Here is a 57,671-nt window from a genome sequence, read left to right as displayed (position 1 = left end):
CGCGCCTGAAACGTGGAGTCGATGGCAATGCCCAGGCGCAGCGCCGACGGGGACGGCTCCGCAGTCAGAAAATTGAACGTCTTGTTTTCCAGTGGCTTGCCCGAAGTCCAGCGCTGAAATTCTTCGCTGAGCACAATCTGCTCAATCTCATTGGGCGAGTAGCCCGCCGCGTACATGCCGCCAATAACGGCTCCCATGCTGGTACCCACGATATAATCGATAGGGATGTTGTTTTTTTCGAGCTGCTTCAGCACGCCCACGTGGGCCAGGCCCTTGGCCCCGCCACCGCTCAGCACGAGGCCCACACGTTGGGCCTGCGCCTGAAAAGAGAGCAGGCATACCAACGCCCAAAGCGCAACGGTGCGCGGTAAAAATTTCAGCATAAGATTCAAAAAAAGCATTTTGGACGAAGCGGCTTGCTGTACGCCGTGAACCCGGCACGGGTTGTTGAGCATCGTTGGCCGACGGCTGGGTTTGGTGACTAAATTAAAATAGCCAGGAGTACTCATCCCGGCCTATTCGTCGTGGCCGGGCGCGGTGGTTATTGGGGCGGCGGCGGTTTCTTTGGCTTCGCGTTCCAGGCGCTGCTGCTCGTTTTCGGAGGGCGTGCGGGGCATTTTGCTCAAATCCGGGGAGCCGCCATCTACCCAGCACGTAAACCAGAAGTCGCCGATGAGCGCGGCGGCATAGCGCATCTGGCGCTCTACCTGGCCGTTGAGCTTGCCGTGGTAGGCCCGGCTGAATTCGCGCGAATACGTGCGAATGGTTTGGGTACCGCGCTGCTCGTAGCCGAACTTCTGGTCCTCGGGAAATTGGGCCGTCACCTCTTTCTCGAAGCGCAACACCGAATCCACGGCCGCGTGCGAGCGGATAACGGCGCCCCAAATGGCGTCGCTGGGGTTGTCGAGATACTTGGCTTTGCCCGTAAACAGGTCGTAATCGGTGCTCAGCAGCTCGGGCAGGCGCGACTCCCACAGGCCGTGAATGCCGCGCTGGCCGGTGAGCTGGCCGTTGTAGTTTTTGGTGGTGTGCAGCGGCACGCAGGCATCGGCAATGTAGTGGCCCATGTCGGCCGAGAGGCGCATAATACGGTCGGTGTCGCGGGCCTTAAAAGCGGCGGTGAGCTGGTTTTTCATCGTCACCACGTTCCAGGGCACAATGCCGTGGCGCAGCAGCGAATCCTCGGTGTAGCGGGCGATGGCATCGGCGTAGCGGCGGGGCATCTTAAACTCCGCGCTGTCGCCGTAGCGGTCCACATCGAGGAAGTGCTTGGGCGCCTCGCCGGGCACCACCGTGCGCCGCGAGTCGGGCCGGGTAGCGTTGGCGGTCAGGTACTCGATATTGGCCTTGTAAAAGCCCACCATGGCCGGCGGCAGCGTGTACACGGCCAGCCGGTTCAGCAGCCGGTGCCCAAAAAACCCCCACGCCTGCGCCTGGCGGGCCAGGAAGAGCAGCGGCAGGCAAACCAGCAGCAGAAGGAGATACTTTTTCACGCCCAAAAGGTACGCGGAATTCAAGTATTCAACTGCAAGCGGCAAGCGGCAAGCGTGGCGCTTATGGCTTGCCGCTTGCATCCCTACCGGCGCTTGCCCTCGCCGGCAAACCGCATGCGGTAGTCGTGCTTCACGTCGCCCTTGCTGATGCGGGCCAGCTTACCCTTCAGCAGCTGCTTTTTGAAGGCCGACAGCTTGTCGGTGAACAGCACGCCTTCCAGGTGGTCGTACTCGTGCTGAATAATGCGGGCGGCCATGCCGCTGAAAGCTTCCTCGTGCACCTGCCGGTTTTCGTCCTCGTAGCGCAGCACGATGTCGGCGTTGCGGTTCACCAGCTCCCGCACGCCCGGAATGCTCAGGCAGCCTTCCTCGAAACCCCACATTTCGCCGGTTTCACTCACCATCACGGGGTTGATAAACGCGCGTTTGATGGGTGCTTCCAGCACTTCTCCTTCCTCCCGGTCTTCCTCGTCCACTTCCACCATCGGGCCCGAGTCCATGACAAACAGCCGCACGGCCTTGCCAATCTGCGGCGCCGCCAGGCCCACGCCGTGGGCATAATACATGGTTTCGAACATATCAGCAATGAGCTGCTGCAGGTCGGCGGGCGCTAAATCGGGCGCCAGGTTTTTGGCTTTGGTTTTGAGCACGGGGTCGCCAATGGCGACAATGGAATAAATCATCTTTGAAAATCTTTTAGCTCTCAGGAGTTAGCTGCTAGCTGGCAATAGAGTAAAATTGAAGCGAGGGGATTTGCAATCGACAAGGCACTAACGGTTTTCAGCCAACGACGATAAGCTGCTGACCTGCCGGCGATTCCAGGAACGACTGCAGAATAATGGCCGCACTGATACGGTCGACGGTGGCTTTGTCGCGCCGGGCTTTTTGGCCCAGGCCGCCAGCCAGCATAGTGGCATGGGCCATGCGCGAGGTAAACCGCTCGTCGAGCTCGTGCACGGGCAGCTCGGGCAGCTCACGGCGCAGGCGGCGCATCAGGCCCACCACGGCGCTGGTCACGTCGGTGGGCTCGTTGAGCAGCGTGCGCGGCATGCCCACCACCACGGCCCGCAGCGGCTCGCGCCGGTGGTAGGCCAGCACATACGCCACCAGGTCCTGGCTATGAATCGTTTCGAGCGGCGAGGCAATCATACACAGCGGGTCGGTGACGGCCAGCCCCACGCGCTTGTTTCCGTAGTCGATGGCAAGAATGCGGCCCATGGGTAGGAGGAAAAACGTCCGGGAGAATTTCCCCAGAGCAGGCACAAAGGTACACCAGGGGCTTGGCTGCTGGTTTGCGGCCCCCGGTCCGGCAGGGCGGGCCACCGAAGCCACAGCAAAGCAGTGCGGCAGCGGCCCGCTCAGCAAAAAGTACGGTTGAGCTGGAACCAGCTCTCCGGAATCACTCCTGTCATGACCGAATGTATAGATATTAAATATTTTGAATAAGTCATTGATAATATATAAATAATTTAGTAAGTTTACCTCTCCTCAAACACAACTTATTATTTGAAAAATAGCACAGAAATAGCAGGGGCGGGAAAAGCAGGAAACGGGTGATGGAAAAAGCCAGGCTTTGGTTGAAGCCAGGCAGCGGCAGAGCGGCTACTTTTTTCTTGCATAAAGCATTGTTAATAAAGTATTTGTGTTTTTAATTTCACTTTTTTTTCCATCAACCCATTTTCCCTGCTTCCCATGAAAAGTCTTTTCACCACTTTCCTCTTGGTGCTGGCCGTGGCCACCGCCCTCACTGGCCAAGCCCAAACCATCCGCCGGGTAAATAATACCGGCATCACGGGGACTAGTATCTACACTACTCTGCAAGCCGCCCACGACGCGGCCAGCAACGGCGACATTATCTACCTGGAGCCCAGCGGCATCAGCTATGGTAGTCTGAACTCTACCAAGCGGCTCACTATCATCGGCAACGGTTACTTCCTGGCCCAGAATCCGGGCCTGCAGCTCACCGCTGCAGAGTCGTTGGTGGGCACAGTACAGTTTGGAGTGGGTAGTACTGGCTCCCGCATCACGGGCTGCGACATCAGCACAATGGGCATCACGGCCAGCGACGTGGTGGTAGAGCGCAACAAGCTCACCACAACCTACATCGGCTATAATATTACCACTGGTGCTACTGTTTCCGTAAGCAACGTACTAGTGCGTCAGAATTACTTCGAATCTGGCGGTATCTCATTCTATCCCGGCTCAAGCACGACTGTCAGCAACATCAGCATCAGCAGCAACATTCTTGCCTTCGCTAGTATCAACACTGCATCGGGACAGTATAGTAATATGAATAACATCATCATTGCTAACAACGTCATCGGTGACCTGACGGGGAATAATGGTTACACCATTGACGTAGACAACGCCGTCATCAAAAACAATATTCTAACCTACACCTCCGCTACTGCCACGTTCAACAAGCGCAACAACGTGACCAGCTATAACATCAGTGGCGGTCCGCAGTTTGGCACGGCCAACAATAACCAGCAGAACGTTTCGCCTTCGGCCATTTTCGTGGGTGGCACGGCTTCCACCGACGGAGCATTTCAGCTAAAAGCGGGCAGCCCGGCCACTGGAACAGGCGAGAGCGGCGGCAACATCGGCGCCTACGGCGGGGCGGTTCCTTACCGCGTGGCCGGAATCCCGAACGTGCCTGCTATCTATGAATTTAACCAGTCGGTGTCGGGCAACACGCTCAACGCCACTATCAGTACCCGGTCCAACAACTAGAGTGGGCAGCGCCTTAGCGGGCGTTTCCTCCCGTCTGACTGTATCATGGACTTTCTGCGTACGACACAGCATCTTGGGCCAGGCCTAAGGATGCTGCTGGCGGCGGTGGGCGCCTTGCTGGCCCCCACCCTGCACGCCCAAACCCCCGCCCCTAACCTCGACCGGGTGGAGTATTTCATCGACGCTGACCCCGGCCACGGCCTCGCCACAGCCGTGACGCTGACTGGTGCGCCCTCCGCCACGCGCGGCGGCCTGAACTTCCCCATCAGCCTGAGCGCGCTGCCAGCAGGCTTTCATACCTTATCGGTCCGCTCGCGGGCGGGCACCAACAACTGGAGCCAGACTGCGCGGCAGCTTTTTTATAAGGAGCCAGCCACCAGTACCGCCGCCGCGCCGGCCCTGGCGGGCGCTGAGTATTTCATTGATGCCGACCCCGGCTATGGCGCCGGTACGGCCGTGGCCATTACAGGGGGCGGCACCAATGCGGCGGGCGTGGCTTTCACGGCCAGCTTAGGCAGTGTGACGCCCGGTTTCCACTCGCTCTCGGTGCGCTCGCGCGACGTCAGCGGCCGCTGGAGCCAGACCTACCGCCAGATTTTTTACAAAGAGCCGGCCACCAGTACCGCCGCCACGCCGGCCCTGGCGGGCGCCGAGTATTTCATTGATGCCGACCCCGGCTATGGCGCCGGTACAGCCGTGGCCATTACAGGGGGCGGCACCAATGCGGCGGGCGTGGCTTTCACGGCCAGCCTAGGCAGTGTGACGCCCGGTTTCCACTCGCTCTCGGTGCGCTCGCGCGACGTCAGCGGCCGCTGGAGCCAGACCTACCGCCAGATTTTTTACAAAGAGCCGGCCACGGCCACGGCGGCACCCGCCAACCTAGCGGCGCTGGAATACTTCGTAGACACCGACCCCGGCCATGGCGCGGGCACGGCCGTGGCCATCACGGGCGGCGGCATCAACGCCACGGGGGTAAGCTTTGCGGTAGGGCTGGGTGCGCTGCCAGTGGGCTTCCACACCTTGTTTTACCGCGTCCGCGATGTGGCCAATAAGTGGAGTCAGACCCAGAGCCGCCTTTTTTACGTGGATGGCCCCGGTCTCGCCGCCGCGCCGAACCTGAACAAAGCCGAGTACTACGTTGATACCGACCCAGGCTACGGCAGCGCCACCAACGTTCCCATTGCCACGCCAGCGACTACGCTGGCGGCCCTGAACATGGTGGCTGATTTGAGCGGGCTCAGCGATGGGCCGCACCGGCTGTTTGTGCGCGTCCGCGATGCCACCAACCGCTGGAGCCAGGTGCTGAACCGCAGCTTCACCAAGAGCGGTTGCGCCAGCTCCGAAAACTACGCCGCCGGCCGGCCGGTGGCCAGCTACGGTAGCAATGCCTTTGCGGGTACCACAATAGAGCAAATCTTCAATGGCTCAGTCGTGCCTGCTAACACGGGAGCTTTCTTCAACACGTACTATGCGCAAGTAGATTTGGGCACTGCCCTACGCCCCATTTCCGAGGTGCAGCTGCACCTGCAGAACGTGAACGGCACCACCGTGAACTACACACTGGAAGTGGAAACATCTACCGACCTGAGCACCTGGAATATCATCGACTCGTATTCAGCAACGCTGGCGGCTAATCAGACCGCGCCAGTGCTGGTGAAGCGCACCTTCGCGACGGTGCGAAATAACGTGCGCGGCCTGCGCCTGCGCCTGTTGCTGCCTACTATTTCGCAGGGCATTCAACTCACCAATGCCGGGGTGTTCTACTTCAACTGTGTGGGTCCAGTCATCACCGATTTCACGCCTAAAACCGGACCGGCGGGCACCCTGGTTACCATTACGGGCACGGGCCTGGGAGGGGCTTCGCTGGTGCGCTTCAACGGCACGGCGGCCGGCACCATCACCAACAACACCGCTACCAGCCTGACGGTAGCGGCTCCGGCGGGCGGCAGCAACGGCTCGATTTGCGTGACGACGGCCGCCGGCACGGCGTGCTCAACGGCTAGCTACACGTACCCGCCGGCAATTGCCACGGGTACTATTTCGCCAACGGCTTTTTGCGCGGGCAACACTATAACGGTTCCGTTCAGCACCAATACGGCTGATTTTGGGGCCGGCAATACTTACGGCTTGCAGCTTTCGAATGCCAGCGGCGCGTTTGCAGCCAATGCGCCGGTGTTCGGCACGCTCTCGGGCGCGGTGAGTGCAAACGGCGGCACGCTGGTTGGTACCCTTCCGCTCACAACGCCTGCCGGCACGGGCTATCGCGTGCGCGTGGTAGCCTCCAACCCGGCCGTAACCGGCGCCAACAACGGGGCCAACCTGACCATTAACACCACGCCGGTGAGCCAGGCCACCGGCCCGGCGTCGGTGGCCAACGGTGCGCCCATCAACCTGAGCGTGACGCCAACCATTACTGGCGCCACCTATGCCTGGAGCGGCCCCGGTTTCAGCTCGTCTCAGCAGAGCCCCACCACCAGCACCACCACGCCCGGTGTAGCGCGCTACTCCGTGAATGTGACCTTGGGTAGCTGCAGCTTCAGCAGCTTCGTGGACGTGACGGTGCAGCCCTCGACGGACCCGATACTGACGATGACGACCTTTGCCGGCCCTGTTTGCCTGGCCGCGCCGCGCTCCATCAGCTTCTCGGTAGCCGGCAATCCGTTCCCGAGCGGCAACACGCTCACGGCGCAGCTTTCGAGCGCGACGGGCGTTTTTACCACTCCGGTTACTATTGGCTCGGTGAGCTTTAGCGGCTTGGGCAACGGCTCGCTCACGGCCACCGTGCCCAGCGGCACGGCCCTGGGCACGGGCTATCGCATCCGGCTGGTAGGCTCCAACCCGAGCACTATCGTGAGCAACAACAACGGCTCGAATATTACCCTCAACGCGCCCCCGGCTCCCACGGCCGGCAGCAACTCGCCGGTACCGGAAGGCGGCACTATTTCGTTGCTGGGTGGCCCGGCTGCCACCGGCAATTCCTACACCTGGACGGTGCAGTACACTAATGGTGGCAGCAGTGGTGTTTTCAGCACGGCCCAAAACCCCCAGTTGGCCAATGCTACGCCCGCGATGTCGGGCACGTATACCCTGACCGTGACCAACGCGGCTGGCTGTTCGGCGGCGGCGACGGTGCCGGTAACGGTGACGCCCGCCGCACCGGTCACTACCCTCGCTCTGACCGCGCTGGCCGGACCGTTGTGCGCTGGTTCGTCCTACACACTAAACTACACTGCTAGTGGCCCGGATTTCAATGCGGGAAATACGATTTCGGCGGTGCTCTCGAATGTCGGTGGCAATTTCCCGGCGGGTAATCCCGTCATTATCGGCACCAGAAGCGCTACGGCCGCTGCGGCCGGCACGCTCAGCGTCACGATTCCGGCCGGTACGGCCGCAGGCAGCGGCTACCGCATCCGCCTGGTGAGTTCCAACCCGGCCATCACGAGCAACAACAACGGCTCGGCGCTCACAATTACCAACCTGAGCGGGGCTTCGGCGGGCTCCAACTCGCCGGTCGCCACTGGTTCGCCCATCTCGCTCTCGGCCACTGGCATCACCGGTGCTACCTATGCCTGGTCCGGCCCAAACAACTTCTCCGCGTCCGGGCCCAACCAAACGATTAGCGGCGCCACCGCGACCAATGCGGGCACCTACTCGGTGCTGATAACGCTGAATGGGTGCACCACCACGGCGAGCACTACCGTAGTGGTGAATGCGCCCGCGGCCGTGGCCAGCGTCCAAACGTCGGCCATCAATGGCAGCTTCTGCGCGGGCAACCCCATCAGCGTGCCCTTCACAGCGGCGAATTTCACGGCCGGCAACGTGTTCACGGCCCAGCTTTCCAACGCCAGCGGGGCTTTCGGGAGCCCGGTGGCCATTGGCACGCTGGCGGGCACGGGCGGAGGCACCATTGCGGCCACCCTGCCCGCAGCTACGCTGGCGGGCAGCGGCTACCGCATTCGGGTGGTAGGGAGTCAGCCCACCACCTCGGGCCCCGACAACGGCAGCGACCTGACCGTGACGGCCGCCGGTGTGTACACTTGGCTGGGCACGGCCAACAACAACTGGTTTGAGCCGGCCAACTGGAGCTGTGGCCTCGTGCCCATCAGCACGAGCGTCGTAATGATTCCCGCTGGGCGCAACACCTACCCGGTGCTGGGTGCGGGCACGCCCACGGTGCTCCACCTGACGGTGGCCAGCGGTGCCACGCTCACCATCAACGGCACCTTGTCGCTGCGGGGCGACCTCACCAGCAATGGTACCGTGAACGCCACCGCCAGCACCCTGCTGTGCGAGGGCACCACCGCCCAAACGCTGGGCGGCAGCCGCGGGCTGCGCGTGGCCAATCTCACGGTGAACAACCCGGCTGGCGTGACGCTCCAAACAGCCCTGGGCGTGCAGCAGCGGCTGCTGCTCACGGCTGGCAACCTGGCATCGGGGGGCAACCTGACCCTGGAATCCGACGCCACCGGCACGGCCATGGTGGTGAATCCGGTGGGCGGGGGCATCGTAACGGGCGCGGCTACGGCCCGGCGCTACGTCGACGGCTCCCTGAACCCGGGCCGGGGCTACCGGCATTTTGCTTCGCCCGTAACAGGAGCCGGAGCCACGGTGGCCGCTTTGCGTGGTCCGGGCGCACCGCCTCCCACGGTCAACCTTGCCTACAATACGGCAAACAATCCCGCCGCGGTAACGCCGTATCCCACGGTGTTCACCTTTGATGAGCAGCGCCTGACGGCCACCAGCGGCACCTTTGACCGGGGCTGGCAGTCCCCGGCCCTGACCGACGCGCTGGAACCCGGCCGCGGCTACACCGTGAACCTGGCACCCACCACGCTAAGCCTGACGGGTACGCTGCACAACGGCAACCAAACGGTGGCGCTCACTACTGGCGGCCTGGCCAGCTCGGGCTGGCACCTGCTGGGCAACCCCTACCCGGCTCCGCTGAACTGGAACAACCTGGCACTTCCCGTCGGGATGGATAATGCCCTGTATGTGTTTCGGAGCAGCGGGCCGTACGCGGGTTCTTATGTAAGCTACGTGAACGGCATTGGACCGGACGGGGCCAACCTAGTGGCTTCGGGCCAGGGTTTTTTTGGCCGGGTGAGCAGCGGCGCGCCCACGCTCACGTTCACCAACGCGGCCCGCGAAACGGCCTATGTCAACCCCGTTCAGTATCGCACCACCGACAGCCGGCCCTTGCTGGAGCTGGCGCTGCAAGCGGCCGGCGGCAAAGGCCTGTCCGACGTGTTCTTCGTGTATCGGCAAACAGGCGCTACCAGTGGGTTTGATAGCCGGTTAGATGCCCTGAAAGTGGTACTCAACACCGGGCTGCAGCCCACGCTTTACCACCAGGCCGGCGCACAGAACCTCAGCATTCAGGGGCTGCCCGATGACGAACAGTCCCAAGTGTTGCCGTTAGGCGTGTTTGCCCCCGCAGCTGGCTCGTTCGTATTCCGTCCGCAGCGCCTCGTCAATTTCCCAGCCAACACCACGCTGGTGCTCGAGGACCGGCAGAATGGTAGCTGGCACAACCTGCGCACCGGTCCCTACACCGCGGAGTTGGCCAAGGGCCTGACGGCTACCCGCTTCGTTCTGCACCTCAATGTGCAGCGCCCATTGGCCACGACAGCCGGCAATCAACCGTTTACGGAGCTGCAGGTGTACCCTAGCCCCACTACGCTTGGCTCGGCGGTGCAAGTGGTGCTGCTAGGCCCGCCCACCGCGCTATCCCGGACGCAGCTCGACGTGCTGAACAGTATTGGCCAGCGCGTTTACGGCGCTGCCGGCCCGAGCGCCGCACCGGCCACGGGCAGCTTGCGACTGGTAGTGCCCACTGCGGGCCTGGCCACCGGCGTCTACACTGTGCGGCTCACCACGGCCCATGGGGTGCTAACACGTAGAATAATTCTAAACTAACTCATTATGAACGAATTTTCAGTTCCACCAGCGTGCTTCCGGCCCCGTGCCGGGGGCACCAACTGGCGCGTGGCAAGACTATTTATAGCTCTCAGCCTGCTGGCCGTTTCAACGGTTGCGGCCCAGCCTGACCAGGGAGGACCGCAGGGGCCAGCCGCCGTTCCGATTGATGCGGGGGTCTCGCTGCTTCTCCTCGGGGGAGTTGGTTATGCGGTGCGGCGGCTGCGACAGGCGCGGCGGCGGTGAATCCGGCAAAAGAACAGTTTCTGTAATTTCACAAGGGTTGACCTCACGCGGGTCAACCCTTTTTTACGTAAAGTCAGCATTTACCTCGTTGGTGCGCAACGCCAGCTAGTGGCTGGCTTCCTACCCGTTGAGTACCATCAGTTTCAGCACTACCCACAAGTGGCACACCCTTCAGAACGCCAATTAATTTACCTTATAAAGGTAAACGATTGCATTGATTGGTGAAATACCAATATTGAGCACTTTTCGAATACTTGCCGACCAAAATTGTAATAAATTTGGTGTCCATCCACCGCAATAGTATTCGCCTACACCTTTACCCACTTCATGTCTGCCCCTTTTTTCGCTGCTCCAGATACTGGCCGGCCGGCTGCTTCGGGGTGGCGGCGCGGCTGGTGGCGGCAGGCTGTAATGTTGCTGCTGGCCACTTCCTGCGGCTTTTTGGTGGCCAACAACCCGTTTCGGCCTTCGGCCAACAACCCCGACGCGACGGCCCGGGGCTATCTCCGCTTTAAGGAGATTCTCAGCTACATCGACCGCGACTATGCCGATTCCGTCGACACCGAGCAGCTGGCCGACTACGCCGTGGTGCAAATGCTGGAAAAGCTCGACCCGCATTCCGTGTACATCCCGGCCCGCGACCGCGAAAAGGCTGATTCCTTCCTGCAAAGCGACTTTGATGGCGTGGGCATCGAGTTCAACCTCTTTCGCGATACCATGACCGTAGTGGCCCCGCTCAGCGGCGGCCCCGCCGAGCAGGCCGGCATCCTGCCCGGCGACCAGGTGCTGAGCGTTGCCAACAAGCGGGTTTCGGGGGCCCGCCTGAGCACCCTGCGCCTTACTGAGCTGCTGCGCGGCCCGCGCGGCAGCAACGTGGTGCTGGAAATCCGGCGCCGGGGCCTCGCCCGCCCGCTCATCCTATCCGTCCCCCGCAGCCGCATTCCCAACTCCTCGGTCGATGCGGCATACCTGGTGGACGAGCAGACCGGCTACATCAAAGTGAGCCGCTTCGCCTCGAACACCTACGACGAATTCAAAACGGCACTGGTTGACCTGCGCCGCCAAGGCCTCACCCGGCTGGTGCTCGATTTGCGCGGCAACCCTGGCGGCTACCTGGACCGCGCCACCCGCCTGGCCGACGAGTTTATCGGCGGCTCCCGCAAGATTGTGTACACCGACGGCAAGGGCGACCAGTACGACTCGCAGACCTACGCCCGCGTGGCCGGCGATTTTGAGGAAGGCGCCCTCGTGGTGCTCGTGGACGAAGGCAGCGCCTCGGCGGCCGAAGTGGTAGCCGGCGCCCTGCAAGACCACGACCGGGCCATTATCGTGGGTCGCCGCACCTTTGGCAAGGGCCTCGTGCAGCAGCCCATGGCCCTGAGCGATGGCGGCGAGCTGCGGCTAACTATTGCCCGGTACTACACCCCCGTCGGCCGCTCCATCCAAAAGCCTTACGGCGCCAATTACGCCGAGTATAGCCAGGAGCTGACCGGCCGCTCGGCCCGCGGCGAGTTGGCTTCGGCCGACAGCATTCATTTCGCCAAAGAGCTGCGCTTCCGCACCGACCACGGCCGCGTGGTGTACGGCGGCGGCGGCATCATGCCCGACGTGTTTGTGGCCCGCGATACGCTCGCCAACTCCGCCTATTTCACCCGGCTGATGAGCCACGGCGTGCCCCGGGCCTTCGCACTGACTTTCTACCAGACGCACAAAGCGGAGCTGGAAGGCCTGCGTTTCGAGCAGTTTCACGCCACCTTCCGCATCACCGACGCGCAGCTGGTGAGCCTGGCAGCCCAAGCCGCGCAGGATGGCGTGACCACCGACGTGGCCGCCATGCGCCGTTGCGCGCCCCTACTGCGCAATCAGCTTAAAGCCTTCATCGCCCGCAGTGCTTTCGGCACGGTAGCGTACTACACGGTGCTGCGCGAGCAGGACGCGGAGCTGCAGCGCGCCCTGCACGCCGTGGGCGACAGCACGGCGCAGCTGGCCCTGCTGGGCAAATAACGGGCACGCGGAAATCCGTTCTGCTCCCAGCCGCCAGCCCCGTAGGCAACAACGTTATATTCTGCAAAAGCCCTGGCTGGAGTCCTCTAATCTCAAGAAAACAGGGCCCCGCAAAAAAGACCGTAGTTCCCAGGATGTCATGCCGAGCGCAGCCGAGGTTTCTCGCGTGCTTCGTTGGGCGGTGCGAGCGAGATGCCTCGGCTGCGCTCGGCATGGCCAGACTGAGTAGGATTACTTGGGCGCGAGCACTTCACATCCCCCCTACTGCAAGGCCAGGTCGGCCACCACGGCTGGCACTTCGAGCGGCAACAGGTGCCCGGTGGCTGATTCTACGTGCAGGCGCGTGTTGGCGGGCAGCCAGGGCAGCGTATGCTGCCGCTGGGTGGCTGCGGTAATGGCACGGTCGTGGGCACCCACCAGCACAGTGCACGGCACTTCTATCCCGGACATAAGGCCCGAAATATCTTCGCGGGAGCCGTGGCTCAGCCAGGCATCCCAGGCAGGGCGGGTCGTGCGCAGGTTGTCGGCTACCACCAACCGGTGCAAGTCCGCAGGCAGGGGTTTTTCGGTAATGTTGCGGAAGGTTTTTTCGGCTGCTACTGGTTGGCCGTAGGCCGCCAGCGCCGCGGCCCGGTCCGCATCGGTAATGGGTTCGGGCGTGGGGGGCGAGGGCGACAGCAGTAGCAGCCGCCGCAGGCCGGCCGGCCGTCGGGCCGCCAGGGCCATGGCTATTTTACCACCCATGCTGTGGCCCAGCAGCGTGAAGCTGGTCAGCTCGTTGTGGGCGATGAAAGCGCCCAGCCAGTCGGCATAGTGCGCCACCGAAAAGTCAAATCCCTTCGGAACGGCCTGGCCTCCGAAGCCTGGCAAATCGGGCGCCAGCAGCCGCGCGGTAGCCGGCAATAGCGCCCGCACAGCTTCGTATTCGCGGCCCGAACCGGCCCAGTAGTGTAACGCGAGGAAAGTAGTCATGCTTTAGGTGGGTTATTTAAGGGAGGACTTATGCACTCAGTTGCTGGCGCGCGTTTCCGACGCGTGGCCTACTGGTTTCGCGTCTCTGACGCGCGGGACCAATGAGACCAGACGGTGCGAACGGCGGCGTTTAGAAACGCCAATCCAGTAGGCAACGCGTCGGAAACGCGCGCCAGCGGCTAACTGCGTGAGTCCTGCAAGGATAAGAGCTAACGGCTAGCAGCTAAAAGCTAATGGCTCATTACTTACCGCGGGCATTCCTCCCGCGTCAGGCTTTCGTTGATGCAAATGGCAGCTTTGTTGCCCGCGGCGGCGGCTAGCAGGGCCTGCTGGGTGCCGGGCGTGGTGTCGCCCGCCGCGTAGAGGCCCCGAATGGACGTTTCCAGCTCCGAGTTGACCCACACCGCGCCTTTACTGGTGTGGCGCGCTTCCAGCATCTCGGCCAAGGCGCTACGCTGGTGCTGGGGCGCATGCAAAAACAGCGCAACACGCGCTAGTCGGCTGCCATCAGCAAATTCGACGTGCTGCAAATCATTCGCTGCCGAGCCCACCAAACGGGAAATCCGCTCTTCCCGAATCTGGATTTTGTGGCGTCGCAGCCGGCGGCGGGCGTTGGGCGTGAGGTGGCCCGCGCCATCGGTGAGCACCACCACGTCGGCGCTCCAGCGGCTCACCAGCAGGGCCAGGCCCGTGACGGTGCGGCCCTGCCCGTACACGGCCAGCGGTTGGCCCCGCACTTCCCAGCCGTGGCAGTACGGACAGTGCAGCACGCCGCGCCCCCACAGCTCCCGAAACCCTGGCAGCGGCGGCAGAATGTCGGCCACGCCGGTAGCCAGCAGTACCCGCCGCGCCCAAATGGTGTGCGGGGCATCGTCGGCAGTTCCCACACCGGTGGCCCGAAACCCCCTCCCCTCCCGCGTAATACGCTTGATTTCCAAGCACTGCACTTCCACCGAATCGTAGGGCCGAAGCTGTTCGTGCCCCAGCCGCAGCAGCTCGGCGGGCCGGATGCCGTCGCGGGTTAAAAAACCGTGCACGCCGGGCGAAGACTCGTTGCGCGGAGGGCCACCATCGGCCAGCAGCACGCGGCGCAGGCAGCGCCCCAGTGTGAGGGCCGCCGAAAGCCCGGCGCTGCCCGCGCCCACAATGAGAACATCGTATTGCATCAAAAAATCAATCGATAAGGATGAGCACTCTTTAACCCGAACTAAGCCGCTGCGGTTACGGCGGCCTGTTGCCGGGGCAATTCAGGGATGCTTGTGACATCCTGATTAGCGCACAAAAAAGCCCTTCCCGGCGAGGGAAGGGCTTTTTGCAGGATACACGCGGCGCATCGGCCGCGGGCCTTACTCCTTAATCAAACGCTTGGTCAGGTTCACAACCTGGCCGCCGTTCTGGCCACGCACCAGCACCGTGTAGGTGCCGCTGGCGATGGTCTTCAGCTCCAGCACGTGGGCCAGGCCCGCGTTGAGGGTGCTGCTGATTACCACGCGGCCGGTGGCGTCGAGGATGCTCACCTGGTAGGTGCCGGCGGGGAGCTGGCTCAGGTCAAGCTTGGTATCGGCGGTAGCCGGGTTCGGGAACAGGCTGATGGCGGGCACAATCGCGGCGTTCTTGGTGAAAGCCACCGTGCGAACCGGCGAGTACGTAGCCGTACCGTCCACATCCACCTGACGCAGGCGGTAGTACACCAGGCCCGAAGCTTTCGAGCCTATACCCGCGTCGGTTAGGGCGTAGGAGGTGGCACTAGACGTAGTGCCCTGGCCTGCTACCTGTCCGAACTTCACGAAGTCCTTGCCATTCAAGCTGCGCTCCACATCGAAGAAGGCGTTGTTCAGCTCCGAAGCGGTGCGCCAGTTCAACTGGGCGTCCACGTTTTTCACAGCCTGGGCCGTGAAGGCAACCAACTCCACTGGCAGGGGCGCGTTGCCCAGCGCAATGTTGAAGGGAACCACGCTGATGCCACCGAACAGGTCCACGGTAGTAATGGTGACCAGGATGTTGCGGCCGTTGATGGGCAGCAGGTTGCGGTCTATCACCGTGAACAGGCCCGTGCCCGAGGTGTAGCGGATGCCCACCGTGGCGAGCAGCGTCGAATCGGCGGCGCTCACTTTGCCGAAGCGGATGCCGTTGTTTACCGTACCGGTAGCAAACGTGCCATCGGCATTGTAGAGGTTGCCGGCGGTGTTGTAAGTGGCCGTGTTCGGGTCGATGCCGTAGGCAACAACGTCACCGTTCTGGTACGGATTGGCACCGCCCTTCATGGGAGTTGCCTTATACGTCACGTCGAGGTCCTGGCCCACCGGGATGGTGTAGATGGCCGGAGCCGACGTGGCGCCGGCATTGTCCAGCACCGTGTAGGTAAAGAAAGCATTGCCAACGAAGCTGTCGGCCGGGTCAAACTTCAGGTTGGCAATGTCGGCCACCTCAATCACCTGGTTCACCAATACGTCGTTGCCGTCCAAGCTCAACACGCCCTGGGCGGCGGGAGGAATGGTCGTGATGGCGTACGAGACGATGGTCGCGTTGCCGTCCGCGTCGGTACCACTCAGCGGGGAGATAGTCTGGGCGCTGGCGGTATTGCCCTCGGGGCCGAACAGCACGTTAGTTACCGCGTTGGCTACGGGCGCAATGTTCCGCTTGAAGGTAGTGAACGTGGCGTCGTCGTTGGTCTGGCCCGCAGCGGTCTGCGTGCGCGTCGTGGTTACGTTGGATGTCACATCGTAGGAAGTACCAAAGGCCGGAACAGTGAAGGTGATGGTGTTGACCCGTTGGCCATCAGCACCCGCAACCAGGGTTCCTAAGTTGTAGCTAACTACGTTTCCGGAACGTGAGCCACCAGGGTTCGAAATATTGGTAGCACCTGCCGGCAGCGTCACCGTCTGTCTTACGCCGGTGGCCGAAGACGGGCCGTTGTTCAGGGCTACCACCGAGTAGGTAACCACCTCACCGGGCTGCGCGAACGCGGGACCGCTCACCGTAGTGGTGATGTCGGTAGCCACCGTGATGTCGATGTTGAGGTTAGCGATATTATTTCCCAAATTCGGGTCAACCTGGTCGCCGGCTACCAAGGCCCGAACTGTCAATGCATCAGCGCCGGGAGTTACCAGCACGATGGTGTTTTCCACTGCCGTATTGCCGGGCAGCGTGGCCAAAGTGGGGAACGTCACCACGCCGGTGAGGGCGTCGTAGGTACCGCCGTTGGTGATGAATTTCACCGTCTGGCCGGCTTCCAGCACCACGCGCTGCACCACGTTGGTGCCAGCAGTGCCGCTTAGGTTGATGGTGCTTACCGTGAGCGTGAGGTCATCACCGGCTACTACCGGGATTGGGGACTGCACCACCGTAGTGCGCAGGTTAACGGAGCCCGCCACAGCTGGCTGCACCGTGGTCAGCACGCTGGCGGAGTTGTTAGCGTAGCTTCTTTCCTCCGTATCGGTTTTGATGGAAGCCACCGCATACAGATTCGTCAGCGAAGCCGGGGCATCGAAGCGAATGGCGTAGCTCACTGCTCCGTCCAAACCGGCTGCTTGGCTGTTAATGTTATTGAATAACACAAGGCCCGTGGTCGTATCATAAGTACCGCCCCCCGTAAGTGTCACATTCAGTCCCGTTGGCAGCTGCACCCGCACCTGCGAATTACTTGCAGTCTCCGGGCCGTTGTTGAAACTGGACACCACGTACTGCACCTGGCCGCCCGCCGTCACCGTCGCGGGGCCACTGATGGCCACCGTCACGTCGGCGATTCCTTCCACTACGGTGATTACGGTAGCGGTATTGTTAGCCGCTACGTTGTCCGTGGTGGTCGAGGTAACCGAGGCTACGTTGGTGAACGTGCCGATGTTGGGCGTGCGGTACTGAATGGTATTGGCCACGCTGGCGCCGTTGAGCAGCACCGCGCTGGCCGGGAAGGTCACGACGCCGGTAGCGGTATTGTACAAACCACCACCCGATACGACCACGCCGGTCAGACCGGCCGGGATGGAAACCACAGTAGCTACGCCGGTTGCCGGGGCGGGACCGTTGTTGGTCGTCGTCACGCTGTAGGTAGCGACCGAACCAGCCGGGGCGTTGTTCGGGCCGGTCAGGCGCACGGCCACGTCGGTTACCGGCGTCACGGTCACGTCGGCCGTGGCAATGTTGTTCGACGGCATGGCATCGGCTGTGGCCGCCGAAACCGTGGCAACCGCCGCGATAACGCCCGTAGCCGGAGCAACGAGGTCGATGGTGTACTGAACACTATTGCTGCTCAGCAGGCTGGCTACCGATGGGAAGGTGACGACGCCAGTTACTGCGTTGTAAGCGGCCGGCAGCACCGTGCCGAGGTTGTTTTTCACCACCACGCCGGTCAGGCCGGCGGGCAGGGTCACAAGCTGGACTACCACTTTAGCCTCACCAGGGCCGTTGTTGCCGGTGGTGACGGTGAACGTCGCGCTGGCACCCGGCAGCACGTTTTCGACCGGGGCCGAAATCAGCGTGTAGAGGTTGGCGTTGGTCGAAGCCGCGGGAGCGGGATTCACTACCATCGTGGTAGCGGGCACCGAATTGTTGGCGAGATTGGAATCGTTCGCGTTGTTGCCATTGGCCGTTACCGTGGCCGTAGCCGTGAAACCAGCTGCCGAAACCGTGGCTGGAGTGAAGCTGATGGTGTTGTCCACGCGGGCCGCATTGGCCAGCGTACCCAGACCGGGGAAGGTCACGGTGCCGGCGGCGGCGTTATAAATACCGCCGTTCGACACGTACACATTCGTCAGGTTGATGGGCAAGCCCGTTACCACCTGCACCACGCTCGGCGCCGCCGAAGGACCGTTGTTAATAGTGGCGATGCTGAACGTGGTTTGCACACCCACCGCCGTAGAGGCGGGGCCGGTGATAAGCGTCGTCACATCAAACGTGGGGGTAATGTTAATCAGCGCGTTGGCCACGTTGTTGGCTTTTTTGCCGCCTTCGCTGGTGGCGGTGCTGATGCTGGCGGTAGCCGTTACGGGGCTGGTAGTGGGCGCCGTGAACATGATAACTGAAGCGACGCTGGCGCCACTTGCCAGCGGGTTGCTGTTGGGATAGGTCACCAGACCAGTTGCAACGTTGTAAGTCCCGCCGCCCGATACCGTCACGCCCAGAAGCCCGGCCGGCAGCTGCACACGCGATACTACGGTGGCCGCATCGGCCGGGCCGTTGTTGCTGAAAGTAACGTTGAACGTCCCCGTTTGCCCGGCCGTAACCGTAGTGGCGGCGGGTGCGATGGTGGCCACGACATCGGCCGTGCTCAATACCGTAACGGTGAGGGTGGCGGAGTTCGGAGCCAAATTATCGCCTTCACTCGTCGTGGTGCTCACGTTGCTCACCAGGTCCACCGAACCGGGCGTAGCCGGCGCCGTGAAGCTAAAATTGAACGTGTTGGTAGCGCCAGCAGCCAGGGTAGCCGCCGTGCCGAAGTCAATCACCCCATTTACCGGCGTGTAAGCCACACCGTTCACGAAGACGTTGGTTGCGCCGGCCGGCAAGGTCACTTGCTGGGTTACGGTAGCGGCGCTGCTCGGGCCGTTGTTGGTGAAAGCCGCCGTGTAAGTGCCCGAAGGCAGACCCGGCACCAAGTTCACCGGGCCGGCTATTGTTGTGGTTACGTCGGCAATCGGCGTCACTGGTACGGTGAGGCTGGCCGTGTTATTGGCCGTTGCTCCGTTCTCCAAGGTCGTGGTGCTGGTCGTTGACGACGCCGTGACGGACGCGAAAGAGGCCGGCACGCTGGCAATGTTCACCGTCAGGTTCTGGTTGGCCCCGCTGGCCAGCGACGTTGGAGTACCCGTAAAGGTCACCGTGCCGTTTGTGTTATTGTACGTAGCCGTAACCCCTGTGGGCAAGTTGGCAAAGGTCACGTTTGCGGCGCCAAGGCCGGCCGTCAGTTGCAGGGTCCGGGTGTAGCCGTCGGCGGCATTTGGTCCGATGTTGGTGTAGATCACGGCAAAGCTCAGAGCCCCGCCGGCGTTCACTGGCGAAGGTGTGGGCGTGATGCTCGTCGCCACGTCGGCAATAAAGGCCACGGTCAGGTTGATGGTAGCGGAGTTTGGCGCTACGTTGCTGCCCTGGTTGGTCGATGTCGAGGTATTGCTGGTCAGCGGCAGGGTGACACCGCTGGCGGTGGGGCTAGTCGGGGTGGTAAAGCTGAAGGTGAAGGTGGCCGTGCCGCCATTCACTTGCGATACCAGCGTTCCGAAGTTGATGACGAGGCCCGTAACCGAACCGCCCTGGGCCGTAATGGCCGCCAGCTGCTCGGTCGACAAAGTGGCCCCGGTGGGCAGGGTCACCGTGCGCGTTACGTTGGCAGCGGCGCCCAGCCCGTTATTAGTATACGTTACCGTGTACAAGCCCGAGGGGCTATTCACCGGTATGATGCTGGGCCCGGTGAGGGTGGTCGTCACATCGGCCACGCAGTTGGCAGAGGCTTGAATCAGGGGCGTTTCGGACACCTGCACGTTGCTGCGGAACGGCGGCGTCGAGGTCGTGCCCACGGTGGAACCATAAGCAATGCTGCCGAAAGTAGAACCATTGCCCCCCCCACTGAAGGAAGATGAGATACTAGTAGCAGAAGAAGTAAAGGCCAGACCGCCCGAGCCACCGCCACCGGGGCCGTGGGGGGACGTATCCCCGGTATTGCTACCGCCTCTGCCGCCCCGCGCCGTGATGGTAATGGCCGATAGGCTGTTGTTAGCGATAAAGAGCACGCTGCCACCAGCGCCCCCGCCACCCGAGCCGTCGTTGGCTGGCACATAGGTCATGTCGGCCCCATCCACGTTGATGGTGCCGGTGTTGGCCGATACCGTAGAGGTCCGAATCATGACAATGCCGCCGCCGGCCGCGCCGCTGCTGGAAAAGCCGCCCAGGGTACCGGTGCCGTCGTTGGTGGTGCCGGCGCCGCCGCCACCGCCCATAATCAGGCGCGAGGGCGCCGACTGCGTGAAGGGAGCGCCGCCCTGGCCACCGTAGGGCAGGTTGGAGTTCCAGCCGTTGCCGCCCTGGCCGCCGGTGCCGGCGTTTGAGCCGCCGCCGCCGCCGGTGTTCTGGTCGTTGGCAGCGGGGTTGGAGTCGGTGCCGCCGCCGCCGGCGTTGCCGGGCGCGCCGCGGGCAAAGCTGCCGGCGGGGTAGCCCTCCACCGTGTTATCAACCTGCGTCCCGTTATCGTTGACGAAGCGCGGCGTACCGGCAATGCCCTCCCCTTTCGAAGCATTTCGCCCTGTAAGAGTCGTGGCATCAGCGGGGGCCGTGGTCACGTAGTCGGTGCCGTTGGCTGTGCCGCTGGGGGCGTTCAGCCTGCGGCCAGCGCCGCCGCGGAAGCCTTTTCCGCTCAGGTTAATGGTAAAACCGGCCATATTGAACTGGCCGGCCACGTCAAGAACGAGAATGCCGCCCGTCGACCCGTTCCAGCGGGGAACGTTGGTGACGTTGGCGGAGAGGGTAAGGTTTTGGTACTGGGTCACCCGCACCACCTGGAAGCGCCGCTGCCCGGCCGTGGTGCCGCCCGCGTTGTTGGCAAACTCGTAGCTATTAACCAGATTGTTCTGGAGGGTAACCGTGCTACCCGAAACCGACGCGACCACCGCGTACTCGTACTGGCCAGCCGTGAGGTTAGAGCTGAGATAACCGTTGCCAGGGTCTCCGGCGTAACCGTCACCGTAGCTATCACCGTTGGTGCTTGTGATATTCGCCCCCTGAACTTGAATCAGCATCACCAAATCATTGGCGGCTAAGGCCGTGGCTCCAGTGGGAGCGGCCGTGCCCACCGTCACTACTTTCTGGCCGGTGGCCGCATTCGCGGTGCCAGGGTAGTAGGTATTGAAGATAGTCGTGCCCGTGGCCGTCAAGGAACCCGCACCGCCAGGATTAGCGCACTGCAGGCTCGGCGTAGTGGTCAGAATAAGCGATGATACCGTAGAGCTGGGTGCCGTGCCGTTGTTATTGGCGGCAATAGGGTCGCCGTTGGCTGTGGTAGATGTGGAAGACACGGTGCCCGTGACGCTGCCGCTGGCAGGCGCCGTAAACCGCACGGTGTAGGTGGCCGAACCGCCCGAAGCCAAAATGCCGCCACTCGGCGCTGTGAACGTAACCAAACCCGACCCGGCATTATAGTTACCGCTGGACACCACCACGCCGCTGAGGTTGGCGGTGAGTTGCAGCTGCGTGGCCACGCCCGTGGCAGTGCTCGGACCGTAGTTCGTGAACAGGGCCGAGTACGTGACGGTCGAACCCGCTAACACGGCCGAAGGTCCGTTTATGGAAGCGGCTACATCGGCCTGCTGCGTGATGGTGGTGGTGACGTTGGCTGCTGTTGCGGTACCATTGTTATTGGCCGCGTTGTTGTCGGCGGTGGTAGCCGTGCTGGAGGCCGTGGCCGTAACGGAGCCGGAGGCAGGCATAAGCACCCGCACCAAATAAGAAACACTGCCGCCGCTGGCAATGTCTACGGCCGGAAACGTTACTTGGCCGTTCGTGCTCGTGTACACGCCATCGTTAGAGGCGCTAACCCCTGACTGACCAACCGGCAGCTGAACCCGCAGCACCGCCCCCGCAGCCGCGATGCTGCTTCCGTTGGTGGCCGTAATGATATAGGATGCAAAACTGCCCGCCGGGGCCGTAGTGGGGCCGCTAAGGGTGGTTGCCACATCGGCCGCCGCCGTCAGGGCAGTCGTCACCGTGGCCGAGTTGGGCGCTGTTCCCGTTCCCTGCGAGGTGGTCGTCGCGATGCTGCTGACCGTGCTAATGCTTGCGCCCGTGGCCGGGGTCACGTACGAGAAGGTGAACGAGTCGCTCTGGCCGCTGGTCATCGTGCCGCCGCTGGGCGCGTAGGTGATGGTGGTAGCCGTTGTTGCCGTGCTGCTTGGGGCCGAGACGCCGCTAACGTTAGCGGGCAGCGTCACGGTGCGCGTCACGCCGGCCGCCGTACTAGGACCGTTGTTGGTGAACGTTACCGTGAACGTGCTGGTCTGGGAATTGGTACGCGTGGTGGGGCCGCTGAGCGTGGTGGTTACATCAGCTATCGGCGTAATGGCCTGTGTCAGGCTGGCCGTGGCCGACTGGCCGGGGTTGGTGGCGTTGGTGGCCGAGACGGTGGCCACCGGCGTAAACGAGGCTGGCGCGCCGGGCGCGGTGAAGGAAATAGTAAAGTTGAGGCTGTTGCCGCCTTGGGCCAGGCTGTAGGGCCCGCCCGTGAACGACACCGTGCCGGCGCTATAGGTAGCATTAGCGGCGCCCGCGCCACCAAACGTGACCCCAGTCAGGCCGGTGGGCAGGCCGGTTACGGTGCGCACCACGGACGTGGCCGTCGTTGTGCCCGAGCCCGTGTTGCTGATGTTTACCGTCAGCGTCAGGGCGCTGCCGGCGTTCACCGGGTTGGCCGACGAGGTTAGGGAAATGCCCAGAAACGGGCTGGCCTGCGTCACGGTCACCTCAGCCGAGCCACTTGTATCGGTGTTGGCTGCCGGAGTGGTGGTGTTGGTGGCCCGCGCGAAGGCCGTGGCCACGAACGTCGCTTGGCCGGCCCCGATGGTGAAGGTGATGGCGTAGGTGTAAGTACCCTCGGCTAAGTTGTTGGTGCCCGTAAAGGCAAACGCCCCGGTGCCGGAATCATACGTGTATGCCGTACCCATGCTGGCCGACGTGACGCTGGTAATGGTCAGGCCCGCAGGCAAGGTCAGACGACGGGCCAGCCCCGTTATATTCGTGTTATTATCCCCACCGTTGGCGCTATGCACAACCGTGCCGGTGAGCGTGACGCTGCCGCCCGGCCCGATGCTGGTGGGGTTAGCGGCCAGGCTCGTGGTCAGGGTGCGGGCCGCAAACGCCTGGCCACTGGCCAGCAGCCACAACGTGAGCAGCAGCAGCAGCGGCCGCTTGCCCAGCACCCCGGCTATCCGGCCAAGCAAGGGAACCGGCACGCAGAATGGCGCGTGGGCCCTGGGCACATTCGGTAAGGTTGAATTCATGAGAAGTAACGATTAAGCAAAAAAGTTGAGTTAGTTGTAGTTAAGGCAGATTTTCAGCGAGGCTTCTTACAACAGGCAAAAGGGCAGTGCTGAATCCGTAAAAAAGTGACAAAAAGGGGTGTTTGTAGAAGTAGAGAAAGAGTTTATAAAAATCATCTTATTCTTTCATTCAGTTTCAGCCTTCAAAGGTACTTTCGTTTTGCTTATAGTGCAATTCGATTTTCGGTGAATAGCTTTTACAACCACGCGAAAGGGACCGTACGGCAAGGCAATGGAGATGCCCAACTGGGTAGAATATCGAAAACGACCGATGGCAAGCGCTCCAAAAGCGTCTTCTATGTTTTTAAATGTCTTTATTATTTTTTAATTTCTTACATTAAAAAAAGCGGGCGTCCCATTTGGGATAGAGATTGATGGACTTATACTCGTCACGAAGTGGAATGCGAAAAAGAGGTAGGGTACGCCCCCCGCGCTTGCCGGTAGCTGGTGAAATTCGCGCCTGGCAGAGCCATGCCAGTACGCGGGCGCTGCCCCCAAACAAAAAGGCTGCCCATGAGGGCAGCCTTTTTGTTTGGGCTAAACGGAGTCACTTGCCTGACCCGGCTTATTGAAACCTGTGGCTTCGCACTTTATGAGTCGCGGCCGCTGGCTTTCACCAGGGCCCGCAGTGGCTCGTTGAAGCCCACGGCTTCCACCAACTCTTCAAGGGGCAGGTGCAGGCGGTACTTCCAGAAATGGGTGGGGTTGCTGGGCACGTTGATTTGCTCGTCGTGCGGATTGGCGCGGCGCAGGCCACTGTCCATAGCCAACAAATCCTGGAGCGGGAAAATGGCCCACATGGCGGGTGAATGCAGGTGCTGCACCAGGATTTCGCGCGCTACCCACGGCTCGCAGTAGAACGGTGCCACTTCGCGCCAGTGGCCCAGAATGGTTTCGAAGAAGCGCTGGGTACGCACCCGGTCTTCTTCCCACCAGCCGCGCACGGTGCTGGTGTCGTGGCTGCTAGGCGTCACCACGCTCAGGTAGGCAGCATCGTTGGGATGGCTGAACTCGGTTTCGGGGTTGGCGGGCATGCGCTGCACGTTCAGGCCCAGAATGCCCAGCTCCTTCATCACGCCGGGCACCGAGGCGGGCACCATGCCCAGGTCCTCGCCGCAGATGAGCATGTTGGTGGCATAGCGCACGGGCGGCAGCTTCACCAGGCCCTGCTGACGCCAGAATTCCTCGTGGCGGCGGAAGAAAAAGTCCACGTAAATGTCGTCGTAGAGACGGCGACGGTCATCGTCGGAGTACAACTCCCGGAATGAGTAGCTCTTATTTAGGGTAATGCGCGGGTGGTAGAAATCGTCGCCGGCAGGCACGAACAGCACCTCGTTCACGAGCTGGAACAGGCCTTTTTGCAGCCAGGCGAAATAGTCGGCGTGCGCGGGTTCGGCGGCCACTTTGGCGGCAATGCAGGCCTCAATTTTGCGCTGGTCGTCCACCGCCGCTTTGAGGTGAATGCGGCCGTAGCTGGCATCGTACAGATACTCATTGAACACGGCCTCTGCCTCGCCCTGAAAGATAGCCTGGAGCATATGCCAGCGGATGTAAGGCTCGCAGAGGCGGCTGTAATCAAACCAGCCCAGGCGGCGCTCAATCTCGTGCCGGTGCAGGGGCAGCGCGGGCGAAAAGTGCCCCAGCAAGCCTTCCACCGACTCGATGGGCATTTCCCAGATGCGGAAAAAGCCCAGAATATGGTCGATGCGCAGGGTGTCGAAGTAGCGGCTGAGGTGACCCATGCGCTGCTTCCACCACTTGTAGTCGTCCGCGGCCATGCGCTCCCAGTTGTAGGTGGGGAAGCGCCAGTTCTGGCCGGTGGTGGAGAAATCATCGGGTGGGGCGCCGGCCTGGCGGTCCATGTGGTAGAGCTCGGGCTGGGTCCAGGCATCTACGGAGTGGCGGTAGATGCCGATGGGCAGGTCGCCTTTCAGCACCACGCCGCGGCCGCGGGCGTAGTCCACGGCGGCGAGCAGCTGCTGGTCGAGGTGGAACTGCACGAAGAAGAACAGGCCGAATTCATCGTAGTCGGCGGCGGTTTCGGCAGTCAGCTCATCCAGGTTGGGCGGGGTCCGGAACTCAGCGGGCCACTGCTGGAAATCGGCCGTGCCAAACCGGTCGCGCAGGGCCGAAAAAGCAGCGTAGGGCACCAGCCATTCGGCCTGGCTGGCGTAGAATTCGCGGTACGCGGCGTCGGCCAGGAAAGCTTTTTTCTCCTGCTGATAGAGCAGCTTCAGAAACTTCCACTTGGCGTTCATCACCGGCTCGTAGTCCACAAAGTCCCGGGCGTTCAGCTCCTGCTTGAGTTGGGCCAGCTCCTTAGCGGCTTTCTTATCTTTGAGCGCGGCAATGCCTTCGAGGTGGATAAACTGCGGGTGCAGGGCAAACACCGAAATGGCCGCGTACGGGTACGAATCGACCCAGGTGTGGGTGGCCGTAGTGTCGTTGATGGGCAGAATCTGCACCAGTTTCAGGCCGGTTTGCACGGCCCAGTCGGTCAGCAGCTTCAGGTCGGAGAATTCCCCTACCCCGAGGCCCTGCTCACTGCGCATGGCAAAGACGGGCAGGGCCACGCCGGCGCCGCGCCAGGCATCGGGGTACCGGTAGGCTTCGTCGTTGAAAACGCGGGCGGCCGTTTGGTCGGTGGTGGCGGGCACCCGGCGGTTTTCGCCGCCTTCCATCGCCAGGGCGTGGCCGGCCCGCGCATCCCAAATGGCATATTTATAGAAGCCTTCCACCTCTGGCTTGGCCAGCCGCACGGCCGCTGCCCAGGTGGGGTACTCGCCATCGGCCAGCACGAGGGCTTTGGTGTTATCCCAGGCGCCCAGCGCCGGGTCGGAGCCGAGGATGCAGAGCTGCTGCTGAGGCTCGACGCGCGGCGCCAGGAGCCGGAAAAGCGTTTCGCCGGCGGCGGGCGCCTTTGCGGAGCTGGCGGAACCGGCAGGAGTTGATTTCGCTTTTTTACCCTTGGCGGCCGGGGCGGCAGGTGCCAATGATACACGCCGAAACAGCGCCTTGGTGAACGCGGCGGTCAGCAGCTCGTTTTCGGGTTGGGCGGGCGCGCGCCAGTAATCGGCCAGGTGCAGGCGCGGGGCCTGGGCGGCGTGGTAGGCCACCGCGCGGTTGGGGCCAAACTCCCAGTGCTCGCCACCGGTGTTGGCATCAAGCAACACGTACTTGTAGGTAAGCGACTGCTCGCCGGTCGCGTCGGCCACGGTCAGCTCGTATTGCCAGCAGCCGGTGGCTTCGTCGTAGTGCATAGGGGCCGCGGTGGCCAGCTGCCAGCTGCCGAGGGCGGGGTGTGAGCCGCACACGGCTAACCGCTGCCCGAGCACGGTACGGTAGGGCAAGGAAAAACGTATTATCATGCAATCGGTGGGTTTGGGGGTGCAAGATAAGGCCAGTGCCTTACAGCCCGCATCAGGCATTTTTATATAATCCTGGATACGAAGGATTGCCAACCCCGGCCGGACATTTTGCGTTTGGGGTACGCGCCCTGTTATGTTTGCTGCTTACCCCCTTCTGCTTTGTCCACTTTTCTGCGTCGTGCCCTTTACGGTTTTCTGGGGCTTTTAGCTCTGGTTCTGCTTCTACTTATTGGAGTAGTGGTGTTCCTTCAGTTTCCTTCCGGGCAGGATTTTGTGGCTCGCCGGGCTGAAGGCTACCTGCGCGACAAGCTAAAAACGGACGTTCGCATCGGGAAATTTCGCACCGACTTCCGCCACGCCATCAACTTCGACGATGTGTACCTGGCCGACCAGCAGCGCGACACGCTGGTATCGGTGGGGCACCTGGGGGTGGACCTGGATATCTGGGCCCTGCTGCGTTCCGAAGTCAATATTTCGAATGTGGAGCTGAACGACGGCCGCGTGCGCCTGACCCGCACCGAGCCCGATTCGGTGAACAACTATGACTTCATCGTTGATGCCTTCACCGACCCCACCGCGCCGGTCGACACAACGGCCTCGGCTCTGAAGTACGACATCGGCAAGGCCCGGCTCACCAACGTTTATTTTACCCAGCTCGATGAGATAACCGGTTCCGACATCCGGGCCCGGATTGGCGAATTCACGGCCAACATGGACGAGGTGGATGTGGATAACTCCATCTATAAAGTGGATAACGCCACGCTGCGCCGTGCGGCCATCAGCATCGTGCAAACCAAAACGGCCCCGGAAGTGGACGACCCCGCCCCCACCGAGCCGATTTCAGTACAGTTCGGCCTGAACCGTGCCACGCTCGACAGCGTGGGCTTTGTGTACAAGAACGCGCCGTCGGGCCAGTACATCAGCACCAATATTGGCTTGGCCGACATTACGGCCGACAACATCGACCTGCAAAAAGAAGTGGTGGCGCTGAATAAGCTCACGCTCAAAAACACCACTTTCGCCTACGCCCAGAACCAGGACGTGCCGGTAGAAGAGCGGGTGGTGAACCCCGCCGAAGTGGTGCGCAAGCTGGACGAGGCCGCCGACCAGAATAAGGCTGCCACCGGCGAGCGCATGGCCTGGAAGGTGACGTTGAACGAGTCCGACATCAGCGGGCTGGCGGTGAAATTCGACAACTTCAATGAGCCCGCGCAGAAGACCCGCCTACCGGCGATGGACTACAACCACCTTGCTTTCACGGACCTCGTGCTGAACACGCGCGACCTTAGCTACACCGAAAACCGCACCACGGCCAAGGTAGATAACCTGGCCGGCAACGAAAAGAGCGGCTTCAAAATCACGTCGTGGCGCGCCAACGTGGTGTACGACTCGGTGCAGATTCGCCTCGACAGCCTCGACCTGATTACACCGCACACCCGCATTCGGCGCAAACTGGCCATTGGCTACGAAAGCCTGGCGGCCCTGAGCAACACCAAAAAGCTGGGCCAGCTTAAGATTGAGGGTGATTTGCGCGACGTGCGCCTGGGTTTCCGCGACATACTGTATCTGGCGCCGGACCTGGCCGGCACGCCGCCCTTCAACACCGGCCCCAACCAGAGCGTGCTGGTGAACGGACAGATTGCGGGCCGCGTGGGCGACCTATCCATTCGCAACTTCGAGTTTGTGGGCCTGCGCAATACCGTGCTGAAGGCGCCCCGCATCCGCATCCTGGGCCTGCCGGAAGTGGACGGGCGGCTGTACGTAGACGCCGACTTGCGGCAGTTCAGCTCGTCGCGGGCCGACATTCTCAGCCTAGCGCCCAAGGGCAGCATTCCCGACAACATCAGCATCCCGCCCACGTTCGCCGTCAGCGGCACGTTCAAGGGCTACCCCACCACGCTGCAGTTCAACACCAACCTGCAGGCCCGTACCAGCTACGGCGACCTGGCCTTTAGCGGCAACATCGGCAAGGCCCAGGCCAATGGCCGGCAGCCGCTGGTGGGCACCTTTGCGGTGAAAGGGTTCGACTTTGGCAAGCTGCTCAAGGACCCCACCATTGGGCGCGTCACGGCCACGGGCCGCATCAACGCCACTGGCAATTTGCAGGACCCCGCCACCTTGGTGGGCCAGGTGAACGCCACCGTGCAGAGCGCCCGCTACAACGGCTACACCTACAAGGGCGTGAAGGCTACTGTGGACCTCGACCGCAACCGCTACGTCATCAACGCCAGCAGCAAGGATGACCCCAACCTCGACCTGGACCTGACCGCCGTGGTGAACCTGCGCGACGCCAACAACCCCACCTACGAGGTAACCAAGCTGAATCTGCGCGGGGCCAACCTCACGGCGCTGGGCTTTTATACCGGCGGCGACCTGCGCGTGCAGGGCGACCTGGTGGCCAACCTGCGCGGCTCCGATTTGAACACCATCAACGGCACGTTCAGCGGGACCAAAATTGTGATTGTGCGCGACAATCAGCGGTTTCCGCTTGATTCGCTCAACGGCCGCATCGTGCAGAATGCCAACCGCACGCTGGCCGTCATCACCTCCGACATTGCCAATGTGCTCATTGACGGCAACGTGCGCCTCGGGAACCTGGCCACCGAATTGCAGCAGCACATCGACCGCTATTTCGACCTGCCCGGCGTGCGCTACGTGGCCAGTGCCGCCGACCGCCGCTTCACCTACTCGCTCCAGCTGAAAGACCCCAAGCTGGCTACCAAGCTGGTGCCCGATTTGAAGGAGATTTCGCCCTTCACACTCAGCGGCGACTACTCGCGGCAGGCCGCCCGCCTCACGGCCAACACCAGCATTCCCGTCATTCGCTACGCCAACTACCGGATAGACTCGTTGAAGCTGGCCGTTGATTCGGACCCTGCCAAGCTGGACTATGGCCTGCGGCTGGCGCAGGCCGCCCAGGACACAACGCTCAAGCTGCGCCGGCCCAGCATCATCGGCAACGTGGCCGACAACAAGGTATTTACCCGCGTGGCCATCCTCGGCGACTCGGCCAGCCGCGAGCGACTGGCGGTGGCCGGCACTCTGCAGGAGCTGACCCCGCCCGGCCGCAACGGCGACGTGGTGTACCAGTTTTCGGCCGCGCCGGAGCAGGTAATCAACTATGAAAACTGGACCGCCGGCATCAACAACTACGTGCGCTACTACCCCACCGGCGCGGTGGTGGCCGACGGCCTCAACCTGACCAACGGCCGCAGCTCGCTGGCCGTGCAAAGCCAGAACCCGGCCGTGGCCACCTCCCCACTCGGCGTCACGTTCACCAATTTCGACCTGGCTGAGTTGGCCAAGGCCGTGCAGCAGTCCGACTCCCTGCTGGCCGGCACGCTCAACGGCACGGCCGAGTTGCGCAACCTCGGCAAGGAGAACCTGGCTTTCACCGCCGATGCCACCATTAAGGGCCTGACCTTCCAGAAGGCCATCATCGGCGACATTGCCGTGAATGCCACCAACCCAACGCCCAACCGCTATGACATCGACGCCCGCCTAACCGGCGGCGAGAGCGGCTCCATTGGCGGCGAAGGCAACGACGTGCGCGTGACCGGCTACTACCAGGCTGACAGCAACGCCCCCCTGAACCTAACCGTAGACGCCCAGCGCCTGCAACTCCGTCTGGCCCAGGCGTTTTCGCTCGGGCAGCTGGAGCGGGCGGCGGGCTACGCGCGCGGGCAGCTCACGGTGCGGGGCGCCCCCGCAGCGCCGGTGGTACGCGGCGTGCTCACCACCTCGCCCGATGCCGCGTTTGCCGTGACCCAGTTGGGCGCGCTCTACCGCCTGCCCGGCCAGGAGTTGACGTTTGATGAGCAAGGCATCAAGTTTGAGAACTTCACGGTGCGCGACTCGGCCGACAACAAGGCCGTGGCCAATGGCTACCTGCTGACCAAGGACTTTATCAACTACGCCTTTGACCTCACGGCTACTACCGACAATTTCACGGCCGTGAACAGTACCCGCAAAAACAACCCGCTGTTCTATGGCAAGCTGATAGTGGACTCCCGCACCCGCCTGACCGGCCCGTTGGAGCTGCTCAAAATCGACACCAACGTGACGGTGGTGGATGGCTCCAACCTTACCATCGAGTCGCCGGGCACGGAGGCCAACAAGGTGGATTCGGAAGGCATTGTGGAGTGGATTGACAAGAGCGCGCCCGTGGATACCATGCTGCAGCGCCAACTGGCGTTGGACACGGTGAAAACCGCCTCCGGCTACGACATCACGGCCGTGGTGACGGTGACCGACGAGACGCCCGTTACCATTATTATCGACCCCATCAGCGGCGACAACCTGGAGGTGCGCGCCAACGGCACGCTCAACACCAACATCGACCCCACGGGCACCATCACGCTCAGTGGCCGGCTGGAGGTGGCCAGCGGCGCCTACCATCTCTCGCTCTACGACCTGGCTTCGCGCGATTTCAGCATCCGGCCCGGCTCCAGCCTGACGTGGAGCGGCGACCCTTACAATGCCGAGCTCGACGTGACCGCCGTGTATAAGGTGGAAGCCGCGCCCGCCGACCTACTGGCCGGCCAGGGCCTTGACAACGCCGTGGCCAACACAACGGCCCGCAATACCCTCCCCTTCGACGTGGAGTTGAAGGTGACCGAACAGCTCAGCCAGCCCCTCATTGGCTTCGATATTACCCTGCCCGAAAACCAGCGCGGCGCGCTCAGTGGGCAAGTGGATGCCAAGCTGGCCCAGCTGCGCCAGCCCAACCAGACATCGGAGCAGAGCAAGCAGGTGTTTTCGCTGCTGATTCTGGGCCGCTTCCTGCAGCAGAACCCGTTTGAGAGCAGCGCCAGCGAAAGCTTCGTGGCCTCGCAGCTGCGCGGCTCGGCCAGCGCCGTGCTCACCGACCAGCTCAACAACCTGACCGGCAAATACCTCTCCGGCCTGGGCCTCGACCTGGGCGTGACCAACCAGGCCGACTACAGCAGCGGTACCGCCAAAAGCCGCACCGACCTGAACGTGGCCGTGAAGCGCCAGTTCCTCAACAATCGCCTTTCCGTGCGCCTCGGCACCGACATTCCCTTGGGTGGTGCGGGCTCGCAGGCCACGCAGGGTAGCAGCTCGGCTAGCAATTTCGCCGGCGACATCAGCATCGAGTACAGCATTCTGCGCGACGGCCGCCTGCGCCTGCGCGCCTTCCGCCAGAACGCCTACGAGGACATCGATGGTCAGCTCATCAAAACGGGCGCGGCCCTGGTGTTCCAGCGCGAATATGACAACCTGAAAGAGCTGTTTGCCAAGCTGCCACCCGAAATAAAGGAGCAGCGGAAAGAGCAGCGCAAGGAGGAAAAGGCGGATAAGAAGGCCTTGCAGGATTCCCTGCAAAGCCAGCCCGCCGCCCGCGTCGACAGCACCAAAACCACCAGCAGCAACAAGAAATGAGAAAGCTGCTTCCCTTTCATTCCCCGCCGTTCCAGCGCCGCCAGATTCGGGCTGGCCGGCATCCTAATTCTGCAGTTTTGAGTTCATTCACCCGCTTACCCAAGTATCTACTTACCGCCGCCCCCGCCTGCCGCACCCTGCTGCTGGTGCCGGTATTACTGTTGCTGGCCTCGTGCTCGGGCCTGAAATTTGTGCCCGAAGGCGAGCGACTTTACACCGGTAGCACGGTGACCATCAAGCCGCCGGCTGATGAGAAAACGGTGAACAACCAGGCCGCCCTGCAAACCGAGCTGGAGTCGGTGGTGGGGCCCAAGCCCAACAACTCCCTGCTGGGGCTGCGGCCCAAGCTGTACTTCTGGAACATGGGCGTGGGCAAGAAGAAAGGCCTGGGCAAGTTCTTCGCCGACAAGTTTGGGGAGCCGCCCGTGTACTTGTCGCAGGCCAAGCCCGCCACCGTGCGCGACCTGATGGTGAACCGCCTGAACAACAACGGCTTTTTCAATGGCAAAGCCTCTTTTGAAGTAAAGAAGGAGGAGAAAACAGCCAGCATCGATTACACCGCGCTGCCCGGCCAGGTGTACCGCTACACGCAGGTCAACTTCCCGCAGGGCGACACGCTGGTGCGGGCGGCCATCCGCAACACCCAGGCCGAAAGCCTGGTGAAAGTGGGCGACGCCTACAACCTGGCCACGCTCACCAACGAGCGGGTGCGTATTGACGCCGCCCTCAAGGAGCAGGGCTACTACTATTTCGCGCCCGACTACCTGGTATTCAAGGTCGACAGCACCCTCGACCACAAGGCCACCGTGGACGTGCGCCTCAAAAACAGCGCCCCGCCCAAGGCCCTGCGCCCCTACTGGCTCGATGAGGTGAAGCTGAACACGAGCTACGTGCTGACCGACACCACCATGCGCAACCCCATGATGTTCCGGGGCTACCAATATTTTCCGGATGAGGAGATGTTCAAAGCTAAGGCCATTACCCGCGCCACGTTTCTGTACCCCGACAGCGTTTACCGCCGCCATCGCCGCGACCAAACCCTGAGCCGCCTCATGAGCCTGGGCACGTTTCGCTTCGTAGAAATCCGCTTCAAGCCCGCCGCGGCCGGCGACACCACCGTGGCCGTGCCGGCCAATGCCGCGCCCGGCAGCAACCGCTCGGTGGGCCTGCGCCAGCGCCTCGACGCCGAGGTGCTGATGACCCAGCTCAAAAAGAAAAGCCTGCGGGCCGAAGTCCAGCTCACCACCAAAACCAACGGCTTCACCGGCCCGGCCCTCAAGGTCACGTTCCGCAACCGCTCGGCGTTTCGCGGGGCCGAGCAGCTGCTCATCAACGGCATTGCCTCGACCGAAACCCAGACCGGCGGCGGCAACGGCGCCCTGGGCCTCACCAGCTTCGAGTACGGCGTCAATGCTCAGCTGCTCATTCCGCGCTTGGTAACGCCCAACCTGCCGCTGCTCGACGTGAACCTGCCCAATTCCGACTTCCAGCCCCGCACCAAGATTGAAGTGGGCGTGCGGGCTGTGACGCGCGCCAACTACTTTTCGCAGAACTTCTTCAACGTCAATTACGGCTACACCTGGAAAACCAAGATTACCAACGAGCAGGAAATCAAGCCTATCGACATTACTTACGTCCAGTTTAGCCCAACTGATATATTCACCGACATTCTGAATACGCCTGAGCGCAGCTTTCTAAAAAGCGCGTTTCAGCAGCAGTTCGTGCTGGCCAGCTCCTACCGTTATACCTACAACCAACAGTCGCTGGAGCAGCGCCGCCAGCAAATTTATTTCAGTGGCCAGATTGAGGGCAGCGGCAACCTGGCCCAGGCCCTGGCCACGTCCATCGGCACGCCCAAAGGGCCGTCGGGCGGCAATACCCTGCTGGGCCAGGAGTACAGCCAGTACCTAAAGCTCGATTTGGAGGTGCGCGAATACTACCGCATCAGTGCTGACCCGGCCTCGGGCAACCGCGTTGTGGCGCGCCTGCTGGCCGGCATCGGCAACCCCTACGGCAACTCGCGGGTGCTGCCCTACCCCAAGCAGTACGGCATTGGCGGCCCCAATAGCGTGCGGGCTTTCGCGCCCCGCGGCATCGGCCCCGGCATCTACCAGCCCAAAACACTCGACCAAAGCAGCAACCAGTTCTACGACCAGGTGGGCGACATTCGCCTGGAAGGCAACATTGAGTACCGCCAGGACCTGTTTCCTTACGTGAAAGGCGCCCTATTTATGGACGCCGGCAACATCTGGCTGGTCAACCCCGACCCCGGCCGCGACGGCGCTCAATTCAAAGCTAGCTCCTTCCTCGACCAACTTGCCGTAGGATACGGCGCTGGCATCCGTATCGACGTGCAGTTCTTCGTCATCCGCTTCGACTATGCGCTTCCCTTGCGCGCCCCCTACGGCACGCCTACCAGGCTTAATAAGCAGGGTGAGCTTGTTCCCGACAAAGCCGGCCGCCTTAACCTGGCCATCGGCTACCCATTCTAAGTGGTGGAATAGTGAGTTTTTTCATCATCTGCACTCACCATTTCACCTGATTATCGGCATCCGCTCGAACGGCCGCTCGCGGTCGAACTGGTAGCGGTAGGTGGCGTGGGTTTTCACGATGCTGGCCCCAATGGAGCGCGTCGTAACCAGCATGCGCGGGTTGAAGTCGCCAATCCAGTTCATTTCAATGTCGGCGTAGCCCGCGTCGATGAAGGCTTGGCGGGCGTACACCAGCATGGCCGCGTCCACGCCCTTGCCCTGGTACTCGGGCACCACGCCGTAGATGATGCCGAACAGGCGTTTGTCGGAGCGCTGCATGAAGCGCCACTGCTGCCACACGAAACGCAGCTTGCCCCACAGGTTCAGGCGCCGCCCTACGTGCCGAAAAATCTGGTTTAGCTCGGGCAGGCTGATGAAGAAAGCCACCGGCTCGGTGCCATGGTAGGCGAACCAGAGCAGCCGCTCATCTACCACCGGCTTCATCTCGCGCACGATGTCGCGGGCCTGCGCCAGGGTCATCAGCTTCACGCCGGTGTGCTTGGCCCAGGCCAGGTTGTACACGTGGTGAAAGTCCTGCGCCAGCTTTTCGGCATCGGCCTTGTGGGCGTGCGCAAAGCGGAATTCGGCGGCGCTGGCCTCGGCTTTTTTGGCGAAACTTGGGTGCAGGGGCGCGGCCGTAGTGCGGTAGCAGGTATACTGCTTGAAGTAAAGCTGAAATCCGTACTGCTCGAACAGTGCCTGATAATACGGCGGGTGCCAGAACATGCCGTAGTTGGGCGCGCGGTCGAAACCGTCAATCAGCAGGCCCCAAAACCGGTCCCGCTCGCCAAAGTTGATGGGGCCGTCCATGGCCTGCATGCCACGGGCGGCCAGCCACTTCCGGCCCGCATCGAGCAGCTGGTTGGCGGCCGACTGGTCGTCGATGCACTCAAAAAAGCCCAGGCCGCCGGTGGGCAAATCCGAGTTTTGCACGTCCACCGCGTCGCGGTTCAGGAAGGCGGCTACCCGGCCGATGACCGTGCCCGCAGCATCCGTCAGCACCCAGCGGGCGGCCTCGCCGTTGGTAAATCGAGGGTTTTTGGCGGGGTCGAATACCACTTCCACCTCGTTTTCAAGCGGGTTGATGTACTGCGGCACCGCGCCGTGCAAGCGGGCGGGCAGGGTAATAAACTGCCGCGCCAGGCGGGCATCCGTAACTTCAAGCAGCGGCATAACAAGGGAGCAAAAACGGGGCTTCGGCAACGAAGCAAAAAGGCTTATCAGGCCACAAAGAAACACCCAATTGGAAGGGTTCCCCCGTTGACAGATTGAATTAAAAATCAAAAATGAACAATTAAAGGTTTGACAACCACATTTTTAATTGTTCATTTTTAATTTTTAATTCCTGCCGGAACGCCATGCCGGGCGCTCAGGGCCGCCGCAGCACCGAAAGAATGGCCGCGCCGCCCGCCCGAATGGTGTACACCGGCCGGCCCATGCTAGCCGGGTACGGGCCGGGGTGCCAGCGGTAGATGGTGAAATAGTACGCGGCCTCGGCGGGCGGCACAAGGCGCAGCCGGGCGCGGTCGGCGGGGGGCAGCATTTTCAGGTTGATGAGCAGCGTGAGGGCCGTGCGCTCGTCCATGGCGATGGGCAGTACCGGGCGCGGGTCGTGGGCCAGCACCCATTCCAGCCCCTGCCTCGTGGAAAGGCCCCAGTAGTCGCGCTCGAAATTCCGCTCAATGGCCGGACCCGGCAGAAAGCTGAAATAGGTGTACTGGTAGGGATGCTCGGCCACCAGACGCCACGCGGTACGGGCCGTACCCACCGCCACCAGCACCAGCCCCACCCGCGCCGCCGGCCTCAACCAAACCAACTGTTTCGGCCCCGGCTGCCCGCCCACCGCGGCCCGCCACAAGGCCCGCAGGCCCCGCACGGCCAGCAGCACGAAAGCCGGGTAAATGAAATAGAGGTGACGCCAGCCGTCGTAAATGGGAGAGCGAAGCAGAATGATGCCCAACAGCGGCCCAAAAAACCAGGCCAGCAGCAGCAAGTCGTGCCGGGCGCCGGCCCGCCGCAGCCAGCGCCGGACGCCAATTGCGCGCACGCCACCCACCACCCCGGCCGCGCCCAACCCAAAAAGCAAGGTGTAGGGCACCGGCGTGGTAATGAGCAGCCACACCGGCGCATAATGCCAGGGCAACGCCTGAATGGCCACAAAATCGCCCCAATAAAAAACCTCCAACGGCTTGGCGTACTGGCTGAAGCTGTGCAGCGCGGCCAGGAAATTGCCCACCGGATTCTCCCACAAATACGGCCAGCCCAGCACCACCCCGGCCGCCAGCACCGGCAGGTACAAACCCAGCGCGCCAGCCAACCCGCGCCGCCGCGCCGGCCGGTACCCCAGCTCCAACGCCCCGAAGCCCAGCGTGAGCAGCGGTACCAACACGCCCATGGTGCGCACGTCGATGGCGGCGGCGCTGGCCACCGCGTGCAGCAGCGCCCGCCCGGCCGTAGGCCGCCGCAGCAACTGGCGCAGCGTGAGCATAGCCAGCGCAAACAAACTCAGAAAAACAACGTCCTTGTAGTTATAAAACGCCTCGGCGAAAATGCGCGGCGAGAGCACCAGCAGCCCCGCCCCCACCAGGCCCCAACGCCAATTGCCCAGCCGCCCGGCACCTAGCCGAAACACCGCCCAGGTACCCGCCACGAACAGCAAAAACCCCAGCAAATGCCGCCGATACGCCCATTCCGCCGGGTCCGGGCCGGGCCACAGGGCCTCCAGCACCACCAGCGGCAGCATAAACAGCACGCCGTGGTCAGCGTCGCGGTGCTGGCGCAGGTCGGGAATGTCGGCCAGGCGGGGCTGGTTTTGAGCAAAGCGGGGCGCTAATTTCAGGGCTACGTACTTGGCACTCACGAAGGCGTTGAGGCGGTCGGCGGGCTCGTCCCAACCCATGCCGTAGTCGCGGTGTAGGGCCACGCCCAGCAGGACCAGCAACCCAAAAAATACGCCCATCCAACGGTGGGAAACAGTAAGGAAGCAGGAAGTGTGGAAAAACACAGCAAAAAGATAACATAATAACGCTGCAAAGATGCTGCGGCCCCGCGCCAAAACGACAAGCTTATAAGCAGCCTTTCCCTGCTCCTGAATAATATCTCTATATTGTTACTCCTAACATTTATAACAGCACGCCATCGCAGCCAGCAGTTGCACCTTCACAGCGCAAAGAGAATACGCTGAGCTTATCGGCCTGCATAATTACGCCCACAGGACTTCTATTCTTCTTTGCACGCGGTTTGGAATACCCACGAGCTAAAGCCGGTACCCTTTTGCTTACAATAGGGCATCGATTTGGAATTTTCTGCTTTATGCTGCTATGAAACAACTTATTCTGCTTCTTATGTGGTGGGGAAGCACGGCGGCCGCAGCCCCCTTTTCGTACCAGGACATTCGCACCGACAGCCTCAAAAAGCTCCTCATTACTGCGCCGCTGGACTCGAACCGGGTGATGATGCTCACCCAGCTGGCCTATGAGTATACCCAAACCGACCCGCTCTTCACCATTTCCTACGGCCGGCAGGCACTGCAGCTGGCGCAGCAGCTCCGGTTTAAATCGGGCGAAGGCTGGGCACTGGTTCGGCTGGGTTCCGGGTTCCGGGAAGCCGGCAACTACCCCGCCGCACTCCAAATGGGCCAGCAAGGCTTAGTGATTGCCGAGGAACTGCACGATGCAAAAATGACGGCCCGTGCCCTCAATGCCCTGGGCTACCTCTACTGGGAGCAGGGCAACAGTCGGCCGGCCCTGGCCTATTTTTTTCGGGCCAAAGCCGTGGCCGAAAAAACCCAAAATATAGCCCTCTTAACCAGGGTGATGGGCAATATCGGCAACGTCTACGTTCAGCTCAACCGCCTCGATTCGGCACTGATTTACTCGCAGCGCGGCTACGCCCTGGACCTGAGCCAGCACGACCTGACCAGCGAAGTGGGCGACGCGGCCATGCTGGGTAATATTTATGCCGGGCTGGGCAACTATACGATGGCCAGCCGCTACTACCGCAGCAGTATCCGTCGGGCTACCGGCCAGCGCTTCACCTTCGCCCTGTGCCGGGCCTACCTCGGGCAGGCGCGTATGCTGGAGCAGCAGGCAGCGGCAGTGACGGATTCGGTTCTGTATTTTGGCCAGCAGGCACTGGCGGCGGGCCAGCTGGGGCAGTACCCCAAGGGCATTCTGCAGGCCAGCCAGTTTCTGGCGGCGGCCCACGCAGCCCGCCGCGATACCGCGGCCGCGTTTCGCTACCTCACCCTGGCCAGCACCACCCGCGACAGCTTGTTCAGCCGCACCAAAATGGCCCAGATTCAGGCTCTGGACGTGAGCGAGCGGCTGCGGCAGCAGGAAACCGCCGACCGCGAAAATGCCGCCGCCAGTGAGCGCCGCTACTACTGGCTGCTGGCGGTGCTGGCCAGCACCGTGCCCGCGCTGCTGCTGCTCTGGCGCAACAACCGCCACAAGCAGCAAGCCAACCGGCAGCTCAACGCCCGAAACGCGGAAATTGCCTCTCAGCGCGACACCCTGAGCAATACTATCACGCAGTTGCACGCAACCCAGGCCCAACTGGTGCAAAGCGAGAAAATGGCTTTTCTGGGTGAGCTCACGGCGGGCATCGCCCACGAGCTACAAAACCCACTGGCATTCGTAAAAAACTTTGCCGAGGTAAGCACCGTGCTGGTCGACGACATGGGCGAAGACGGCATGCGGCCGCGGCCCCGCGACCCCAATCGCGACCTGCTGCTGGCCGGCCTCAAGCAGAACCTGCGGGAAATCAGCGAGCACGGCCAGCGCGCCACCACCATCATTGCCGACATGCTGGCGCGCTCGCGCCACGGCAGCGCGCCACACGTCCCCACCGACATCAACAGCTTGGTAGACGAGTACCTGCGACTGGCCTACCAGGGCCTGCGCGCCAAGCATCCCTCCTTTCACGCCGCCCGCGTCAAGCACCTGGAGGCGGGCCTCTGCCAGGTTCCGACCGTGGCCGCCGACCTGGGCCGGGTGCTGCTCAACCTGTTTACCAATGCTTTTTATGCCGTGCAGCAGCGCCAGATGCTAGCCGATGAAAGCTACGTGGCAGAGGTGCGCGTTACGACCCGGCAGTTGGCGTCGAAACATATCGAAATCCGGATTTACGACAATGGCCTAGGCATTCCGGCCGAGGTAATAGACAAGATATTTCAGCCTTTTTTCACCACCAAACCCGCCCACGAGGGCACAGGACTGGGCCTCTCCATCTCGCACGACATCGTAACCCAAAGCCACGGCGGCACCCTCACCGTCGATTCGCGGGAGGGTGCGGGCACTGAATTCATCATTTGTCTTCCCTGCCCCCCGGCGTTGTAATGGAAGAGCTGCGAGGCCATTAATCGTAGCGCCCCGCACGAGCAGCGGCGCGCCGGCGGCCTTGACTTACCAGTTGGCGTACCGGAACTGGCCGTTGGGAAGCAGAACGTAGTACAGGACCAGGACGATAAGTCCAACGTACCAGAATCCGGTGAGAATGCCGGCAACTTTTACCCCCGTGTAGCGGGTCAGGAAAGCATACATGAGCAGCTAGATTAAACGCTGAAAGATGGCTGATACGGCGTTCCAGCAAGGCTCATGAATGAGAATGCAACTGAAGCAGTAAAAATGCAGCGTCACGAGTACCCCGCCCCAGTAGGACACGCGGGACGTGGGCAAAGCCGCTTGCTGATTGTTCTTCCGCTTGCTGTACCGACCCCACAGAATAATACCCAGGCCCTGCACCGCCCTCCAAACCAGGTACACAGGCCCAGCACGAGCATGGAGGCTGCAGTGGCCTTGGTCGCACAAGTCGTCATTGTCAGCAAAGAGGAATACCAAGCTGTTTTGATTATATGACCGCAACCTGTACCGCGACCACAACAAAGTCGAACGCTTTTTCAGTTGCCTCAAGCAATTTAGCCGGCTGGCCACGCGCTATGAGAAAACGGCATGCTGTTTCCTCGCAATGACCTATTTCGTTTCTGCACTCTTGTGGCTTCGATAATTATCCCTATAACTTTCAAAGGATAGGCGTGTGTCCCCTCTTTCATGGATGAACCGGCCAGCAGACCGAGAGCTTGTAAATCCGGAGATACTACAGTATTGAAGTTAGATAAAGCAGTAATTTACAGAGCCTGATTTGCAGTAAAACGGCAAATTAAAATAGGCTTCCTGTTGTACCTAATTACCCTCTTTGAAGGTCCCGCAGAAGAACTTATAACAGCTTTCTGGATTTCAGAAACGACATCATCCTAGTGGCCATGGGCTTTTCGATCCAAACATTCAGCCAATAGCTACCCACGACAAAGAAAACAGTCATAACTATCAGCAAAATATATTTATTGATGTAAATACCCACGCTGATATTTTGTAAGATAATGTAGCCGATATAGGCGTGGACCAGATACAAGGGGTAAGTAATTACGCCCGCTTTAGCGATGGTTTTTCCGCCTTTCATTTGTAGCTTTTTTAGAGATATAAGCAGAAAAACCCCAAGAATCAGCGTTACCACGGCTGCAATTACTATCGGAGAATGCGTGGTGAAAGGTGATTTTTTAGAAACAGCCAGCCATATGCAGAGCAGGTAAGTTATGGCCAAACCCAACCCATACCAGAGTTTGAAGCCTTTTTTGTGAATCAGATAAAATAGAATGCCGGCAATGAAGTAAGGAGAATAATGCGGGAAAAAGAAGAAATTAGCGTAGGCTACAACCGCGTTGGAAATATGGTATTTTCCAGCAAGCAACAAAAGAGTGGAGATAACAATCCAAGTCCCGGCAAAGACGTCAATATGCCGAAACCGGTTAGTTAGCAACAGCAAATAGATTAGGAAATAAAACTGTAGCTCATAAGCCAGGGTCCAATACACCCCATCAATATTGTCAACATCGAAAAACTCCTGAAACATGGTCATATTCAGGCCATATTGAAACAGTGTCGGCGCGACGAAATTGGATGCGGCTACAATGATGATAACAGTCGTTAAAGTACAAGCCACCCAATACATTGGATAAAGGCGAACGATACGCGAGAGTACAAATTTCTTCGCCGTAGCATTTTCAGCAGACAGGGATATTAAGAATCCACTTACTACGAAAAAGAGCTCTACGCCCAAATAGCCATACCGGGTAATGAAATCAATTTCGGAAAATTGAATAGGAGATTTTCCGTTTTTGAAGCCATTGTAGGAGTAATGAAATAGCACCACGGCAAGGGCTGCAATAAAGCGAACGACATCAAGCTCGTAAAACCGAACTTTGCCTGGAGTTGGGATTTCGCTTTTGCGCTCGCCATCTGCCGGTAAAGCAGGCAGAACAGGTGGGTTTTCAGTACGCATTTGGGAGCACGAGTAGGACTAGAATCAGATGGGGCGGAATTAAATAATCAACTTTCTGACTAAGCAAATCTTGTTCAAAGGTAAGAAGTAGTGCCCAAGTCTGAAGTAGCATGGCCTACCAGACAGGCGCAAACCAATGCAGCAAAAGCGCTCAGTTGCTCTCTGGGCGGGCGAGCAGTCCCTCCCCGAGCCCACCAACAATGAACCTAAGCAACATCCTAGCCAGGGATGTAGAAGCGGCTGAAAAGCAGACAGCCGCCCCGCGATGAAGCGAAGCGGCTGTATTGAAGTGGTGGGAAGTAAAGGATTCGAACCTTCGACCTCTGCCGTGTGAAAGCAGCGCTCTAAACCAACTGAGCTAACCTCCCAAGAGGTGTTGAAAATAAAACAGTCACTTAGTATTGCTGCTAAGTGACTGTTTTTCAGTGTGGGGGATACTGGGTTCGAACCAGTGACCCTCTGCTTGTAAGGCAGATGCTCTGAACCAGCTGAGCTAATCCCCCGTGGGTGTTTCCGTTTGGGATTGCAAAGATGGGAGGTGTTTTCGGAAGCGCCAAATAATTTTCACTTTTTGTTCCCCTCGATAGTGGAATCAGATGCCTGATTCTGCAGCAACAATTTCATTTTCAGGGAGAGAAAAAATCTTAGCCCTACTCAAAAAACAATCCCCAGCACTCAGCGGACGGCAAGCAACGTATTCTGATGTCCTGCGTTAAGCACGACACGTCCCTTTTCTAATTTTCTTTCCCTTTCTCATGGAAACCACCCTTCTCCAGAATTATTCCGAAGCTGAAAAAACCGCCTACCTGAGCGCTATTGCCAGTTTGGCCAGTGCCGACCGCCAAGCTTCGGGCGCTGAAATCGAGTTTTTGCAGGCTTTAGCTCAACAGGCCGGCCTTTCGGGCGGCTCCACGCAACAGGTGCTGGCTGCCGCCCAGGACGCTTCCAACCAGAGCATTCAGCAAAGCCTTGACTTGCTCAAAAACAGCGACTTGCGCTTCTCCCTGGTTACCGACCTTATCAGCTTTGCCCGGGCCGATGGCTCGTACGCCAACGATGAGGAAGCCATGATTACCAAAATGTCGCAGTACCTGGGCATCAATTCTCAGCAGCAGCAAACCCTGGAAACCGTGGTAGACCAGGCTGAAACCGTGGCGCACAACCCCGAAGACCCGGCCAAACAGAGCTTTTTTGGCGGCCTTGGCGATAAACTCTCCAGCGTTGGCATTCCCAAACAGGCGCTCATGGCCGGCTTGCTGGGCGTGGTGGCGCCCATGGTTATCTCCCGCGTGATGGGCGGCAACCGCAACCAAAGCGGCGGCGGCGGCCTGATGGATAGCATGGGCGGCGGCGGCAGCCTGGGCGGCCTGCTCGGGGGGGCTTCCCAAAGTGGTTTGGGCGGCTTGCTCGGTGGCCTGCTGGGCGGCGGCATGCTGGGCGGCCTGATGGGCGGCGGAAACTCCTCGGCTGGCATGCCCCAGCAGGGCTCGGGCATTGGCAGCGGTGGCCTGGGCTCGATGATGTCGATTCTTGGGGGCCTGGGCGGCCGGCCCAACTCGCAGCCGGCCAACGCCGGTGGCGGCGGCCTGGGCAGCCTGCTGGGCGGCGGGGGCATGGGTTCGCTGCTGGGTGGCCTGCTGGGCGGCCGCTAACGGTAGGTTCGGATTCTACTGTTGGTGCTGAACAATTTGTATCAAAAAACGGCAACCCGATGGGTTGCCGTTTTTCTTTTTGGCTATGCCAGTTAAGCGCCGCAAGCTGCTACGGGGGCGCCCACGAAATGCCAAGCACCGGGCTTAAGCAATTATGCAAACGTAAACGCACGTTGACTGTCTATCAATCAATTGATAATCATAATAAAAGCTTGAGGCTTGCAGCTTATGGCTTACCGCTTAAACGTTGGCTATGCCGGGGGCACCGGCAAAGGAGCCGCCGTGCTGCTCCACCATTTCCACCAGCCGGTAGTTGAGGTCTTCCTTTGCATCGAGGTACTCGTCGTAGCTGGTGGTATCCACGAAATACTGCACGGTTACTTCCTTGCCCATGGGCGTGAGGGCGTTGAATTTCATCTGCACTTCCTGGGTCACCAGCGGGTGGTCCTGCATGGCCTGAATAGAATCGGCAATGATGGCGTGTAGTTGCACACTAGTGGTTTTCTGGTCGAAGGTGAGCGTGAAGCCAACGCGGCGTGAGGTGCGTAGCGAGAGGTTGTCGAGGGGCTTGTCAATCATGCTTTTGTTGGGCACGGTGAGGTAGCTTTTCTCGGCGGTGCGCAGGCGGGTGCTGCGGAAGCCGATTTTTTCCACGGTTCCGTTCACTTCGCCGGCTTTCACCAAATCGCCCACGCCAAAGGGCTGGTCGAGGAAAATGGTGAAGGAGGCAATGAGGTTTTCGAGGCTTTCCTTGGCCGCGAAAGCCACGGCCAGGCCCCCAATGCCCAGGCCGCCCACCAGCGCCGTCACATTCACCCCAAATACGTGGCCCAGCGCCACCAGCACAGCAATCAGAATGACAAATACCTTTAACAAGTCTTTGGCGAAGGGCAAAAACTGGTTGTCGAGCCGGGTAACGCCGGTGGCATCGCGCAGGGCCGCCCGCCGCGAGGTGACCAGCAAAGCAAAGTCGATGATGCGCAGCACCACCAACACCGCCGCCACGATGAAAGCCAGGCTCAGCAGCCGCATCAGCAGCACCTCGTGCCAGGGCAGTTTCAAGGCAGCGGCGCCGGGACCATGCGGGTAGGTGAGCGTAGCGCCGGCCAGTTGCAGCGTCATCACCAGCAGCAGCATCGAGAGCGGATAGATGAGCAAGCCGTGCAGCTCCTCCTCGCTCACGCCGCCCGTGTAGCGCTTGGTGAGGGAGAAAAGCAGCTTGCTGAGCAGGCGCGAAAACACCCGTCGAAATACGCTGCCAACCAGCAGAATGAGTACGGCCACTACGTATTGGCCTACCGTGTTGCCCAGAAATTCGTAGTAAAAGAAAGCAGGTAGCGTCATGGATTATCAGTTGTTAGTTGTCGGTTATTAGTTGTCAGTTGTTGGCACTCACTCAATCAGACAACTGACCCCCGACAACTGACGCCCAACAACGAACGGCTACTTATTTAGCGCGAATGGCAATTACCGGGTCCAGGTTGGCCGCCATCACGGCGGGCACAATGCCGGCAATCACCCCAATTCCCACCGAAATCAGCAGGCCCAGAATAATGCGGGACGCCGACATGGCCAGCGGCAACGCGTCCTGCGGAACCAGCGTCACGAGCCACACCAGCAGAATGCCCGCCAGCCCGCCAATGAGGCACAGGCAAACGGCTTCAAACAGAAACTGAAACAGGATAAAGAAATTTTTCGCCCCTAGTGATTTTTGGATGCCGATGATATTGGTCCGTTCGCGCACCGACACGAACATGATATTGGCAATACCGAAGCCACCCACCAGAATGGCAAACGAGCCGATGACGCCCCCCACAACGCCGATAACGCTAAAGAGCTGGGAGATTTGGCTGGCAATCATTTCCGGTCGGTTCAGGGCGAAATTATCTTCCTGCCGGGGCTTGAGGCCGCGAATGTTGCGCATCACGCCCCGCATTTCGTATTCCAGGTCCATCAGGCCTGCGTCTTCCTCGCGGCCCTTTACGCCGATGCGGGGCGAAGGGCCGTCGCCCATACCGGTGACGCCGAGTCCGTACATTTTGACAAATGAGCCGAAGGGCAAAAGCACGTTGGTATCGTTGCTGGGCGTATCGAGCAGCTTTTTACCCTCCTTTTCCATCACCCCGATGATGACAAAGCTCCGCCCGCGCAGCTTAAAGTCGCGGCCCAGCGCTACGCCCTGAGGATACAGGTTTTCGGCAATGGTGGCGCCGATGATGGCCACCGGCCGGGCCGACTCCATCTCCTGATTTGTAAAGTAACGGCCCGTTTCCAGGGGCACGCTGCTCACCACGCGGTAATCGTAGCTCACGCCCTGCACCGCGCAATCCGACATGGAATTGGAGCCGGATTTGAGCGTGTTGCCACCCTTTGCCGCGAAAATGGCGATGCCCCGGTTGTTGCCGCCAAGCTGCTGGCGTAGCTCCTGAAACTCGCGCACCGAGGGCACGGGCCGGTTAAAATACTTCCACCAGGGGTAATCGGGACCGAACGTCCAAGGCCATTTCTCGATATAAATCACCTTGTCGCCCACAAAATTCATGCTGCTGCGAATATTGGCTTCCAGGGAATCGACGATGGTGAAAACGGCGATGATGGAAAAGATACCCACCGTGACGCCCAACAGCGACAAGATGGTGCGCAATAAATTGGATTTGAGGGCATCCCAGGCAAATCGAAAGCTTTCAAAGGTGAGGCGAAGTGCTAGCATGGTGCAGAGAGCGCATGTGAGGGTAAGTATCCGGGGCAAAAGACGGAAAATCAGCGGGAAGTTGCTGAGCGGTAAAGGTCGCACGCAAAGCGACGACAAGGGATAAAATGAATGTTCTGAGAAAAAGCCGTACTTTTGCCTCCCCAAATTTCCTTAAATTCCCCCAAATACTGCCCTATGGCGATGAAATTGCACGAGTTCAAGTTCGAACTCCCCGAAGAACTGGTGGCTCTGCATCCGGCCCGCAACCGCGACGAAAGCCGCCTGATGGTCGTGCACCGCGCAACCGGCCAGATTGAGCACAAAACCTTCAAAGACATTCTGGATTATTTCGCCGAGGGCGACGTAATGGTGATGAATGATACCAAGGTTTTTCCGGCCCGTCTGTACGGTAACAAGGAAAAAACCGGTGCTAAAATCGAAGTTTTTCTGCTCCGCGAGCTGAACAAGGAGCTCCGCCTGTGGGACGTGCTGGTGGACCCGGCCCGCAAAATCCGGGTGGGCAACAAGCTCTATTTCGGTGAGTCGGACATGGTGGCCGAGGTCATCGACAATACTACGTCGCGCGGCCGCACCATTAAGTTTTTGTTCGATGGTACCGACGAGGAGTTCCGCAAAGCGCTCTACGAGCTGGGCGAAACCCCGATTCCGAAAGAAGTTCTCAATCGCGAAACCGAGCCCGCCGACAAAGAGCGCTACCAGACCATTTACGCCGAAAACATCGGCGCGGTGGCCGCGCCTTCGGCCGGCCTGCACTTCACCCGCGAGGTAATGAAGCGCATGGAAATTAAGGGCATCGAGCCCGCATTCGTGACCCTGCACGTGGGCCTGGGCACCTTCCGCACCGTGGATGTGGAAGACCTGACCAAGCACAAGATGGACTCGGAAAACTTTATCGTGACGGCCCCGGCCTGCGAAATCGTGAACAAAGCCCTCGATACCAAGCGCAAAATATGCGCCGTGGGCACCACCACCGTGCGTGCAATGGAAGCGTCGGTATCGGCCAATGCCCGCATGAAGCCCACCCAGGGCTGGATTGACCGGTTCATCTTCCCGCCCCACGATTTCAAAATCGCCAACTGCCTGCTCACCAACTTCCACATGCCGGAGAGCACACTCATCATGCTGGCGGCGGCCTTTGCTGGCTACCCCCTGCTGATGGAGGCGTACAAGGAAGCTATCAAGGAAAAATACCGATTCTTCAGCTACGGCGACGCCATGCTGATTCTCTAGTACTTTATGAAGCCAAAAGCAAAACCCGGTTGCCAACGTGGCAGCCGGGTTTTTGCTTTTGGCCCGGCCTGATTCGCCGCACTTCCACGGGGGCTGATACTTTTGCGCCATGCTGACTCCCCTGAACCGTTCGATGGCCGCATTGCCCCCGCATCCTCCGCGCTTTGCGGTGCTGGTGGCGGGCGGCAGTGGCAGCCGCATGGCCGCCGACCGTCCCAAGCAGTTTCTGCTGCTGGCCGGCGAGCCGGTGCTGCTGCACACCCTGCGCCGTTTTGCCGAGCCCGCGTTGCGCGTGGCGGAAATAGTGGTGGTGCTGCCCGCCGACCAGCTCGATACCTGGGCCGCGCTGTGCGCGCAGCATCAGGTCAGCATTCCGCACACGCTGGTGGCGGGCGGCAACAGCCGCTGGGCATCGGTGAAGGCCGGACTGGCCGCGCTGAAAAATCATTCCGAAGGCCTGGTGGCCGTGCACGATGGCGTGCGGCCGCTGGTGTCGCGCCTGGTAGTGGAGCGCACCTACGTGGCCGCCGCCACGCACGCGGCGGCAGCGGCGGCCGTGATGCCCAAAGACTCGGTGCGGCTGGTGTCGCAGCACGGTTCGGCGGCGCAGAACCGCAGCCGCCTGCGCCTCATGCAGACGCCCCAGACGTTCGAGCTTGACTTGCTGCGCCGCGCCTACGCCATGCCCGAGCTGGCTTCCTTCACCGACGACGCCACCGTGGTGGACGATTTGTGCCGGGTGCAGCTGGTGGACGGCGACTACCGCAACATCAAAATCACCACCCCAGAAGATTTGGTGGTGGCGGAAGCACTGCTGGCGCGCTAGCACATATTTGAGCTTGTGCGTTCTTTGCAGTTCAATCTTCCGCCCTGCACAAGCCCAGGCGTGTGCTACTCCCCTACTCAATGGAATATACCAGCCTGCTTTACGACGTGCGCCCCGATGGCGTGGCCACCATTACCCTGAACCGTCCGGATGTTTTCAACGCCTTCAACGACCCGCTGAGCTACGAGCTGCAGGACGCCCTGAAGCAGGTGGCCCGCGATGCCGCCGTGCGCGCGGTCGTGCTCACCGGCGCGGGCCGGGCCTTTTGCTCCGGCCAGGATTTGAAGGCCGCTCAAGGCGCGGAGAAACGCTCGTTCTACGACTCCCTGCACAAACGCTACAATCCCATTATTCGGGCCATGCGGGCGCTGCCCAAGCCGATAATTGGCCGCATCAACGGCGTGGCGGCGGGAGCGGGCTGCTCCCTGGCGCTGGCTTGCGATGCCCTGGTGGCCAGCACCGATGCTTCGCTGATTGAAGTTTTCATCAACATCGGGCTGGTGCCGGATTCGGGGTCTTCGTGGTTTTTACCCCGGTTGGTAGGCACGCTCAAAGCCTTCGAGCTGTGCAGCCTGGGCACCAAAGTACCCGCCGAAGAAGCCTTGCGCCTCGGCCTGGTGAACCAGGTGGTGGCTCCCGAACAGCTGGACGAGGCCACCTACGCGCTGGCCGCCCGCTACGCCGCCGCGCCCACCAAATCCATTGGCCTGCTTAAGCAAATGCTGAACAAAGCCGGCGCGGCCACGCTCGACGAAATGCTGGATTACGAAGCCCATTGCCAGCAAATCGCCGGAGAAACCGAGGATTATTTTGAGGGTGTAAAGGCATTCAGCGAGAAGCGCAAACCTGTTTTTAAAGGCGCTTAAGCGGTAAGCTACAAGCCGCAAGCTTTTATTCTGATTGTTAATTGGGCGCCCATTCACGGCGCATTTACTTTTGAACAACTGCTTAGCCCCGGTAAAAGCAATGCCCTCCCGAAATCGGGAGGGCATTGCTTTTACCTGACAATTATATTTTACGCCGCCGCCGCAAACTTAGCGTAGCGTGATGGTGCGGGTACGCTTGCCGTTGATGGTAACCGAGGCAATATTGTCGCACACGCCGGCACCCGTTGGGTCGTAGTTCAGCAGCAAGGTATTGTCCTTGGAATTTTCAATTTTGACGGTGCCCGACACGAAATGCCGGAAACAGCCCGCAGTGAAGCGTTTGATGAGCGGCTGGCCGATGGTGGCCGTGTAGTCCACGCCCCGGCGGTTGGTGCCGCTGGCCGTGCCCGTGATGCTGTACTCATCATCGGCCAACTGGGGCGTGCCGAAGCCGGCTGTGCGGGTAAACACCCGCCGGGCCGTCCAGGAATGAGTGCCGCCGCCGTTGGCCAGAATGATGCTCGCGCTGGGTATATTCAGGCTAAAGGAACCGTTGCCCAGGTCCGTGAAAATGCGGGTGGCGGTGTGCTGGTTATCGTTCACGAAGTAATCGACGCGGGTAACGATGGCCCCGGAGTGCCGACGCAGGTTTGGGCCAGTGAACACAACCACAATTTTGCCGCGGCGGTAGCGCCCGTCGGGGCACAGGCAATTGGTGGGGCCGAAGTCGATGACCAGGGTGCGGGTTTCGGCGGTGTAAGTGCGCGTGGCACAGGTACCGAACAGGCGGCCCATTTCGGCGGCGCCGGCCACGGCGGGGCTGCCGGTTACGCTTTCATCCTGGGGCTGGGCGGCCGTGAGCAGGTCGCTGCTCAGCGCGGTTTCTTCGTCGCTGCTGCCGTGGTCTTCGGCCGAAACAACATCATCGGGGGCCACCTGGTCGGCGTCGCGCTGGCAGCCGGTGGTGAGCAACAGCCCGCTGGCGAGGCAGGCAAAAGCGAGGGCGCGAAGAGAAACGGTACGCATAATGAACGAAAAAAAGGTGAAGTAAATAACGTTTGTGTTCGGTTGGAAGCGGGGAAGCCGCGTGGGTTTAAAGCCCCAACCAAAAATATCTGTGCGGCTCCTCAGGAACCCGCTTCCAACGCCATCGTATAGGGTTGCAACTATACCGCAAGCCTTCCATCAGCTCCTTTATTATGTCCCTTCCCCTGCTGCCATCAGCCACTGTGCGCCGAATATTTTTTTGCCTTGTCGTGGCGTTGCCACCGCTATCAGGGTGTTCGTCGGGGAGTAGCGGCAACGACGCCGTAGATGCGGCCAATGCGGAAAACCGGGATAAAATCAGTGCTGCCGACGTCACCGAGAAACAGGAAGCCGATGCGAACTTCCTGGTGAAAGCTACCAGCAACGCGCTGCTGGCCGTGGAGCTGGGCAAGCTGGCGCAGGCCCGGGCCACCACCCCCACCGTGCGCGCCTACGGCACCCGCCTGGTGCAAAACCGGCTGGAGCTGCTCGGGGCTTTGCGCACGCTGGCCGCCGCCAAGCAGCTGGCTATTCCCTCCGCCCTCGGCGGCGATGAACAAGCCGCTTACCATGAGGTAAGCATTACCAACGGCTCGCAGCTCGACAAAAAAGTAATGGAACTCATCGTCAAAATGCAAAGCCAGGATGAGGACGCTTTCGATGATATGAAGGACGATGCGTACGATGGCGACATCCGGGGCTTCGCGGCCAAGTACCATACGCCCGTGCAGGAAGAGTTGGCCGGGGCCGAAGAAGTGGCCGACGTCATCGAAGACCTGCCGTAGCACTGCTTTAAATGCGCACGTAAAAACGTGCAAAACAGAAGGCCGTCATGCTGCGTTGCGCGCGGCATGACGGCCTTTTTGAGTCTGATTACTATACCTCCGCGTACTTACTGACCTTTAATTCTTCAGCCAAAAAACGGGCGGTGTGACCTTTGTCGGACTTGGCCACCTGCTCGGGGGTGCCCTGGGCCACTATCATGCCGCCGGCCGCGCCGCCTTCGGGACCGATGTCGATGACGTGGTCGGCCACCTTAATCAGGTCGAGGTTGTGCTCGATGATGAGGACGGTGTTGCCCTTGTCGGCCAGCTTCTGGAGTACATCGGCGAGGTGGTTGATATCCTCGAAGTGCAGGCCAGTGGTGGGCTCGTCGAGGATGTAAAACGTCTTGCCAGTGTCCTTTTTGCTGAGCTCGGTGGCGAGCTTCACGCGCTGGGCTTCGCCACCCGAAAGCGTGGTAGCCTGCTGGCCCAAGGTGAGGTAGCCCAGGCCTACATCGTTCAGCGTCTTTATTTTGCGCAGAATGCGGGGCTGGTATTCGAAAAACTCCACGGCTTTCTCCACGGTCATGTCGAGAATATCGGTAATGGACTTGCCTTTGAAGCGCACTTCCAAAGTTTCGCGGTTGTAGCGGCGGCCCTTGCAGGTTTCGCAGGGCACGTGCACATCGGGCAGGAAGTTCATTTCGATGGTGCGGATGCCCGCGCCCTCGCAGGTTTCGCAGCGCCCGCCCTTCACGTTGAAGGAGAAACGGCCGGGACCGTAGCCGCGGATTTTGGCCTCGGCCATCTCGCCAAACAACTGGCGGATTTCAGTGAATACGCCCGTGTAGGTAGCCGGATTTGAGCGCGGCGTGCGGCCAATGGGCGACTGGTCCACCTCAATCACCTTATCCACCAAATCCAAGCCCTCAATGCTGCTGTAGGCCAACGGCTCACGCTTGGCATTGAAAAAATACTGGTTAAGAATAGGATACAACGTGTCGTGAATGAGCGTGCTTTTGCCCGAGCCCGATACGCCAGTCACAGCCACCAGCTTACCCAAGGGCACTTTTAGGGTCACGTTTTTTAGGTTGTTGCCCTTGGCGCCCTTCAGCACCAGCTCCGCGCCTTCGCCCTTGCGCTTCTTCTTGCGCATCTCAATGTGCTTCTGCCCGCTGAGGTACTGCGAGGTGAGCGAGCCGGAATTCAAAATTTCCTGCGGGGTGCCGGAGGCCACAATCTGGCCGCCGTGAATGCCCGCGCCGGGGCCAATGTCCAGCACGTGGTCGGCATGCAGAATCATGTCCTTGTCGTGCTCCACCACAATCACCGAGTTGCCGATGTCGCGCAGGTGCTGCAGGGCTTTAATCAGCCGCTCGTTGTCGCGCTGGTGCAGGCCAATGCTGGGCTCGTCCATGATGTAGAGCACGCCCACGAGCTGGGTGCCAATCTGGGTGGCGAGGCGGATGCGCTGGCTTTCGCCGCCGCTCAGCGTGCGCACCGGGCGGTGCAGGTTCAGGTAGTCGAGGCCCACTTCCAGCAAAAAGCCAATGCGCTTGCGGATTTCCTTCAGCAGCTCGCGAGCAATGACGTTCTGGCGGTCGGTCAGGCGGCTCTCCAGGCCCTCGAACCAGCCGGCCAAGTCGTTCAAATCCATTACCGACAACTCGCCGATGTTCTTGCCATCCATTTTGAAGTGCAGACTCTCCTTTTTAAGGCGGTAGCCGCTGCACTCGGGGCAGGTCTGGGCCTGCGCGTATTGCGCAATCCACTCGCGGATATTGTCCGATTCGGAGTCCATCTGCCGGCGCAGGAAGGGGATAATACCCTCAAAGGCCTCCGTGTACTGGGATTTGCTGTCGTCGGCCTCGTCCTCCGTGATGCCGTGGAGCAGGCGCTTGAGCACATCCTCGGGCAGCTTTTCCAGCGGCGTGTTCAGCGTGGCTTTCTGCTTTTTGAGAATGAGCTGCAGCTGCTGGAAAATCCAGATGTCGCGGTACTCGCCCAGCGGCGCAATGCCGCCCCGGCTAATGCTCAGCTTGCGGTCGGGCATCACGCTGTCTTCCGTGATTTCCTGCACCTCGCCCAGGCCGTTGCAGGTGGGGCAGGCGCCGTAGGGTGAGTTGAAGCTGAACGTATTAGGCGCCGGGTCGTCGTAGGCGATGCCGGTGGTGGGGTCCATCAGAAAGCGCGAGAAGAACTGCGGCTTGTCTTTTTCACCTTTTGCGTCGGGGTCGAGCACCAGCATGGTCCCCTTGCCGTGCACCAGCGCATTCTGCACCGAGCCGCTGAGGCGGAACCGGTCCTCTTCCTTCACCAGCAGCCGGTCAATTACGATTTCGATGTCGTGAATCTTGTAGCGGTCTACCTGCATCTTGGGCGTGATGTCGAGGATTTCGCCATCCACCCGCACCTTGGTGAAGCCCAGCTTGGCAATCTTCTGGAAATCTTCGCGGTAATGGCCCTTGCGGCCCTTCACCACGGGCGCCAGCACCACCAGCTTCTTGCCATCGAAGTAGCGCAGGATGTAGTTGATAATCTGGTCGTCGCTCTGCCGAATCATCTTCTTGCCCGTGGCGTAGCTGAAGGCTTCAGCGGTACGCGCATACAGCAGGCGCAGGAAGTCGTATATCTCGGTGATGGTGCCCACCGTGGAGCGCGGGTTGCGCGAGGTGGTTTTCTGCTCGATGCTGATGACCGGCGACAGGCCCTCAATCTTGTCCACGTCGGGCCGCTCCAGTCCGCCCATAAACGAGCGGGCGTAGGCCGAAAACGTCTCCATATACCGCCGCTGCCCCTCAGCATAAATGGTATCGAAGGCCAGGCTCGACTTACCCGAGCCCGAAATGCCCGTGAACACCACCAACCGGTTGCGCGGAATTTTCACCGACACGTTTTTCAGGTTGTGCTCGCGGGCACCGTACACCTCGATGAACGGGGCTTCGAGGTGCTGGGAGGCGGGGCTATGGCCGTTGAGTTGACCGTGCGTGTGGGCCGTGGTGGGGCCGGCAGCGGGCAGCTCGGTCATGTCGCGCACGGTGGCAGCGGTTTCAGCGGCTTGGGTGGCGACCTTTTTAGTGGGCGCTTTGAGAGCAGCGGCCTTCGCTTTAGGGGCTGAGGCAACCGGGGTAGCAGTGGATTTTTTGGCCATTCAGAAACGCAGCGAATAAGTGCGCGAAGGTACGAAATAGGGAGCCCGAAGGCTAATGAGAACAACTTATTGGCCCGCCATAGTTAGGCGGGCGGAGCGGGGCATCGGTGTGCAACAGCGACGGACGGCAGTTTGTGCCCCCAATAGAAAATGTTATCCCCAAACTACCCCAACAGTTGTTGCGTACCCGTTGCAAGCTAGTTGGCACCGTAGTTGCCAAGCGTCGCCGTACATCACGTTTCGCTCAACCCAATCCCATGAAATTCCTCCTTCAGCCGCTGCGCATTGCCCTGCTGGGCCTATTTGCCCTGGCAGCCACGCCGGCCGCCCACGCCCAGGTCATCATCAATGTGAATCCGCCCAGCTGGGGACCGGCCGTGCCCCAGGGCGCGCAGTATTATTACATCCCCGAAACCAACGGCTTCTACGACGTGCCGGCCCGCCAGTACGTGGTGTCGCGCAATGGCCGGTGGATTCGTACCACCACCCTCACTGGCTACAACACGGCCAATTTCCATCCGGTGGTGGTCGATTACGTGGGCGCGCAGCCCTGGGTGCGCTACCAGGAATATAAAGTGAAATATCCCAAGCACGACGGCCACCCGCACGGCAAGCCTCCCGGCCAAGCTAAGAAGGGATATAAAAAAGGCTACGTAGTGGTACCCGCAAATACCGGCTATTATCAGTACCGTGACCGCAAAAACTACGGCACGCATGGCCATAAGCAGAAGGGCAAGGGCCACAAATAGGCTCCTCTCCTATTTCAAAAGGTCTGTTATTTAGCCTAGACAGGCCTTTTTTGATTTTGGACCCACCAAAAAAAAGACCTGATCTACTGTCCTCAGACATTTTGCTATCGTTTTGCCATTTATTTTTGTACTTAAATGACCTTTTTTTAGTTGCCAAGTAGCTTTTCTACACAGCCTGCCTATTTAGGTTGAAACAGAAGCTTGGTTATAACTTACATAGACTAGTGGTCTTACAGTTTAATTTCGTCACTTACTTTGGTTAATTCAGCGTATCTGTTTTTTAACTTAACGCGGGCCTTTTCGGTGGTGAAGGACCAATTGTCTTTGGTGGCGGCGGCGTTGCGCTTGGCTTGCCAGGCCAGGGCCTCTTGTTCGAGTCGTTGCTGGGTGCCGATACGCTGGTCCAGGCACTGGCGGGAAAGGGCGGCAAATTCGATTTCGGCCATGTTGAGCCAGGAGCCGTGCTTGGGCGTGTAGTGGAATTCGAGGGTGTGGCGCAGGTGGCGGGCCGTTTAGAGGGGCAGGTGTTCGTAAAAGGCCCCGTAGGTGTGGGTGCTGTAGTTGTCTTGCACGAGCTGGATTTTCGCCGCCTCGGGGTAGTGGGTTTGCACGAGCCAGTCCATAAAACGGGCGTAATCGCCCTTGTTTTTGGTCGTCGTCACCTGCACGTGGCGCTGGCCCGTATCGAGATTATAGGCCAGCAGCACGTTGCAGACGCCCTTTCGCACGTACTCCTGGTGTTCTTTTTGGGTCGCCCTGGGCTTGGGCGGCAGCGGCGTGAGCACGTGGTCGAGCAGTTGGCAGGGCCGCTCGTCGAAACACAGGCGCACCACGCCCGCTGCGGCCGGGGCGCTGTAGACGTCGAGCACGTCTTCCAGGTTGGCCAGCTACTCGCCCGTGATGGTGCCGATGCACCACATTTCTTTTAGCCAGGGCTTGAGCTGGCTTTTTTTAACACCTGACGAATCGTTTCCTTGGAAACGGCCGGTCCGTAGTCGAGCGAGACGAGTGTTTCGTTGAGTAGCGAGAGCGTCCAACGGGCCGCGCCGATTGGCAAGTCGCTGCATGCCAGGCTGGTGATACGCGCTTCCAGGGCGGGCGTCACCTTCGGCGGTTGCCCGCTGCGCGGGCGCTCTTCCAGCGCCTGAGCCAGCCCCCCGGCCAGGTAGCGGCCCTTGAGGCGGTAGTACTGGGTGGTGGAAATGCCCACTTCGGCCTGCACGACGGCCGCCCCTTTGCCGCTGCTCATGGCCAGTAGGGCACGGGCGCGGGCGATTTTGCGGCTCTTGTGGGTGCCTTTTTTGACAATCGCCTGCAATTGGGCGGCATCGGCAGGTGGTAGGTTGACGGGTTTGGCGAGGCGGGGCATCAGCAAAAAACAGATGGTGTCCACGCGATACTGTTACAAACGGAATTAAGTTGTCAGACCACTAGGGCGTGAGGACAATAAGAAATCAGCTATATGTTTACTGCCACTCTACCCTACTATTTTAGGGATTTGATAATAAGTAAGTTGCCGAATAAACCAGTCTAGCAGGGCCATGATTTTACGGGCCACCGGCTCTTGTGGCTGGGCGTGGGGCCGCGTGAGCTGGCGCAACAGATTCAGTCCGTAGCGGCTCAGGCTTGTGGCCCGGCAGCCGTGATTTTTGCGTGGAATGGCCTTGATTTTGCCGTGGGCCATCGTGCCCACGCCCAGACATAGCGCGTAGGCCAGGCTGACCAGAGCCACGAGCTTGCGCAGCTTCTGGTGGCAGCATAAGTGGGTGGCTTCCAGGTTAAAGCCGCGTCCTTTCAGGTTCTGAAAGCACTGCTCAATCGTCCAGCGGCTGGCGTAGAGGCCGCCCAGGTTGCGCAAGCCGGGCGCGGCGAAGAGAAACAGAAACTCCGTGTCGGCCAGCCGCTTGACCCAGACCTGTCCCCAGACCCCAGCCACTTGGCAATGCAGAAAATGCCGCTGCTGCCCTACGGCAAGGCCCAGGGCCGTGACGGCCTGCCGTCGGCCACTAGCAAAGGTGATTTGGTGGTGCTTGGGCAGGCGCATTACAAAAGGCAATTTATTCTTCCGTAGCCAGTTAAGCCAGACATGGCCCACAAACTCCCGGTCCCCCACCACCAGCCCGATGCGGTCGCGGCCCAGCACCTGTACGCAGATTTTGAGCAGGGCAATACGGTCGGCCGCACTGGAGTTCCCGCTGCGGTTGTCGAGCAGTTCCCAATAGAGCGGCAGTTGAAAGTCGCCTCGGCCTACGGTCACGAGCAGGATATTGACCTGGCAGCGGCCGAAGTCCCATTCGGTGCGGTCCAGGCACAGGCGCAGTTTGCCCGTGGCGGGCAGCAAGCGCAGCAGCAGGTGGGCCAGCACCAGATAATTCAGGTCCACCTGCCGAAAAAAGTCCTGAATGCGGGTTTCATTCGAAGCGATTTTCACCGCGTCATTCAGGTGCTGGGCTACCTCGCAAAATTGGACGTTGCGGCTTTTGAGCAGGGCGATAACAAACTGGCTGACAAACTTTTGCCGGGACAGATGGGGCACTAGCTGGACGCGACGCAAAAGCGTCGTAATTTTGGCAATGAGGCTTGGCTTCACGGGGCAGGACGGACAATGGTGTGTAGGAACCCCAAAGGTCGGACTGCCCCGTTTTTATGCCCTAAAGTTTAGTAGGGTAGAGTG

General features: G+C 60.7%; 31 protein-coding genes, 2 tRNA genes and 1 pseudogene (1 of these 34 running past the window's edge). 13 read left to right on the top strand and 21 right to left on the bottom strand.

The window, feature by feature from the left end; translation table 11 throughout:
• From GM79_RS19615 to ruvX, 4 genes are all read right to left on the bottom strand, one after another.
• On the bottom strand, positions 1 to 383 hold the 5' end (the start) of the coding sequence (locus GM79_RS19615; RefSeq protein ID WP_161787224.1) for a patatin-like phospholipase family protein. The gene continues 1,927 nt to the left of window position 1, outside the view; the window shows 383 of its 2,310 coding nt (coding positions 1-383); the start codon lies at positions 381 to 383; its stop codon lies off the left edge, out of view.
• A 132-nt stretch (positions 384 to 515) separates the two neighbouring features.
• Positions 516 to 1,493 carry a zinc dependent phospholipase C family protein gene (locus tag GM79_RS19610; protein WP_035567283.1) on the bottom strand — a complete coding sequence of 326 codons (978 nt, stop codon included), beginning with the start codon at positions 1,491 to 1,493 and terminating at the stop codon, positions 516 to 518.
• Between the two features lie 83 nt (positions 1,494 to 1,576).
• On the bottom strand, positions 1,577 to 2,176 hold the full coding sequence (def, locus tag GM79_RS19605) for a peptide deformylase (protein ID WP_035567258.1): 600 nt from the start codon (positions 2,174 to 2,176) through the stop codon (positions 1,577 to 1,579).
• Positions 2,177 to 2,273: 97 nt separating this feature from the next.
• Positions 2,274 to 2,711 carry a Holliday junction resolvase RuvX gene (gene ruvX, locus GM79_RS19600; protein WP_035567257.1) on the bottom strand — a complete coding sequence of 146 codons (438 nt, stop codon included), beginning with the start codon at positions 2,709 to 2,711 and terminating at the stop codon, positions 2,274 to 2,276.
• Between the two features lie 474 nt (positions 2,712 to 3,185).
• Between ruvX and GM79_RS19595 the strand changes: the two genes are divergently transcribed.
• The 4 genes from GM79_RS19595 (at position 3,186) to GM79_RS19585 (ending at position 12,392) form a co-directional block, all read left to right on the top strand.
• A complete protein-coding gene (locus tag GM79_RS19595) occupies positions 3,186 to 4,226 on the top strand; it encodes a hypothetical protein (protein ID WP_035567256.1) in 1,041 nt (346 codons plus the stop codon).
• Between the two features lie 45 nt (positions 4,227 to 4,271).
• Complete coding sequence (locus tag GM79_RS19590; protein ID WP_152560098.1) at positions 4,272 to 10,142, top strand: hypothetical protein; 5,871 nt, start codon at positions 4,272 to 4,274, stop codon at positions 10,140 to 10,142.
• Positions 10,143 to 10,148: 6 nt separating this feature from the next.
• A complete protein-coding gene (locus GM79_RS26605; RefSeq protein WP_410471190.1) occupies positions 10,149 to 10,388 on the top strand; it encodes a PID-CTERM protein-sorting domain-containing protein in 240 nt (79 codons plus the stop codon).
• A 327-nt stretch (positions 10,389 to 10,715) separates the two neighbouring features.
• Positions 10,716 to 12,392, top strand: a complete 1,677-nt coding sequence (locus tag GM79_RS19585) for a S41 family peptidase (protein WP_051719094.1) — start codon at positions 10,716 to 10,718, stop codon at positions 12,390 to 12,392.
• Positions 12,393 to 12,653: 261 nt separating this feature from the next.
• Here the strand turns inward: GM79_RS19585 and GM79_RS19580 are convergent, their stop codons facing one another.
• The 4 genes from GM79_RS19580 to GM79_RS19565 form a co-directional block, all read right to left on the bottom strand.
• Positions 12,654 to 13,364: an alpha/beta fold hydrolase gene (locus GM79_RS19580; protein ID WP_035567253.1), complete on the bottom strand. Its 711-nt coding sequence runs from the start codon at positions 13,362 to 13,364 to the stop codon at positions 12,654 to 12,656.
• A 245-nt stretch (positions 13,365 to 13,609) separates the two neighbouring features.
• Positions 13,610 to 14,530 (bottom strand): NAD(P)/FAD-dependent oxidoreductase, encoded by a 921-nt coding sequence (locus GM79_RS19575; RefSeq protein ID WP_035567252.1) that lies wholly within the window; start codon positions 14,528 to 14,530, stop codon positions 13,610 to 13,612.
• A 180-nt stretch (positions 14,531 to 14,710) separates the two neighbouring features.
• Entirely contained in the window at positions 14,711 to 23,341 is an 8,631-nt protein-coding gene (locus tag GM79_RS19570; protein ID WP_152560097.1) for a T9SS type A sorting domain-containing protein, read from the bottom strand.
• 629 nt (positions 23,342 to 23,970) lie between these two features.
• On the bottom strand, positions 23,971 to 26,748 hold the full coding sequence (locus GM79_RS19565; RefSeq protein ID WP_035567249.1) for a 4-alpha-glucanotransferase: 2,778 nt from the start codon (positions 26,746 to 26,748) through the stop codon (positions 23,971 to 23,973).
• Positions 26,749 to 26,907: 159 nt separating this feature from the next.
• On the opposite strand from GM79_RS19565, the gene GM79_RS19560 reads away from it, so the two are divergent.
• The gene (locus GM79_RS19560) at positions 26,908 to 32,151 is read left to right on the top strand and encodes a translocation/assembly module TamB (protein WP_152560095.1); all 5,244 of its coding nucleotides are present in this window, start codon (positions 26,908 to 26,910) and stop codon (positions 32,149 to 32,151) included.
• A 77-nt stretch (positions 32,152 to 32,228) separates the two neighbouring features.
• Positions 32,229 to 34,643, top strand: coding sequence for a BamA/TamA family outer membrane protein (locus GM79_RS19555; protein WP_035567247.1), 2,415 nt, complete (start codon positions 32,229 to 32,231; stop codon positions 34,641 to 34,643).
• Between the two features lie 42 nt (positions 34,644 to 34,685).
• Here the strand turns inward: GM79_RS19555 and GM79_RS19550 are convergent, their stop codons facing one another.
• Positions 34,686 to 35,855, bottom strand: coding sequence for a hypothetical protein (locus GM79_RS19550; RefSeq protein WP_035567246.1), 1,170 nt, complete (start codon positions 35,853 to 35,855; stop codon positions 34,686 to 34,688).
• Positions 35,856 to 36,051: 196 nt separating this feature from the next.
• Positions 36,052 to 37,641 carry a hypothetical protein gene (locus tag GM79_RS19545; RefSeq protein WP_035567245.1) on the bottom strand — a complete coding sequence of 530 codons (1,590 nt, stop codon included), beginning with the start codon at positions 37,639 to 37,641 and terminating at the stop codon, positions 36,052 to 36,054.
• 361 nt (positions 37,642 to 38,002) lie between these two features.
• On the opposite strand from GM79_RS19545, the gene GM79_RS19540 reads away from it, so the two are divergent.
• Positions 38,003 to 40,021 (top strand): ATP-binding protein, encoded by a 2,019-nt coding sequence (locus tag GM79_RS19540; protein ID WP_035567244.1) that lies wholly within the window; start codon positions 38,003 to 38,005, stop codon positions 40,019 to 40,021.
• Positions 40,022 to 40,087: 66 nt separating this feature from the next.
• On the opposite strand, the gene GM79_RS25630 is transcribed toward GM79_RS19540, so the two are convergent.
• The 4 genes from GM79_RS25630 to GM79_RS19515 form a co-directional block, all read right to left on the bottom strand.
• A complete protein-coding gene (locus GM79_RS25630) occupies positions 40,088 to 40,225 on the bottom strand; it encodes a hypothetical protein (RefSeq protein WP_161787223.1) in 138 nt (45 codons plus the stop codon).
• A 673-nt stretch (positions 40,226 to 40,898) separates the two neighbouring features.
• A complete protein-coding gene (locus tag GM79_RS19530) occupies positions 40,899 to 42,020 on the bottom strand; it encodes an acyltransferase family protein (protein WP_072008676.1) in 1,122 nt (373 codons plus the stop codon).
• Between the two features lie 290 nt (positions 42,021 to 42,310).
• Positions 42,311 to 42,388 (bottom strand) — tRNA-Val (locus GM79_RS19520).
• A gap of 60 nt (positions 42,389 to 42,448) precedes the next feature.
• Positions 42,449 to 42,523: transfer RNA gene (locus GM79_RS19515), tRNA-Val, on the bottom strand.
• Positions 42,524 to 42,775: 252 nt separating this feature from the next.
• Here GM79_RS19515 and GM79_RS19510 point away from each other — a divergent pair.
• Positions 42,776 to 43,672 carry a TerB family tellurite resistance protein gene (locus GM79_RS19510; protein WP_035567237.1) on the top strand — a complete coding sequence of 299 codons (897 nt, stop codon included), beginning with the start codon at positions 42,776 to 42,778 and terminating at the stop codon, positions 43,670 to 43,672.
• Positions 43,673 to 43,912: 240 nt separating this feature from the next.
• On the opposite strand, the gene GM79_RS19505 is transcribed toward GM79_RS19510, so the two are convergent.
• Together GM79_RS19505 and GM79_RS19500 are read right to left on the bottom strand one after the other, a co-directional pair.
• Entirely contained in the window at positions 43,913 to 45,016 is a 1,104-nt protein-coding gene (locus GM79_RS19505) for a mechanosensitive ion channel family protein (protein ID WP_035567236.1), read from the bottom strand.
• 103 nt (positions 45,017 to 45,119) lie between these two features.
• The gene (locus GM79_RS19500) at positions 45,120 to 46,382 is read right to left on the bottom strand and encodes an ABC transporter permease (RefSeq protein WP_035567234.1); all 1,263 of its coding nucleotides are present in this window, start codon (positions 46,380 to 46,382) and stop codon (positions 45,120 to 45,122) included.
• A 183-nt stretch (positions 46,383 to 46,565) separates the two neighbouring features.
• On the opposite strand from GM79_RS19500, the gene queA reads away from it, so the two are divergent.
• From queA to GM79_RS19485, 3 genes are all read left to right on the top strand, one after another.
• Positions 46,566 to 47,615 (top strand): tRNA preQ1(34) S-adenosylmethionine ribosyltransferase-isomerase QueA, encoded by a 1,050-nt coding sequence (gene queA / locus GM79_RS19495; RefSeq protein ID WP_035567233.1) that lies wholly within the window; start codon positions 46,566 to 46,568, stop codon positions 47,613 to 47,615.
• Positions 47,616 to 47,724: 109 nt separating this feature from the next.
• Positions 47,725 to 48,441 carry a 2-C-methyl-D-erythritol 4-phosphate cytidylyltransferase gene (locus tag GM79_RS19490; protein WP_235184124.1) on the top strand — a complete coding sequence of 239 codons (717 nt, stop codon included), beginning with the start codon at positions 47,725 to 47,727 and terminating at the stop codon, positions 48,439 to 48,441.
• 80 nt (positions 48,442 to 48,521) lie between these two features.
• Positions 48,522 to 49,307, top strand: a complete 786-nt coding sequence (locus tag GM79_RS19485) for an enoyl-CoA hydratase-related protein (RefSeq protein WP_035567232.1) — start codon at positions 48,522 to 48,524, stop codon at positions 49,305 to 49,307.
• A gap of 168 nt (positions 49,308 to 49,475) precedes the next feature.
• Here the strand turns inward: GM79_RS19485 and GM79_RS19480 are convergent, their stop codons facing one another.
• On the bottom strand, positions 49,476 to 50,333 hold the full coding sequence (locus tag GM79_RS19480) for a hypothetical protein (protein WP_035567231.1): 858 nt from the start codon (positions 50,331 to 50,333) through the stop codon (positions 49,476 to 49,478).
• Positions 50,334 to 50,506: 173 nt separating this feature from the next.
• Here GM79_RS19480 and GM79_RS19475 point away from each other — a divergent pair, with 173 nt between their 5' ends.
• Entirely contained in the window at positions 50,507 to 51,118 is a 612-nt protein-coding gene (locus GM79_RS19475) for a DUF4142 domain-containing protein (RefSeq protein ID WP_081867887.1), read from the top strand.
• A gap of 91 nt (positions 51,119 to 51,209) precedes the next feature.
• Here the strand turns inward: GM79_RS19475 and uvrA are convergent, their stop codons facing one another.
• Positions 51,210 to 54,248: an excinuclease ABC subunit UvrA gene (uvrA, locus tag GM79_RS19470; RefSeq protein WP_235184123.1), complete on the bottom strand. Its 3,039-nt coding sequence runs from the start codon at positions 54,246 to 54,248 to the stop codon at positions 51,210 to 51,212.
• A gap of 257 nt (positions 54,249 to 54,505) precedes the next feature.
• On the opposite strand from uvrA, the gene GM79_RS19465 reads away from it, so the two are divergent.
• Positions 54,506 to 54,997, top strand: coding sequence for a hypothetical protein (locus GM79_RS19465; RefSeq protein ID WP_051719092.1), 492 nt, complete (start codon positions 54,506 to 54,508; stop codon positions 54,995 to 54,997).
• Between the two features lie 230 nt (positions 54,998 to 55,227).
• On the opposite strand, the pseudogene GM79_RS26190 reads toward GM79_RS19465, so the two are convergent.
• The 3 genes and pseudogenes from GM79_RS26190 to GM79_RS19450 form a co-directional block, all read right to left on the bottom strand.
• Positions 55,228 to 55,827: pseudogene (locus GM79_RS26190) on the bottom strand (IS630 family transposase).
• Positions 55,828 to 55,922: 95 nt separating this feature from the next.
• On the bottom strand, positions 55,923 to 56,390 hold the full coding sequence (locus GM79_RS19455; protein ID WP_081867884.1) for a helix-turn-helix domain-containing protein: 468 nt from the start codon (positions 56,388 to 56,390) through the stop codon (positions 55,923 to 55,925).
• Positions 56,391 to 56,474: 84 nt separating this feature from the next.
• Positions 56,475 to 57,587 carry an IS4 family transposase gene (locus GM79_RS19450; protein WP_035560846.1) on the bottom strand — a complete coding sequence of 371 codons (1,113 nt, stop codon included), beginning with the start codon at positions 57,585 to 57,587 and terminating at the stop codon, positions 56,475 to 56,477.
• Positions 57,588 to 57,671 lie beyond the last annotated feature (84 nt).

The organism is Hymenobacter sp. IS2118 (assembly GCF_000715495.1).
Taxonomy (GTDB): Bacteria; Bacteroidota; Bacteroidia; order Cytophagales; family Hymenobacteraceae; genus Hymenobacter.
Note: the sequence above shows the minus strand (reverse complement) of the source record. Positions and strands in the feature narration are given on the sequence as shown.

What these genes read in the sequence shown, in the direction of transcription:
- def (WP_035567258.1), bottom strand. Translation starts at nt 2,176, where the DNA reads ATGATTTATTCCATTGTCGCCATTGGCGACCCCGTGCTCAAAACCAAA.
- ruvX (WP_035567257.1), bottom strand. Translation starts at nt 2,711, where the DNA reads ATGGGCCGCATTCTTGCCATCGACTACGGAAACAAGCGCGTGGGGCTG.
- GM79_RS19595 (WP_035567256.1), top strand. Translation starts at nt 3,186, where the DNA reads ATGAAAAGTCTTTTCACCACTTTCCTCTTGGTGCTGGCCGTGGCCACC.
- GM79_RS19590 (WP_152560098.1), top strand. Translation starts at nt 4,272, where the DNA reads ATGGACTTTCTGCGTACGACACAGCATCTTGGGCCAGGCCTAAGGATG.
- GM79_RS26605 (WP_410471190.1), top strand. Translation starts at nt 10,149, where the DNA reads ATGAACGAATTTTCAGTTCCACCAGCGTGCTTCCGGCCCCGTGCCGGG.
- GM79_RS19585 (WP_051719094.1), top strand. Translation starts at nt 10,716, where the DNA reads ATGTCTGCCCCTTTTTTCGCTGCTCCAGATACTGGCCGGCCGGCTGCT.
- GM79_RS19580 (WP_035567253.1), bottom strand. Translation starts at nt 13,364, where the DNA reads ATGACTACTTTCCTCGCGTTACACTACTGGGCCGGTTCGGGCCGCGAA.
- GM79_RS19575 (WP_035567252.1), bottom strand. Translation starts at nt 14,530, where the DNA reads ATGCAATACGATGTTCTCATTGTGGGCGCGGGCAGCGCCGGGCTTTCG.
- GM79_RS19570 (WP_152560097.1), bottom strand. Translation starts at nt 23,341, where the DNA reads ATGAATTCAACCTTACCGAATGTGCCCAGGGCCCACGCGCCATTCTGC.
- GM79_RS19565 (WP_035567249.1), bottom strand. Translation starts at nt 26,748, where the DNA reads ATGATAATACGTTTTTCCTTGCCCTACCGTACCGTGCTCGGGCAGCGG.
- GM79_RS19550 (WP_035567246.1), bottom strand. Translation starts at nt 35,855, where the DNA reads ATGCCGCTGCTTGAAGTTACGGATGCCCGCCTGGCGCGGCAGTTTATT.
- GM79_RS19545 (WP_035567245.1), bottom strand. Translation starts at nt 37,641, where the DNA reads ATGGGCGTATTTTTTGGGTTGCTGGTCCTGCTGGGCGTGGCCCTACAC.
- GM79_RS19540 (WP_035567244.1), top strand. Translation starts at nt 38,003, where the DNA reads ATGAAACAACTTATTCTGCTTCTTATGTGGTGGGGAAGCACGGCGGCC.
- GM79_RS25630 (WP_161787223.1), bottom strand. Translation starts at nt 40,225, where the DNA reads ATGTATGCTTTCCTGACCCGCTACACGGGGGTAAAAGTTGCCGGCATT.
- GM79_RS19530 (WP_072008676.1), bottom strand. Translation starts at nt 42,020, where the DNA reads ATGCGTACTGAAAACCCACCTGTTCTGCCTGCTTTACCGGCAGATGGC.
- GM79_RS19510 (WP_035567237.1), top strand. Translation starts at nt 42,776, where the DNA reads ATGGAAACCACCCTTCTCCAGAATTATTCCGAAGCTGAAAAAACCGCC.
- GM79_RS19505 (WP_035567236.1), bottom strand. Translation starts at nt 45,016, where the DNA reads ATGACGCTACCTGCTTTCTTTTACTACGAATTTCTGGGCAACACGGTA.
- GM79_RS19500 (WP_035567234.1), bottom strand. Translation starts at nt 46,382, where the DNA reads ATGCTAGCACTTCGCCTCACCTTTGAAAGCTTTCGATTTGCCTGGGAT.
- queA (WP_035567233.1), top strand. Translation starts at nt 46,566, where the DNA reads ATGAAATTGCACGAGTTCAAGTTCGAACTCCCCGAAGAACTGGTGGCT.
- GM79_RS19490 (WP_235184124.1), top strand. Translation starts at nt 47,725, where the DNA reads ATGCTGACTCCCCTGAACCGTTCGATGGCCGCATTGCCCCCGCATCCT.
- GM79_RS19485 (WP_035567232.1), top strand. Translation starts at nt 48,522, where the DNA reads ATGGAATATACCAGCCTGCTTTACGACGTGCGCCCCGATGGCGTGGCC.
- GM79_RS19480 (WP_035567231.1), bottom strand. Translation starts at nt 50,333, where the DNA reads ATGCGTACCGTTTCTCTTCGCGCCCTCGCTTTTGCCTGCCTCGCCAGC.
- GM79_RS19475 (WP_081867887.1), top strand. Translation starts at nt 50,507, where the DNA reads ATGTCCCTTCCCCTGCTGCCATCAGCCACTGTGCGCCGAATATTTTTT.
- uvrA (WP_235184123.1), bottom strand. Translation starts at nt 54,248, where the DNA reads ATGGCCAAAAAATCCACTGCTACCCCGGTTGCCTCAGCCCCTAAAGCG.
- GM79_RS19465 (WP_051719092.1), top strand. Translation starts at nt 54,506, where the DNA reads ATGAAATTCCTCCTTCAGCCGCTGCGCATTGCCCTGCTGGGCCTATTT.